Source organism: Acetitomaculum ruminis DSM 5522 (assembly GCF_900112085.1).
In the GTDB taxonomy this organism is placed as follows: Bacteria; Bacillota; Clostridia; order Lachnospirales; family Lachnospiraceae; genus Acetitomaculum; species Acetitomaculum ruminis.
Genome location: NZ_FOJY01000015.1, coordinates 1 through 57,671, shown reverse-complemented (window position 1 = coordinate 57,671; position 57,671 = coordinate 1). Strand labels below are relative to the sequence as shown.

The window sequence follows — 57,671 nt, the reverse complement described above, 5'->3', positions numbered from 1 at the left end:
ACCTGCTCCGGTATCAATAAGTATTGTATCTGCAAGATAATCCAGACTTGCCAGAGAATGGCTAAGATAGCTTAATTGTGAATTATCTATATTTCTCATGGAAACAATACCTGAACCGGCGGAAATAAATCCTATACCGTTAGCACCATAAGTAATAACATCACTCATACTCTTTCCATTATAAATAATATCGCTTAAATTGTATTTTGGTACTGCGCCAAACATAACCTCTACATTTGCCAGACCAAAATCTGCATCAAAAATAAGTACTTTTTTCCCCAGTTCCTGAAATTTAACAGCAAGATTTACTGCTACATTTGATTTTCCAACTCCACCTTTACCGCTAGTAATGGTAATAATCCTGGCAACTGTTGTAGGACGTACTGTATTTTGTTTAATGATGTTTCTTAAATGTTCTGCCTGATCCATCATTGTTTCCCTCCAAGTAATAACTTAACAATCTTTTGAGAGTTAAATACTTCCACATCTTCCGGTACGTTTTGTCCATTAGTAATGTAAGCAATCTGTCCTCCTGTGTATAGTTTCAAATTCAGCAAATTTCCAAAGGTTGCCGTTTCGTCAAGCTTTGTAAATATTATGCTGAAACCACCAATTTTTTTGTAGGCATCTGCAATATTTTTCAGGTCCTTGTATTTGGTGGTTGCACTGAGTACCAAAAATACATCTGTGTCATAATTCTCCCCTACCCTGTCAACCATTTCCTTTATCATATCCTGCTGCTTTTTGTTTTTATGGGAATGTCCCGGCATATCAACAAATATCAGGTCATAGTTTTTATATTTCACTGTTGAATTTATCAGTTCATCAGGAGAATAAATTACCGATAAAGGTGCATCTAATATGTTTGCGTAGGTTCGAAGCTGTTCTGCTGCTGCTATTCTATAGGTATCAGCAGTCAGCATTGCCACTTTGTTTTTGTATTCCAACTTGTATATAGAAGCCAATTTGGCAATTGTAGTGGTCTTTCCAACGCCAGTTGGCCCTACAAAGAAAACAAGTTTTGGTCTTTTTTCTGATAATTCAATTTTTTTAGGCCTTCCAAACTTCAATATCATTTTCTGATATACATTGGATAATATGTAATCAATATGTGTATTTTCCTCAACTACTTTTTCGATTTCCTCTATTATTTCATTTGCATAGATTTCATCAACTTCATTTTCAATAAGGATGTTGTAAATCATCTTTAGAATCGACATATTTTTGCTAAGAGCGTCCTCTTTTTCTTTTTCTATGTCATCTTCGTCAGATTCTTTTTCTTCAACCTCTTCTTTTAAACTTTGGCCTTTGGTGGAAAGCTTTTCTTCAATAAACTGTTGTAAGGAGTCTAATTTTTCCTCTAATGCAGCTTCCGGATTTTTTTCTTCCCTTGTGATTTTAATATCCGGCTGTCTTTCCGGTGGTCTTATTACTATTTTTTCATTTGCCACAGCTTCAAATCCTGAAGACTGTGTTTTTTCTTCATCTTTTATGTCAGTTTTTACAGGTGCCTGAATCGTAGCACCGCCTACAGCTGCTACAGTGTTTATTACAGGCTCTTTTTCTTCTAATGCTGCGGTAACTTCCACCGTAACCGGCTTAATTATTTTCATAATACCCTTTGGCTTTATTGTTTTAACATTTAAGATAATAGCCTGGGTTCCCATCTCATTTTTTGCCTTGGTTATGGCGTCAATCTCCGTATTACCTTGAAACTTTTTAATTATCATCTATTGTCACCATCCCTACTGATTGTAATTCAATGTTAGATTCTATTTCATTATAGGATACCACAATTAAATCTTTAAAATAATCTTCAGTAAGTTTTTTAAAATACATTCTCACTATTGGAGATGTGATTACTATGGCATTCTTGCCAAGATTTTCAAGTTTGTTTGTTTCTACCTCTACTGAAGCCATAAGTTTTTTTGTGGTTTCCGGGTCTAAATTCAAATATGCCCCCTGTTCTGTCTGTTTTACTGCTCCCATTATGGCCTGCTCAGCTTTTGGATCTAAAGTTACAACACTTGTAGTTTCATTGGCAGGGAAATATTTTGCTGAAATGGCCCTTTTTAAACTTTGTCTGACATATTCAGTCAAAATATCCGTATCTCTAGTGGAAACAGAATAATCTGCCAGTGTTTCACATATGTTTGGAAGATCCCTTATGGAAATTCCTTCACTTAAAAGGTTTTTAAGTACTTTTTGTATTTCTCCAAGTCCTAAAAGTTTCGGAGTCAGCTCATCTATTAATGCAGCATTCTTCTCTCTGATATTATCAAGAAGATTTTGTACATCCTGTCTGGTAAGAAGCTCATCAAGATGGGTCCTTATTATCTCGGTAAGATGGGTTGCTATTATGGATGGTGGGTCAACTACCGTATATCCAAGGGTTTCAGCCTTTTCTCTTTGTCCTTCCGTAATCCAGATGGCCGGCAGGTGGAAAGATGGCTCAAAGGTAGGAATTCCGGTAATTTCTTCCTCAACAAATCCCGGATTCATGGCCATGTAATGGTCAAAGAGGATTTCTCCTTCGCTTACCTGTATTCCATGTATTTTGATAATATACTGGTTAGGATTTAACTGAATATTATCTCTTAATCTGATTATTGGAACAACTGCTCCAAGTTCAAGAGCAATCTGTCTTCTTATCATTACAACCCTGTCTAAAAGGTCTCCTCCCTGATTTACATCAGCCAAAGGTATAATTCCATAGCCAAATTCCAATTCTATAGGGTCTACTTTTAAAAGTGTAACTACATTTTCCGGCTTTCTGATTTCCTCGGCAGGACTTGCACCACCGGCTCCTCCTTCGCCCTGCTCTATTTCTTCTTCTATGGCAGCTATGCCAATGCTCTTGTCTACTGACCTTCCTGCTATTATAAATGCGGCTCCAAGGCCTACAAATAATATATGGTTAAGTGGTGTAAGTATACCCAGTAATGCTATAGTACTTCCTACCAGATACAATACCTTTGGTATTCCAAAAAGCTGTGAAATAAGCACTGATGAAAAATCTGCCTGTTTTGAAGCCTTTGTTACAAGAATACCTGTTGATAAGGATATAAGAAGTGATGGAATCTGGCTGACAAGTCCATCACCAATTGTTAAAAGTCCGTACTTTTGTAATGCTTCTGTGGCCTGAAGTCCCTGATTTAATATTCCAAGAACTGTTCCTCCGGCAAAGTTTATAAGGGTAATAATAAGACCGGCTATGGCATCTCCTTTTACATACTTTGTAGCACCATCCATTGAACCGAAAAAGCTTGATTCTTCCTGAATTTTATTACGCCTGTTTTTTGCCTCAACATCATCTATGGCGCCTGTATTCAAGTCGGCATCTATAGCCATCTGTTTACCGGGCATGGCATCAAGTGTAAATCTGGCTGTTACTTCAGCAACCCTTTCAGAACCTTTGTTTATAACGATAAACTGTATTAAAATTAAAACTATGAATACTATAGCTCCAAGTACGATATTTCCTCCACCTACAAAGTCTCCAAAGGTGGTTACGACATTTCCCGGATTTCCCGTTCCCAGTATCAGTCTTGTAGAAGAAACATTAAGGGAAATTCTAAAAATTGTTGTAAATAACAAAAGGGTCGGGAAAAATGACATATCAAGTACTTCTTTTACAAAAAGTGAGTTAAATAAAACTACCATTGCTATGGAAATATTGAATGCCAACATTATATCCAGCAAAGTTGGAGTGATTGGTATTATAAAGAATAATACGGCGCATAAGAGATAAACTGCTACGCCTATATCGCTTTTTTTCATACCCTTTCCCCTCCTTTTTTATCTTTTATGTTTAACACTGTATACATATGCAAGTACCTCTGCCACCGCCTGATATAACTCCTGCGGTATCATCTCTCCTATTTCAACATTTGCATAAAGCATTCTTGCAAGAGGTTTATTCTCAACTATCATTACATTATGTGCTTTTGCTTCTTCTTTTATCTTATTTGCTATAAAATCCGCACCTTTAGCAACTACTACCGGTGCTGATGAATTGTCTGCATCATATTTTAATGCAACAGCTAAGTGAGTCGGGTTTGTAATTACTACATCCGCATCTTTAACATCTTCCATCATTCTTCTTTGAGATGCCTCTCTCATTCGCTGTCTTTGCTGTGACTTTATTTCAGGATTTCCTTCTGTATTTTTGTATTCATCCTTTACTTCCTGTTTTGTCATCTTTACTTCTTCTTTAAATTTGTGCTTTTGGAATGCAAAGTCCATAAGACCAACTACGAAGTAAACAAGACTAATGGTAAATCCCACATCTATTGCTATATCACCTACTGTGGCAACTGCCTCTGTCAGTGACAGATCATACAATAAATATATCGTACCGAATTTATCTTTTATCCTGCTGTAGGCTATATAAACCACTATACCTATCTTAAACAGGGATTTTACCAGTTCAAATAATGATTTTGATGAAAAAATCCTTTTAAATCCGCTTAAGGGATTTATTTTTGAAAGTTTTGGCATCATGGGTTTGGTGGATACTTTTAAACCAACCTGGGCAACATTTACTATAAACATTACTACAAAACCCAAGGCCAAAAAGGGAGCGCATACTTTTAAAATTATTATCAGGCATTCGCTGACAAAGCCATGCATAACTGACATGGATAAACCACCATTTCCATAGCTTCTGACATCTGCTATTTTATTAAAAAACACATGATACAATTCCAAAAAGGAATTTCCAATATATCCCATGCCCAGTTTTAAAATGCAAAAAAGACTAAACAATCCAAAAGCATTGCTTACTTCCTGACTTTTTGCAACCTGACCTTCTTCTCTTGCCTCTTTTAATTTTTTGGCTGTAGGCTCCTCGGTTTTTTCACCGCCGGGACCTTCCTTTGCAAAAAACTGAAGATTATACTCAAGAAGAACCTTTTTTTCCTTCATAAGCACCTTAACCCTATATTAATTATATAAACTTTCCAACATCATAACCATCATTTCCTTCATCTGTGTAAAGATAAATTCCGCAATATCTGGCAATAATGTTATGGTCAGATAAAGAACAATCAGCCCCACCAGCAATTTTATCTGGATACCTACTGCAAACATATTAAGCTGAGGAGCAACTTTTGCAAGTATACCTAAAATCAAATTTATTATGAGCATACAGGCAAATATGGGTAGTACTATTCTAAAGCCTATCATCATATAGTCTGACATGAACTTTAAAACAGTGGCGTATAGTTTTGAATAATTAAAATTCAAACCGTTTATGGGAACTACCTTATAACTGTCTACCAAAGCTCTTAATATGTATTGATGCATGTTTGTTATTATCAATAACATCATCAAAAAATTGTTATATAATACCCCTGAAACACTGGATGAATTATTGGAAACAGGGTCAAATACCATAACCATTGAAAGTCCTATATCTGTATCTATAAGCTTTCCTGCAAGCATTATTATCTGATTGCAGATATCTGCCACAAAACCTAAACTTACTCCTACTATTGCTTCTTTTATAATTATAATTCCATAGCCCAAAACCGTATTATATTCCAAAGTGGTTTGTGGAAGAACCGTATATAACATACAGGCAACAGCAGCCCCAAGGGCTATTTTTACCTTTCTTGGAATACCTCTTAAATTAAAAAAGGGAGCAGCAAAAATAAAAGCTGTTATCCTTACAAATATGGTAAGGAGCATTTCAAATTGTCCTAAAGTGAAACTTAAATTTACCATATTTTTATCCTAAGTATACATCAAAATTATTCCATAACTCTGTAGTAAAACCTATTAACTGGTTTAACATCCATGATCCAAAAATCATTAATCCCACAAAAATGGCCAATATCTTTGGAACAAAGGTAAGGGTCTGTTCCTGAATGGAGGTAACAGTCTGAAATATACTTATTACCAGACCAACCACCAGGGAAATGATAAGTAATGGTGCCGCATTAGTAATAAGTATGTATATTGTCTGCTTTGCTATATCCATTACAACTTCTGTATTTATCATAGCAATTCATCCCCCTTTTTTAATAAAATGTTTTAACGAGATTTCCTATGATAAGATCCCATCCATCTACCAGTACAAACAAGAGTATCTTAAATGGTGCCGATATCATACTCGGCGGCAGCATCATCATACCCATTGACATAAGCACCGATGCCACAACCATATCTATGACTATAAATGGAATATATACTAAAAAACCTATAATGAAGGCCGTTCTTAATTCACTTAAAATAAAACTTGGAATAAGTACAGTCATTGAAACATCATCATAGCTTTTAAAATTTTCGCTTTCACCTGATATATCTAAAAACAGGTCTATATCCTTGGTTTGTGTTTCTTTAAACATAAATTCCCTAAGGGGTTTCTGACCTTTTTTTATTGCCTCTTCCTGGGTAATTTGTCCTGCATCATAAGGCTTTATGGCTTCATCATAAATGGTTGTAAATGTAGGATACATTATAAACAATGTCAAAAAAAGCGCAAGCCCAACTAAAACCTGATTTGGAGGGGCAGTCTGAGTACCAATCGCCTGTCTTGTAAAATGCAATACAACTATTATTCTTGTAAAAGATGTGAGCATAACAAGAAGTGATGGTGCAATAGAAATAACAGTAAGAAAAATCAATATTCTTACCGTTGCCGAAAGATTACCATTCTCATTATTGTATGTAATAGAAAGTCCATCTACATCTGTATGCAAACCATTATTTTCTCCTGCATTTCCTATATCTTTACTATTTTCTGTAGATGTATTATTGCCATTTTCACTTGTCCTTGTGGTAGTGGAATTAGATGTCGCGTTTGATGTGGGATTACATATTACCACAAACACCGCTACCATAAAAAAAACCATCCAGACTCTGGCAAAATGTCTGGCTTTTTTACTTAAATCCCTATTCATTCATAAATGCCTGCCTATTTTTTAAATTTAGCCGCAGTAGCCTTAACTTTTTTCAATACGTCATCGAATCCAGGTGGCGCAGCCCTTTCCCCATTTTTTTCAAACACTTTTGCTTCTTCACTGGTAAGCTCGGTTAACATCGTTATCTCATCCTTGCTTATTCCCAGAACAAGATAACGATCTCCAACTTTCACAACCTGTATATATTTATTGGCGGTAAGCCTGCCCATATCCAAAACTTCTATTTCGGAATCTACCAGATTTTTCTTCTGATAGTTGGCAAGCCACCTTGTTGTAAAATATGTCAATGCCAAAACTACCACAAAGATAAAAAGCACCTGAATAAACTGAAATATGCTGTCTATCCAACTCATATTTATCTCTAGTAATATCATTGACTTTTCTAGCCTACTGCTTTCTTAACAGCTTCTAATACTCTGTCAGCCTGGAAAGGTTTTACAATAAAATCCTTTGCTCCGGACTGAATAGCTTCAATAACCATCGCCTGCTGTCCCATAGCTGAGCACATTACTATACATGCTTCCGGATGAGCAGCTTTAATAGTTTTAAGTGCCTGAATTCCATCCATCTCAGGCATGGTAATATCCATAAGTACTAAATCAGGTTTTGTCTCCTCATATTTTTCAACTGCAACCTTACCATTTTCTGCCTCTCCGGCAACCTCATATCCATTTTTGGTGAGAATGTCCTTAATCATCATTCTCATAAATGCCGCATCATCTGATATTAATACTCTCTTAGCCATCAACTATCCCTCTCTTTTTATTTATTTAATTATTTCAGTTACTCGGATTCCGTAGCTTTCTTCAATTACTACTACTTCTCCTTTTGCAACGTATTTTCCATTAACTAATACATCTATCGGCTCACCGGCAATTTTGTTAAGTTCGATAATGGTACCCGGTGAGAAATCCAAAATCTCCTGAATAGATTTCTTTGTCCTTCCAAGTTCTACTGTTACCTCTAATGGTACATCCATAATGAGATCAATGTTCTCATGTTGCATCATTGGAGAATAATTGCTTTCAAACGGTGAGAACTGAGCAGGTGCAACATTTACCGGTTGTCCGTATCCATATGGCGGCATACCATAAGGTGGCATTGCATAGCCTCCTGCCATATTCGGATCCATTGGCTGTCCCTGCATTGGCATTCCCTGCATAGGCGGAGCCTGTTGAGCAGGTGCTCCCTGAGTAGCTGCAGGTTCCGGCTGTTTTGCTGCTTCAATATCAGGAGTCGGAGCTGAATCTTTGGCAACTGTTGAATCACTTGCCATATTATTTTTGTAGCTTTCATACATCTCTTTTGCAAATGACAATGGATACAACTGCATAATCTCACTGTCTACAAGATCACCAATCTCTAATTTGAAAGATATCTTTACGAACTTGTTTGCAAGGAATGGATCAATATCTGCTCCGTTGAGATTTTCATTTATATCTATAACATCAGCTTTCGGAGGACTGATGTCTATTTTCTTGTTAAGCATGGAAGAAAGTGAAGTAGCCGAGGAACCCATCATCTGGTTCATAGCTTCACAAATGGCACTTAATTGTAATTCTCCCAACTCGCCTTCTGTATTGGTACCATCACCACCCATCATCAAATCGGTGATGGTCATAACATCAGCTTCCTTTAAAACTAAAAGATTACTTCCGTCCAAACCTATCGTATAGGAAATCTGAATAAATACACATGGTTTAACAAAAGTATTAGCTATTTCATCCCAATCAATATATGATACAACAGGGGTTGAAATCTCAACTCTTTGATTTACAAGGGAGAAAAGCGTGGTAGCAGCTGTTCCCATGCTTATATTGGCAATTTCTCCAATGGCGTCTTTTTCAACATCAGTTAAGCCTTCTTCGCCTTCAGCTCCTGCACCGTCGGCACCGCCACTGTTTAACAATGCATTTATTTCTTCCTGGGATAACATTCCATCCATTTTTTCATTGCTCCTCTCTTATAATCGATGTAACCCTTACTGCATAATTATCCTTGGTAGCACCCGGAAGCGCTTTAAACTTTTCTATGTTTCCAACATATACACTAAGTTCTTCATCAATCTTGGTATCTAATCGTATAATGTCTCCTGGTTGCAGGTATGAAAAGTCGCTGACCGAAATAGCACTTTTTCCAAGAACCGCCTTGACAGGCACATCAACTTTTGTAAGCATACCTTCAATAGAATCCCTGTAGGATTTGTCATCCGACTCCTGTCTTGAGGAATACCAGAACTTGGTATTAAGTTTGTCCATAACCTCTTCCAGACAGATATAAGGAAGACATATATTCATAAGTCCTTCAACATTTCCAAGCTTAAGATTTATAGTGACAATAGCAGTCATTTCACTTGGTGAAATTATCTGTGCAAACTGTGAGTTGGTCTCGATTCTTTCAAGATAAGGATCAAGTTCCACAACATTTTCCCATGGTTCTCTTAAAATGTCCACACAAACCTTCATTATTCGCTCAATAATCGTAAGCTCAATCTCTGAAAAATCTCTAATTCTTTCTAAGCTATTGCCTTCCCCTCCCAAAAGTCTGTCAACAATTGCAAAGCCTAAATTGCTGGCAAGTTCTATGATAATATTTCCTTTCAAAGGTGCAAATTCAACAACGCTAAGTAAAACCGGATTTGAAAGGGCATTAGCAAATTCTGAATAGGTTACTGCTTCTGCATTTATGACATCAACCTGAATATTCTTTCTGAAATATACTGTAAGATTGGTTGATAAAAGTCTCGCATAATGCTCAAATATTATCTCTAATGTTCTTAAATGCTCTTTTGAGAATTTTGCAGGTCTGGCAAAGTCGTAGTCCTTAATTTGGACTTCCGGCTCATCGGACATCTCATTTACATCTAATTCACCACTATTTAAAGCCTGAAGGAGATTATCTATTTCATTTTGTGATAATACATCACTCATTGCTTTTCCTCCTGTTTATTTTAAGCGACTTTGTACTAAAACAAATATCACATCATTACATCTTTAAGGCAAATGTTTTTTATTGATATACCGCACTGCTAAATGATACGGATATAATGAAATCTGAATTGAATAATGCCTGTAAGGATTCAAGAATCTCTTCCAGTACTGCATTTTCATCATCTTTAATCTGATCGATGGTATATGAAGATACAACTGAACGAATCTTATCTTTTATAAGGCTTTCTTTCTCGGATATTGTTGCAAAATACTTTTCATAGCCTTCACTTTCTTTATCTACAGATAATGAAACTGAAACTACTGCAAAATGATCTGCTCCGTCTTCACCTTTTTTTAGGTTGATGGTCATACTGTCTGCAATATTATACACTTCAATATTTTCAATCGGTACACTATCTACACCTGTAGTACCATAACTTTCAACTTCTAAGTCTATTGCGCTGGCTACTTTGGCAATAAGCTCATTGGAATTTGATATTGCAGGAACCATTGTGAAAGTAAGCAAAGCTGAAAAAACAATGTTTATGATTAGCAACACACATATAATTATGCTAAACAAGTTTTTTTTCATTAATATTTCCTCCTATTTTATTAAAAGTCACTGTAGGAATTATAAATTTTAATCTCTACTCTTCGGTTTTTAGCTCTTCCTTCCGGTGTATCATTGGTATCTATAGGGTCATATTCCCCTCTTCCGGAATATTTTATATTTAAAACATTCAAACCTTTTGTATTAACTAAATACTCAGTTACAGAAAGTGCTCTGAAGGTAGAAAGAACTTTATTATCTCTGTAGGCTGAAGATGAAATAGGCACATTATCCGTATGTCCTTCTATTTCTATCTTGTTTTCAGGAAATGCCGCTATTATTATATCACCTACTTTATCTACTACCGTTATGGCCTCAGCTTTGATATCGGCACTACCTGAGTCAAAAAGCAATGCTCCGTTTAGGGATAACATTGTATATGCAGAAGTATGACTAAGAGAAATGTCATCTAAGATTCCGCTTTGCTTAGCCTGGTCTTCTACGATTTTTTCCATCTTTTCGGACTCTTCTTCCGCCTTATAAAGATATTCTTCCTTTAATTTTTCCTCACTTATATTCTCTTCAGTGACAGTTTTATCATTTTTAGGATCTTCTTCTGTCACATTATTGTCCGTACCCATTCCTTCATTTTCAATGGAATTATATATTGAGTCAAACTCTTCTAACTGACTTACACCAGAGGAAACAAAAGTACCCTCTTCCACAATTGTAGAGCCACCTGAAGGAAGTACTGAAAATGCACTTTGAAGTGATGCTACCAGCTGTTCATACTTTGCAGAGTCTACGCTTGACATTGAAAAAAGCAATACGAAAAAGCAAAGCAGTAAGTTCATAAGGTCAGAGAATGTCGCCATCCATGCCGGAGACCCTTTCGGAGGATCTTCCTGTTTTTGTTTAGCCATTAGCCTTCACCTCCTCCGCCTTCTTCATCACCGGATACTCCTTCTCTGGTTGCAGGTGGTAAGAATGATTTAAGTTTTTCTTCAATAACTCTTGGATTCTCACCTGCCTGAATAGAAAGCAAACCTTCTATTGTAAGTTCTTTTAAAGTTGTCTCAGCAGCTGAGTTCGCCTTTAATTTTTCTGCAACCGGTGAACAAAGCCAGTTCGCAATTACAGAACCATATAATGTTGTAAGGAGGGCTACCGCCATATTTGGTCCGATAGTCGCCATATCACTAAGGTCTTTAAGCATGTTAACCAGTCCGATAAGGGTACCGATCATTCCCCATGCAGGACCTAATTCACCCCATTTTTCCCAAAATGCACAATTCTTTTTGTGCCTTGCTTCCATACACATTAAATCTGTATCAAGAATACCTCGTACCAGTTCCGGGTCTGTACCGTCTACTACGAGCATAATACCCTTTTTTAAGAATACATCTTCAATCTCTCCAGCAGCTTCTTCCAAGGCCAAAAGACCTTCTTTTCTTGCTACATTGGATAATCTTATTATGTTTTTAATTGTATCCGTAGGATCCGTAGCGATAGTCTTAAAAATAAGACCAAAAGATTTGAAACCATTTATCGAATCTGCTATTGACCTGGATACGAATACACCTGATAGTGATCCCATGATGGTAATTAATACGGAGGATACATCTACGAAGTTTCCTAAAGAAGCTATACCGATTCCAAAAACCATCATTACAATGCCGACTATAAGTCCGCCCAAAGATGCTATATCCACAACATTCACCGCCTTTATTATATACTATTTAAATATTAAATAAAATAATAATTACCTCATTAGCAATTATTCATTAATATTTAGCAAATTGTTAAAAATTTCTCTTTTATACTCAATAATTTTGTATTTAATCTGCTCTTTGCTATCTTTTACCAGCAGTTTTTTTCCATTGTTAAAGGAGATGACAGTGTCCGGTGTTTCTTCAACCATTTCAATTAGATCCGAATTGATTAATATTTTATCATTGTTAAATCGAGTTACTTCGATCATATTCACAATCCTCCCCGTATGCTGTTACTTTCCTTTTTTTCATTTTTTCCATTTTTTCATTTTTACAGGCTTAAGTGCACAGATACTGTGCACCTAAACCCTTATTTTTATTAAATTAAATTATCGTTTAAGATTTATAAGTTCTTCTAGTAATGTATCTGAGGTTGTAATAATTCTTGAATTTGCCTGATAACCTCTCTGGGTTGTAATCATTTCCGTAAACTCTGTTGCCAGGTCTACATTTGACATTTCAAGAGCTCCTGTTACTATCTTTCCACCATCACTTGTGATTTCCTGACCGATTCCATCAAATTCACCTGAGTTAAGTGTTGTACTATAAAGGTTATCTCCTATTTTTTCAAGACCTGATGGATTTGCAAAGGCTGCTACTGCAATCTGTCCTAAAAGTTCAGTATTACCATTGTCATATGCTCCATAAATCTTTCCATCCTGGGAAACTGAAACTCCGGTCATCTTTCCAAGCATCTTTCCTTTTCCTGTTGATACATCATCTGTTGAAAGTCCAGGATCAAGTCCCACTGTGGATTTTCCATTGTTATCAAGCCATTTAATAGCTGAAAAGTCGATAGAAACATCTGAAAAATTCTTAAGGGATTTTGTGGTTCCTGCCTTATCTGTATAATTTGTATTAAAATCAAGTGTCATGGAATCAGAACCGTTAATGTTTTTAAACTTACCTGTATCTGTATCAAATACCAGCGTTCCTCCTGCAAAGGAAGTTACTGTTGTAACCTGTGCCTGTCCATCCGGAGAAACTGCATATGAATAAGTAGTTGTAGGATCTTCCGTGATTCCATAAGCCTCAGCCTGAGTTACTTCTTTTGTGAAGGTAAGTGTTGCATCATCGTATTTAACATCATCATCAGTAGTAAATTCCTGGGTAACGGTGATATTAACTCCGGTATCTGCCTCAGTTACTACTGCACCTGTTGTACCAAGCATACTATCCCAGGTTTTAATTTCATAATCTTCGGTTCTTCCGGTAAAATTAGCACCTTTATAGTCATTTACAGTTCTTGCTTCATTTGTTATGATATAGGTTTTTCCTGTTGTCTTATCAACCTGTACATAGTATCCTCCAGGAGAAGTTGTATAATTACTTCCATCAAGATTTGTGGTCATGTAGGTAAGATAATATGGTTCTCCTTCAAGGTCTTCTTTTGTAAGAGTACCTGTTCCTGTAGCTTCTACTTTATACGGAGCCGCTGTTTCACTTATCCAGGTTACATTTCCATAGGAAAGTCCCTTAACCATTTTTCCTTTGTCATTAGAACAAACATCTTCTACTGCTGTAACTGTTTTTCCATAAATCTTATTAACATTATCATAGGTTACTCCTGTTACCAGTGAATACAATTCTGTTTTTGTTGTAGTATTGTTTGAACCAAAGTTTACTACATCACTTAATAAACTTGCATTTAATGAATCCTTAATAGACTTTCCGTTAGAATCAAGTATATCTGTAAGTTCTACACTGTATTCACCATCTGTATCTGTTGATTTTACTGAGAATTTAGCGGTATATGAAAATCCTAAAGCATCATAGAATGAAAGTGTCATTATCTTTCCTGATGTGGAAGAATATTCAACATCATTTTTATCCATAATACCTGATGCATAACCGTTTGTTGTAGCTTCCGGCTGTGATGTCATATTTTTTGCATTCATAATCTGAAGTGCTGAAACTACATCTTTCTGGATTTCTCCTGTTTCCGGATCTACCTGCCATCCCATTACATTGTAACCGGAGGAAGTCATACAAAGATTTCCTGCTCCGTCTACATAAAATGAACCGGCTTTTGTGAAATATTTATTTGTTCCATCACTTACGATGAAGAAAGAATCAGAATTTGTAATTTTTAAATCGAAGCCATCACCTGTTGTCTGGGTAGCACCCTCTGAAGTGATGTTTATTTTTGTAGCACCGGTTGTAGAACCAAGACCTATCTGCTTGGCATTTACACCGCCTCGTCCGTTTGTCTGAGCACCTGATGCAGACTGAGTTGTCTGATACATAAGCTCCTGGAATGTAACGGATGTGGACTTAAATCCAACTGTGTTTACATTGGCAATATTGTTACCTATAACGTCCATTTTTGTCTGATGTGTCTTTAATCCAGATACACCAGAATAAAGTGCTCTCATCATAATTAAGTTCCTCCAATCTTAACTTAATTGTGATAGAACCGATATGCTTTCTCTGTCATTCAAAAGCATTAACCTCCATTAAGGTCCGGCTAAATAATCACGGCTCCATCAATATTTGTGTAAACATTATCTTCATTTTCTGTCTGATCCATGGCAGTTACTACTGTTTTGTTAGGAATATTAACTATAAAAGATAATTCATCCACCACTACCAAAGATTCATTAATACCTTTTTCTGATGCTTTTTTTGCACCATTATTTAATCTTTCTAATTGGCTTTGTGTTAAGTCTATATTTCTGCTTTGAAGCCTTAAGCTTGCATGTTTAGAAAATTTCAGACCTTCTTCGGCCTTATTGGTATCACTATCAGGTATATTTCTTTTTAATACATCTATAAATGATACCTGACTATCTTTGGAATCCCCAATTTTCCTTGAGTTAGTCTTGTTTTGGTTTAAATACTGATCTGCTACCTGACCAATGGATTTGAAATTATTATTAATATTCATGGTCATCATCTCCATTTAACTTTTTCATCATATAAAATCTTTTAATAATTTATCCGATTACTGCTTTTTTAAGCTCAGCAATTTTTTCTTCTGCATCTGTCAGAATATTTAACAATTCTGAAGATACATATCCTTTTCCTTTTTCATTTAAGGAATTGTACAATCTTCTTGCGGTGGTTACGGCTGCTTGATCTGATAAGGTTAATTTATCCGTTGCCGGAAGTGCAGATAACTTTTCATATAAAGCTTCTAAAACATCCATAGCTTCGTAATAATCCTGATCTACAACCTGATATAAGTCATCAACTTTATACAAACCTCCGTTTACTGAAAGATATGTATTGTTGTTTTGTTGAAGGATATAGTCAACCATTCCTTCCACATAATTGGTTGCGCCTTGCTTGTCTGTTGACTGAACCACAACTATTTTTCCTATAAGGTCTGAACCTAAGGTCTGTTTTGTAACGGCGCTTACATTTTGTAATTCTTCTAATTGTGAAAATGTAGCAAATTGTGAAATATATTCTGTATTTGCTGTAGGTTCAAGGGGATCTTGATATTGCATCTCAGCTACCAAAAGCTGTAAAAATGCATTTTTATCCATACTTGAATTACTTTTTTTAGTTGTATTGGAACTTTCCTTGCCTTTATCTGACTGAATAACTCCATCAACTACAGGAACGATATTTGGCATATTATTCACCCTTTCAAATTATGCTGTGAGATTCATGGTAGTTCCATTTTCTCTCATTATTCTTTCCTCGGTTTCTTCTGAAACTTCATACATTCCACTTCCATCCTCATCCAGACTGCCATTTGCATATTTTGAGGACTCTTGTCCATTCTGGTTTTGATTCTGGTTTTGCCCCTGTTCTAAATTGCTTTCAAACTCATGACTGGCAATTGTAACCTCTACGGCATCTACTTTTATTCCAGAAGCTTCAAGACTTTGTCTTAACTGATAAATTGAATAATCAAGTGCACTCTTAACCTGAGCGTTTTCTACAACAAATGATGCTGTAAGAGCACCGGCTTTAACAGTTAAGCTAACACCAAGTTTTCCTAAATGTTCCGGATTAAGTTGCATCGTAATCCCCTGACTGATGTCATTAACATTGATTTTTACCTGGTTTGCAATCTGCTCTAAAATATCTGTTACCGTAACTGAAGTATAAACTACTCCACTGTCTGTAACTGTTTCAACTACAATAGTTTGATTAGCCGAATCAAAGGTTGTGGTGGTTTGATGGGTTACATTTTCTTCTGGAGAAATAACTTCTTTTTTCACTGTTTTACCAGGTGAAGCGTAATCATGATCTTTTGTAAATTCTTCATTTTCAAAAGATTCACCTTTAGATTCTCCTTCTTCTTTAATGTTGCCAACTTTTAAATCAACTTCCTTAACAGATTCATCCTGAATTTCAGCTTGGTCTGTATTTTCATCTGAAACTACTTCTTCTTTCTTTACAGGATTTAAAGTTTCTACAGTAATTGACTTTGAATCATCTTTAGCTACTTCCACAAAGATTGCCTCATTTTCTACGGCTTCTTCAGGTTTTTCAACTGAAAGCTCCTTAAGATTTTCACTGGAGAACTCCTCTTTTGCATTTTCTACTGGCTCATTTGGAATCTCCGCTTTAATTTCTTCTCCTGCAGGCTTTTGACTTTCATCAGTAAGAATCTCTGCTTTTGGAAATACTGTTTGCAAAGCTTCATTTTCCTCATTTACTGCTATTTGTGCATTCTCTGATAAATCCACAAGCTTTTTATCTTCCTCTGGTGCTAATACCTGATTTTCAACCTTTACCGGCATATTCTCAATATCTTCGATTAAGGATGATAATAATTCCTTAGGAATAGCAGTTTCAATCACAAACTCCTGAGAGATATCTGAAATTAAAGACATCAGCGCTGAAAAGTCACTGTTTATCAAAAGCTCTCCCACATCAGCTGCATTTGTAACCTCCATGCAAAGCTTTGTAAGATTTTGAGGAAGTAATAATGAAATACAGGATAAACCGGCTTCTTCCATTACTTCTTTTAGCTCCTCTTTTGAAATACCCAAAGCCTCAGAAACCAAAGTTTCTACCTTGTCTTCTACAGCAGTTATTTTGTCTGCTATAGTTGAAATATCAGGCTTATTAAGGACATCCTTTTTCTTAATTGAATCCTTTGCCTTAGAACAATCTTTTTCATAAAGCATATCTTTGCCAACATCCTTAGCCGGATTAAAAGCCTTCTTTTGTCCCGTATCAGACTGTTCAATCAAAGACCCTTTATCTGAGGGATTTCCAAGATAATTTGAAAAATCCATCACGGCTTTATCGGCTTTTAAAGACTGTTCAAAAGTCTGGTTTTGTATGCTGTTTAGCCCTACCAAAAGACCAATCTTTGTTGCATTATCCATAGCCTTCCTCCTTTCAATATTTAGTTTTCATAATTCTAATTTTTAATCAGGATTCATAAGTTTTGTAAGCTGTGCAGCTACATTTTTATCCATGTTTCCTAATATATTGGCTCTGTCCTCGGTGTCCATATTATCGAGAATTTTTGCCACAAGACTTAAATTATCAGTCATTGTTTCAAGTATGGCTGCCGCCTGTTTCGGCTTCATTGAAGCGTAAGTTGAGGCGTAATCTTGTACCTCTTGGCTTGCTTCTTGCGAAGCTAAAACCTCTTTATAAAGCTTGGCTGCGTTTTCTGAATCAATGCTTTCATAATATGTCTTATATTCATTTATATCGGGTGCATTATCCCCAAAAACAACCTCTCTATAAAAATTTTCTTTTTCAGTTTGAAAGGCTGTTTGATTCTCTTCATATACCTTAAGTCTTGAAACTTCTTCTTCAAGTTCTGATATTTTATCACTGTCACCACTTGAGGAAGATTTAGCTGCTGAGAGTTCTTTTTCTAATTCATCAATTCTTGCAAGGGCTTCGTCAAGAGTCTGATATTTTGATTCCTCTCCTGTAGCATTGTTGGTATCATCTTCCACATCAGGAAGAATTTTGTTTACATATGGAACGTCTTTTAACATAGGATATAAAACAGTACTTCCAAAACCTCCCACGTCAAATTTTATGAGGGCTGCAAAAATAGCAAGCCACACTAAAAGTATAAGAAAAGTCAAAATGACAACAGACAGTTTTCCTCCGCTTCTTTCTTCCAATAATTCCTCGACTGTCATTCCCCTTTTAGCTGCTTCTTTTTCAAGTTTTTCTCTCTTTTTTGCCTCTTTTGCCTCTCTTTTGGCTTCTTTTTTTGCTCTTTTTTCTGCAGCTTTATCCACGGGCTTTTCTGCCGGTTTTTCTACTGCATTTTCCACGCTATTATCTTTTTCATCTGCCATTATTTCACCGCCTTATAATTGTTTTGTTCCGTATTTGTAGCTGACAAGCTCATCTATTTCTTTACTTTCTCTGGCAAGTTCCTCCTCACGATATTCTTCCAAAGCCCTTTCACGAAGTTTTTCGTAGGTTTTTCTTTCAACCATTGCCTGATTAAGTTTTATTCTTTCCAAATCCAGATTTTTTCTGGCAAGAACTACTTTTGCCCTTTGTCTTTTTATCAGCTCATCCATGACTCTTATGGCTTCTTTTTGGGATTTTATGTCAATGACATTCATCTTACCTGTCATAAGTTCTCTTTCCTCATCTTCATAATCAAGCCTTCTTTTTATCAAAGCATCCCTTTTTTCTTCCTCTTGACTAAGTCGGTTGGCTGCTTCTGCATAGGCATTTTTTGCCTGAGTTTCCAGCTTTATCTTTATCTCCAGGATATTTTGCATTTTAAAAATAAATCTGCCCATACAATCACCTGCCTTTAAGATTCAAATATAGCCTCTAACATTGCAATTTCTTCTTCAAAATTGAATTTTTCATAGGTTTGCTGCTTAAGATAACTATTTATTTCTTTAATTTTTTCAATTGAATAATCAATATCCGGATTTGAACCCTTTTTATAGGCACCTATATTAATAAGGTCCTCTGCTTCATTATAGGTTGCCATTACATTTTTTAATTTTCCGGCAGCCGCCTTGTGATTATCATCAACAATTGAGCTCATAACCCTGGAAATACTCTGTAAAATATCTATGGCCGGGTAATGATTTTTATGACCAAGTTTTCTGGAAAGAATAATATGGCCATCTAAGATACCTCTTGCTGTATCGGCAATAGGCTCATTCATGTCATCACCATCTACAAGAACTGTATAAAGACCTGTTATGGAGCCTTTCTGAGAGGTTCCTGCTCTTTCAAGAAGCTTTGGCATCTCAGAATATACACTAGGAGGATATCCCCTTGTTACGGGAGGTTCTCCTGAGGCAAGTCCTATCTCTCTTTGAGCCATGGAAAAACGGGTCAGTGAGTCCATCATCAAAAGAACATCCCTGCCCTGGTCTCTGAAATATTCTGCAATGGCTGTAGCCGTTTTTGCAGCCTGTTTTCTAATAAGTGCGGGTTTATCAGATGTAGCAACCACTACAATAGACCTTTTCATACCCTCCTCGCCTAAATCTCTTTCAATAAATTCACGGACCTCCCTGCCTCGTTCTCCAATAAGAGCAATGACATTGATGTCCGCTTTCGTATTTCTTGCAAACATACCAAGCAAGGTACTTTTACCAACACCACTACCTGCGAAAATGCCTATACGCTGTCCTCTTCCCAAGGTGATAAGTCCGTCCACCGCCTTGACTCCAAGGGGCATAACCTCATTTATCATTTTTCTTTTCATAGGATCAGGGGGAGGTGCATCAACAGGATAAATGTGATTTAAATTACAATCTTCCATTCCTTCAAAATGGCCTAGTCCATCAACAGCCCTGCCAAGAAGCTCATCTCCCACAGCAACGCTTAATGGACGATTGGTATTTTCCACAATACATCCAAGTCCTACTCCCTCAACATTTTCATAGGGCATCAAAAGTATCCTTTTATCACGAAAGCCAACTACTTCCGCAATGACAGTGTGAGGTTTCTTGCCGTTTATATATATCTTACACAAATCGTTTAAATTTGCCTCTGGTCCTAAGGACTCTATGGTTAAACCGACAATTTTTTCCACCCTGCCAAGCTTTTTATAAAATGTACATGTTGCAAGTTGCTTATATTTTTCATAATTAATCGCCATAATAACTACCTATTATTCTGAAACTCCGTAATACTTAAGGATTTTAAATCTCTCACCAGATTGTCTAACTGTATATCAAGACTGCAGTCAAAAACACCGGAATCCGTATCAATAATACATTGATTGTCTCTGAGGGTATTATCGGAAATTATCTCAATTTTTACATATTCGCCAAGTTTTTCCTGCAATTCTGCCTTATGCTCAATTAAAAATTGTAGATTTTCAACAGGTACTTTTATGGTAAATTCCTTGCTGTCTTCTATTTTCTCCACAGCATTTTTAACAATATTCAATACAATCTCTTTTTTATCGGCAAATTGAATAAGAAAAACCTGTTCAAAGACATCAGCGATAACATTTACAAGATGAGGTTCTATTTCTGCTACCTGTTTGTTATATTCAGCCTGTAAACTCGCCTTTTCTTCTTCCACGGAAGCTCTTAACTCTTCCATTTCTTTTTCTCTTGCTTCAATACCCTGATTGTAGCCTTCTTCATAGCCTTCCTCACGACCTTTTAAAGCTTCTGCATTTCTAACTTCTGCCGCTTCTACCAGGGCATCATTTCTAATGCTCTCAGCCTCTCTTCGTGCCTTTGCTAAAATCTCAGCTGCAATTTCCTCATATTTGCCAAGATCAAATTCAGGAGCCTTTATAACATTTGAGGTGAAGCCGGTATTTTCTCCTTCCTCCACCTCGTTATCTCCCTCTCCCTGAAAAAAGCCGTCATTTTCTTCATCAGAAAATTCCTGGAATACCACCTTGTCACCATCTTGATAAGGCTCATCCGTTTTCTCATAGGCTTCCTTTGCTTTTTGCATTTTCTCCATCAATAAAGAGTTTGAATCAATAACATGGGGCGTTTGTCCATCCTTGTTTCTAACGAACGCCGCCTTAAAAAGATTAGACAATTATCTCGTCACCTCCACCTCTGGAAATAACAATTTCACCTGAATCTTCAAGTTTTCTGATAATACCAACAATCTTTTGCTGTGCTTCTTCAACATCTTTCATACGTACAGGACCCATGAATTCCATATCCTCTTTAATCATAGATGCAAGACGTTTTGACATGTTGTTAAGGATTGCAGTCTGAACTTCTTCATTTGCACCTTTAAGAGCAGTTGCAAGATCGTTATTATCAACATCTCTAAGCACACGCTGGATAGATCTGTCGTCCAAAAGAAGAATATCCTCGAATACGAACATTTTCTTTCTGATTTCGTCGGCAAGTTCCGGCTCGTCGATTTCCAAAGTTTCCATAATATGCTTTTCTGTAGATCTGTCTACTGTATTTAAGATATCTACAACAGAATCTACACCACCAATGATGGCAAAATCCTGATTTACCAGTGAAGACAATTTCTTTTCCAATATATTTTCTACCTCTGAAATAACATCCGGAGATGTTCTGTCCATAAGTGCAATTCTTTTTGCAACATCTGCCTGTTTTTCCGGCGGTATGGCACCAATAATCATAGCTGCCTGCTGTGGCTTCAAATACGAAAGTATAAGAGCTATGGTCTGAGGATGCTCATCTTGTATAAAGTTTAAGACTTGCGAAGGATCTGCTTTTCTTACAAATTCAAAAGGTCGTACCTGTAAGGAAGATGTAAGTTTTGAGATAACGCTTGAAGCCTTCTCTCCTCCAAGAGCTTTTTCCAAAAGTTCTTTTGCATATCCAATACCACCCTCTGCAATGTATTGCTGAGCCAGACATACCTGATAAAATTCCTCTAAAACTTCTTCTTTCATCTGAGGAGATACGCTTCTGGTATTTGCAATCTCCAAGGTCAATTCTTCTATTTCTTCTTCTTTTAAATGTTTAAAAATCGAAGCCGACTTTTCTGGCCCTAACGCAATGAGTAGGATTGCGGCTTTTTGCAGGCCGGTTATTTCTGAATTCGCCATTTTTTCATCACTCCCAATCATCATTTAACCAGTTTCTAAGCAGACCGGCCACTGCCTCAGGGTTCTCATCCACAAATTTTTCAATAAGCAAACGAGTCTCTGATTTTTCCTGAAACCCGATATCTTCTAAAGATTCCTCAGCGGCTCTGGTAGTCTCAAGAAGTGATTCTACTGAAAGCTCTGGTTCTGTCTCTACAACTTCTGCCGGTCTTGTGCTTCTAAATACTACAAATCCAAGCATAAGAAGTATCAATGCTGCCAATACAAACTCAATTATTCTTGAAACGGTAAGTCCTGATCCGTCAGATTCCACAAAATACGGAATCGTATAAGAAACAATTGAAATATTAGCTGTAGGAATACCTGTAGCATCTGCAACACTTTTAATAAGTTCTTCATCTACTGTGCCTTTCTTTGTTTCACTGTTTTTGGATTTAAATTCATCAAAACTTGTACCGTCTAATGATCCGTCTGCCTTAAGATCATCTTCGTTATAAATCTTGTATGTGGTAGCCACAACTGATATTGAAGAATTTTCCGTATCTATGGTTCCTGCCGGTTCATCGGTAATAGTTACTTTCTCATTTAATGCATAGTCAGTATCTGTTTCGCTGATTGTTTCCGAACTGTTTGCATTATCCTGAATCTGATAAGTTGTATCATCATTTGAATCTGTTCCCGGAGTTCCGCTTGTTCCTCCCTGGGATTCTTTATTATAAACACTTTCTGAGTCTTTATAGCCTTGTTTATTACCATCTGCCACATAATATTCATGGTCTGTAACATTGGTTGTTTTAAAACTGATATTAAGGTTCATACCAACTTCCACATTGTCGTACATATTGGTACCAATCATAACATCCTTAACTTCTTTTTTTACCATGGCCTCAGCTTTATTTCTAACTTCCATTTGGGTGCTGGCTGAAACACTTCCGTCATTGCTTTCATCACCACCGTCATAAAGCTGTTTACCGGTTGAATCAATGATGGTTACCTCGTGGGTTGAATCATTTCCCACCGCCGTTGCAACATATTTTGCAAAATTTTCGGCCACATCATCTTCTAATTCACTATTTAATTTAAGCATAACACTTGCATAGGTATTTTCTCTTGAAGCAAGTATTGTTCCATCATCATTTGGCATAACAAGCTGAACCGTAGCCGATTCTACCATATCTGAGGAAGCAAGTGTATCAGCTATTTTATCTTCAAGATAAGCTGTATATTTCTTGGTCTTATCTGATTCTGTAGCACTAAATCCACCTTCAAATACACTTTCTAAGTCATAGCCCTTTGTAGGAATATCATTTCCTCCAAGAAGCAATTCCGCATCTGCTAAGTCCTGCTTTTTAACCTTAAAGGTCAATCCATCCTCCGACATGTCATACCCCATACTATCCCCTTCTAAAAGCCCTTTGACTTTTGAAGCTTCAGCAGTATTCTCACAGGTAATAAGGGTCACCATAGTCGGTCTTGTAAGTACAACAGCTAAGACAATTACCGATATTAAAACAGCTGCTGCAACTCCTGAAATTATTATTTTTTGCTTGTTTGTAAAGCCATTCCACCATTCTAAGATTCTATTAGGTATATTTTTAATTTTCTCAAGCATAACTTCTCCTTGAATTTCATAAAGTAAAGCAGACATTCAAAATCCGCTTTTCTACTTCTTTCAAACAAATCCTTCAGACTAAATAGTAATGTTCATTATTTCCTTGTAGGCATCTAATAACCTGTCTCTTACTGCTACGGTATAATTTAATGCCGTACTAGCCTTTTGCTGGGCAACTGTTAAGTCATTGGTATTATCTGCAAGACCCAGTGCAAATTTTATTTCCTCGGTCTCTAAATTGTTTTGAAGATCGCTGGTTTCATTTATATTCTGAATCATTGAAGAATAAATACTGTCAAAACTTCCTGTTTGAACATTATTTAATTTCTCATTACTATCTATTGCCTGTCTGATTACATCAGAAGATATACTTTTAATTGCTGCAATTGAATCCATATGATTGCCTCCCTATTTTATATTCAATATGTATATCAATTTTTTTTGAAAAGTGGATATTATTATGCCTGATCGATCTGAATTCCACTTTGAGCGATAGATTTGGCAGCATTTAAAGCTGTTACATTTGCCTCGTAAGAACGACTGGCATCGATAAGATTTGTCATCTCAGTGACTATATTCACATTAGGATATGTAACATATCCATTTTCATCCGCATCAGGATGTGACGGATCATATTCCATTATATACTCCGTCTCCCTGTCTTCAGTAACTTTTGAAACTTTAACTCCGTTTCCTACTGCTGACCTCTTTTTTAATTCTGAATCTAGAACTCCTGAAAAAATTGTCAAATCTTTTTCCTGAAAAGTTACAATCTTTCTGGTATAAGGACCACCTTCTGCAGTTCTTGTTGTGGTGGCATTGGCTACATTTTCAGCAATAATATCTGTACGAAATCGCTGAGCCGTCATTCCTGTTGCGCTTATATTAAAAGCCTGAAACATTGCCATAGATTAATCCTCCTTTTATTTCATAACGGATTTGAGTCTGGAAAACTCCTGGGTAATACTGTCAGTAAGACCTTGATACCTGATGGTATTAGAAGCAAGTTCTACATTTTCAGTATCAATATCCACATTATTCTTATCAATTCTGTAAGAATAGTTTGCGGAATCTATATATGTTCCAACATCTAATCTTGAAAGCTTAAGATTTGAAACCTTTTTATCTAGAGAATCATATTGTATATGTCTTAATTCCCTTGATAATACACCTTCAAAATCAACATCCTGTCTTTTATACTCCGGCGTATCATCATTGGCAATATTATTGCTTATACATTCCTGTCTAAGCCAACTTGCATCAGCTGCTTTATTCAATACATTTATATAATCAAAAGCATCAGAACTTATCAAGATATCCCTCCTTAATTAATTTCCTATAAATTAAATACAAGATAATATATACAATTATTAAATATTTAATGAACATTATCAAGTCAAATTCACAATATACATCAAAATACGCACAATTTTAATAAAACAATACAAAACAAAATCAAAGGAACACAACGTAAACGCGGTTCCTTTGACTTAAACCCATAATCCAAAAATCTATGCACATCTACGTTCTTTTGTATAAGGATGTATTTCTACATAGATAATCGGCAAATTTATAAATATATTAAGTATTTAACAAATAATTAAATCTATTTATTTAGTCTTTTCATTCTCTTCTTTAATTTTATTCAATTCGTCAAAAACAACATCATTTAAGACTTTAATGTAAGTACCCTTCATACCTGAAGATCTTGATTCAATGACGCCTGCACTTTCAAATTTTCTAAGTGCATTAACAATAACCGAGCGAGTAATTCCGACTCTGTCTGCAATCTTGCTGGCTACCAGTATTCCCTCTCTTCCATCCATTTCATCAAAAATATGAATAATTGCTTCAATTTCTGAATAAGATAATGTTGAGATAGCTGATTTAACAATTTGAACTTTTCTGGATTCTTCTGCAAATTCCTCATTTACTGATCTCATCATTTCAAGACCTACAACAGTAGTACCGTATTCACATACTATAATATCTTCAATTTCATATTGTGAATCATTTTTGTATACAAATAAGGTTCCCAGTCTTTCACCTGCAATATAAATAGGAACAACTGTGGCTTTGGCTTTCATTATACTATCGCCATCAAATCCCAATGTTTCAAGATTAACATTTTCTTTAGTAGAAAGAACTCCTAACAATCTTTCATTTAAAAGCTGATCAATAAATCCGCCTACCTGATACTGAATTAGTTCTTCAATTTCTTCAATGTCTTCTCTGACGCTAACTCCTAATACCTTACCCTTTTTGCTGATAACGAGAATATTTGACTCAAGAATATCAGCTAATACAGCACAAATGTCATTAAATACAACTTTTGAAGTGTTACTGTTGTGTAATAAATTATTAATCTTCCTGGTTTTATCCAATAGCTGAATATTTGCGTTCATTTCAGGTTAGCCCCTTTCTTTCAATATATTTTCTTATAAACAGTATCATACTAGCACAAAAATATGATGGAAACAAGGCATTTTTTCTAAATTGTATAAACATTTTATAATATTCTGATATTATTTTTCAAAATTATATCTTTTTATACAATTACTCTTGTTTGTCGGTATTTTCTCTGACAAATCCACATTTTTCATCCAGGCATGCCAGCTTGGAACCTTTTTCAACCATGGCTCCGCCACAATTCGGACATTTTTCTTTGGATGGTTTTTGCCAGGACATGAAATCGCAGTCCGGTCCTTTTTCACAAGCATAAAATTTACGGCCTTTTTTGGTCTTTTTTATTACAATTTCTGCTGCGCATTTTGGACAAGGAACTCCCGTCTTTTCATAGTATGGTTTTGTATTTCTACAGTCAGGAAATCCCGGGCAAGCCAGAAATTTGCCGTGAGGACCATACTTGATAACCATGTTTCTTCCACAATTTTCACAGATAACATCACTTACTTCATCTTTTATTTCTATTTTCTCAAGCTCTGCTTCTGCCTTATTTACCGCTTCATCCAAATCCGGATAGAAGTTTCTTATAACAGTTTTCCAGTTAACTTTTCCCTCAGCCACCATATCAAGAAGCATTTCTACATTTGCTGTAAAGTTTTCATCTACAATGCTGGCAAATTCTTTTTTCATTATATCATTAACCACTTCTCCAAGCTCTGTGCTATAGAGGTTTTTATTTTCCTTAGCTACATAGCGACGGGCTATAATAGTGGTAATGGTCGGTGCATATGTACTCGGTCTTCCAATCCCCAGTTCCTCAAGGGCTTTTACCAGAGAGGCTTCTGTAAAGTGAGCTGGCGGTTTGGTAAAATGCTGTTCTGTTAAGTGTTCATCAAATTCCAGTTTTGTGTCCTTTGAAAGACTCCTTAAAAGTACATTTGACTCCGGTTTTTTGGTATCGGAATCGGTATAAACGGACATAAATCCATCAAAAGTTATCTTTGAAGCTGCAACAGTAAATAAATAATCTCCTGCGGTGATTTTTACTGATGTAGTTTCATATTTTGCAGCTGTCATACGACTTGCCATAAAACGCTGCCATATCAGCTGATATAATCTAAATAAATCTCTAGGCAGTGAATCCTTTACGATAACAGGATTTCTGGAAACATCTGTAGGTCTTATTGCTTCATGGGCATCCTGAACATTACTGCCTTTTTTTGCTGAAACATCTATGTTTTTTGCAACATATTGTTCGCCATAATTATGCATTATATATTCTTCGGAAGCTTTTGCGGCATCCTCTGATACTCTTACGGAATCTGTTCTAAGATATGTTATAAGAGCTACCGTTCCGCTTCCTTTTATTTCAACACCTTCATATAACTGTTGAGCTAAACGCATGGTCTTTGAAGTTGAAAAATTCAAAGCTTTAGAGGCTTCCTGCTGAAGAGTTGAGGTGGTAAAAGGAAGTGGAGGTTTTTTACTTCTTTCTCCCTTTTTTATTTCAGATATTTTGTATTCTTTACCCTCTAAGTCTGAAAGAATCCTGTCCATTTCTTCTTTTGATTCAATTTCCAGCTTTTTTTCTTTTGTTCCGTAAAATTTGGCATTTAAGGGCTTTTTTTCACCAGGTATTTTTAAATTTGTCTCTAAAGTCCAATATTCTTTTGGAATAAATGCATTTATTTCTTCCTCTCTGTCACAGATTATTCTTAATGCTACTGATTGAACTCTTCCTGCACTAAGACCTCTTTTTACCTTACTCCATAAAAGAGGACTTATACGATATCCCACCATTCTGTCTAAAATTCTTCTTGCCTGTTGGGCATCTACAAGATTCATATCTATATCTCTTGAGTGTTTAAGAGATTCTTTAACTGCATTTTTTGTAATTTCATTAAATGTAATTCGTGAAGCCTTTTTTTCTTCAAGATTCAAGGCTGCGTTTAAATGCCAGGAAATCGCCTCTCCTTCACGGTCGGGGTCAGTTGCAAGGTAGACTTTATCTGCCTTTTTGGCCTGGCGTCTAAGCTTTGCAAGTATATCTCCCTTTCCTCTGATAGTTATATATTTAGGCTCATAATCATTTTCTATGTCTATCCCCATACGACTTTTAGGCAAATCTCTCACATGTCCGTTTGAAGCCTCAACTTCATAATTTTTCCCCAAAAACTTCTTAATAGTTTTTACTTTAGCCGGGGATTCCACAATAACTAAATATTTAGCCATTATTATTCCTCCAATTTTTGCCTGAAATCAATTATCTAATAACAGGCATAATAGTTTTTTACCGGTTCCCAGACCAGTCCTTCTATAATTAAATCCATTAATATACTTATTATCTCACTATTTCTCAAATCGACCTCTCTAAATATTTCTTCTAAATATTTAGGCTGTAAACTTAAACAACTATACACCAACAATTCTTTTTTTTCAAGCTTTACTTCATTTAATGCTTTTTTATCTGTCAATTTGATAAGTGAACTGATATCTCCTCCAAGTTTTATTTTTTTTAGTTCCAGCAAATGTTTTGCCAGTTCTTCAATATCTTCTTCTCCTGTAATAATGCCTGCACCATCTTCTATAAGTTTATTACATCCACCACTTAAGTTATCGGTTATCCTGCCGGGAAATGCATATATATCTTTACCTTGGGCGATTGCAAATTCTGCTGTTATAAGTGAACCGCTTTTTTTCTTTGCTTCAACTACTATAAGAAGGTCACAAAGGCCGCTTATATAAGCATTTCTAATGGGAAAATTACAGGCTTTAGGCTGGCTTTTAGGGAGGAAGCTGCTTATTATTCCTCCCTGTCCCGTACACATTTTTCTATAAAGATTAAAGTTTTCTCTAGGATAACAAACATCAACTCCACAGCCTAATATCCCAAAGGATTTTCCTCCTTTATTTAAAGCCCCTAGATGAGCACTGCCATCAATTCCCATCGCCATGCCGCTTATGACATTTATACCATAATGGGCAAATATCCTTCCACATTGATTTGCCATGGTTTTTCCATAAGGAGAGCACATTCTTGCACCTACTATTGCCACAGAAGGGATTTTTTCTTTTGGAAGTTCTCCCCTTACAAACAAAATTTTCGGCATGTTTTCCAAACCTGAAAGCCTTTGGGGGTATCCTTCTTTATCTTTAAAATACACCTTTATGTTTTTTTCTTCTATATAAGAGATTTCTTTTTCAAGATTTCTTTCTTCTTTGTCTTTTATTATTATTGTTGATAATTTTTCTCCAATTCCCTTTACTTCCATTAATTCTTCTTTTTTAGCCTTATATATTTCTTCTTCGCTTCCGAATTTTTTTATCAGGGTGTCATATCTTTTTGTCCCAAGGCCTTCAATTGTAGCCAGCCAGTATCTGTATTTATTTTCTTTTTCCATTTACATTCCCCACTGACTTTTCCAGTATTTTTTATCAATACTTCTGTAACAGACAGCCTCGCTTAAGTGTATCTTTTTTATGTCTTTACTTTCATCAAGGTCAGCTATGGTTCTTGCTGTTTTTAATATTTTATGATAGGAACGAACGCTTAATTCCAAAGTTTCAAATACTTTTTTCATGTAGTTCATTTCCTCTTCTCCCAGTCGGCAAAATTCCTTTATTTCACCGGCATTTAAAGAAGAATTGTATTTTTTACCACAGGCTTTTAACCTTTCTTTTTGGATATCCAAGGCCTTCATTACTCTTTCGCAAATAATTTTGGAACTTTCATTTTCCTTTAGATTAAAAATTTCATCATAGCTTACTTTTGATGCTTCTACACATATATCTATCCTGTCTAAAAGGGGCCCACTGATACTTTTTAAGTAATTTAAAATTTCTTTTCTTGTACAGGTACATTTATCCATATCTGGAAAATTACCACACTTACAAGGATTTGCGGCTGCCACCATCATAAAATCCGCCGGATAAATACAACTACTGTATACCCTGTTGATTACTATTCTCTTTTCTTCTAATGGCTGTCTTAAAATATCTAATGTATCCCTGTTAAACTCAGGAATTTCATCTAAAAACAATACTCCCTTATGAGCAAGGCTGATTTCTCCCGGAATGGGTCTTCTGCCTCCTCCTGTTAAAGCATTTTTTGTTACGGTATGGTGAGGTTGTCTGAAGGGTCTTTTAGTTATTAATGGGGAATTATCAGGTAGACTTCCTGCGATGCTGTAGATTTTAGAAATTTCAAGAATTTCCTCCTTGGAAAGGGGAGGCATAATGGTAGGTATTCTTTTTGCAGCCATGGTTTTTCCTGCTCCCGGCGGTCCTATCATTAAAATATTATGAAAGCCTGCCACTGCCACTTCTATGGCTCTTTTTAAGCTTTCCTGGCCATTGATTTGGGAAAAATCTTCCACAATTTTCTCATTATTTTTTATATAACTATCTATATCAAGGTTTTCTTCTTTTATATGAATTTTTCCATTTAAATAATCTATAGTCTGCCTTAAATCATCTACTCCTATTATCTTTATTCCTTCAATAACAGCCCCTTCAAAGGCGTTTTTTCTGGGAAGAATAACTTCCTTGATTCCCTGCTTTCTGGCATCATATACCATTGCTAAAACTCCGTTTACCGGGTTAATTTTCCCATCTAAACTCATTTCTCCCACAAAAAGTCTGTCATTTAAAGCAGAATTATCTACATAACCAAGTCCTGCCAGTATTCCTAAAGCTATAGGAAGCTCAAATACTGTTCCCTTCTTTTTTATATCCGCCGGAGCAATATTTATTATTATATGTTTTGGTGGAAACTGAAACCCGGAATTTTTTATTGCTGTTTTTACCCTTTCCTTGGCCTCTTTTACATTATGAGCCAGGTCTCCTACCATTTCAAAATAGGGAATACCGTTACTTACATCTGTTTCCACTGAAACAAGTTTACTGTCAATTCCTTCAATTACTGCTGATTTTACTATTGTAAAAATAGTCAAACACTCCTTTCATGTTTTGTAAATAATTAATAGTTAAAAATGGATCTTCAAGCGAATTGCTTTTTTGAACGCAGTGGCACAAAGTGCCACTGCGTTCATGAGGAAGTAGCGAAGCGGATTCCGAATGTCCGCTTTACTAAAGAATTTCCCGGATTTTAGGGAAATTTAAAGATGGATTTATCCAATAAGGCTTATTATAAATGCCTTTGTTAAGATTAGTCAATAATTTATTGTGTTTATTTGCTAAATTTCACAAATAATTTGGGTTTTTCCATGAAAATAAGGAACACTTTGTGTTCTCTGTTTTCAGATTGGAATTGGTTTTTTTGAATATTTAACCAGTGTTTCTTTCGTTATATATCTTTTAAGATACATGTCATATATTGCGTTATCCATGGTTTGCATGCCGTTTTTCTTGTTTCTTTCCATTATGTCCTCAAGAGCTGCCAGCTTATCCTCTCTGATAGCCTCTGCAACTTCGGCATTATTGAATAATATTTCAAAAGCTGCTATCTGATTAAGACTTTCATCCTCTTCCCTTAATAATTCCTGGGAAATCACGGCTTTTAAGGCATTAGATAACTGCACCCTTATTTGTTGCTGCTGATAGGTAGGGAAAATATCCACCAGATGTTCTATGGTATTTATTACCCCTGCCGTAGGAAGGCTGGACAATACCATATGACCTGCATCTGCTGCCGCTATTGCCATATTTATGCTTTCTATGTCATATAGGTTACTTATTACAATAACATCCGGATTTTCCCTCATAGCGGCCTTTATTCCCATGGCAAAGGATGGGGTGTCTATTCCTATCTCCCTTTGGTTGATTAAAGCCTTATTATGATGATACAAAAACTCTATGGGGTCTTCTATAGTTATCACATGAAGACTTTCTGTCTGATTGATTACATTTATAAGAGCTGCTAAAGTGGTTGATTTTCCTGAACCTGTAGGGCCAGTTATTAAAAACATTCCCCTTTTTTTATGGAGGGCTTCTTCTACTGAATCCGGTATTCCCAACGCTTTTGGGGTTGGCAGTTTTGTGGGGAAAAGTCTTATGGCAAGAGAGTAACATCCTCTTTGCATAAATACATTTACCCTGATACGACCTACTTGGGGAATTGTGGTAGCAAAGTCCACATCACCTCGTCTTTCAAGAGCTTTTCTTGAAACTGGTGGTAAGAGCTTTAATACCATGTTTTTTGTATCCTGTGGTGTAATTATGTGATCTGAAACCACTTTTAACTGTCCGTGAATTCTGAATCTAGGTACAGTTCCAACTGATAAATGAATATCTGAAGCCTTATTTTCTTCAGCACTTTTGATTATTTCTTCAATGTCCATCCTCTAACTCCCTACGCCGTAAGATGTCATACTTATTTGCAATTTCTGACAATCTTACCCTTAAATGCTGCTGTGGATGAGGAGCTGATTCCATCATCTCATCCTCATCATTATAGATGCCTATTACCTTAGCAAGAAGGTTTTCTCCATCAGGTTTCATTATCTCTATCTCTTCCCCTACTGAAAATTTATTCTTCTGGGTAATGGAAATAAGTCCGTCAAGAGCCGGCTCTACTATTCCTAAATAGGTATAACCTTTTATGTAGGTATTATTATCATAAATCTGGGCTGTTTCGTCAGGTTTTCCAAAGAAAAATCCTGTTGTAAACTGCCTGTAGGTGCAACTTGCAATCTGCTCTTTATACCAATCCATGTTGGAAAGATATTTTTCTTTTGATTCTTTGTAATCATCTAAAGCTTTTCTGTAGGTTCTTGCAACAGTAGCCACATAAAGAGCTGTTTTCATTCTTCCTTCTATCTTTAAACTATCTATTCCCGCATCTACAAGCTCCGGAATATGCTCAATCATACAAAGATCCTTTGAATTAAAAATATAGGTTCCTCTTTCATTTTCATAAACAGGAAAATACTCTCCCGGTCTGGTTTCTTCCATTATGGAATATTTCCATCTGCAAGGGTGGGTACAGGCACCTCTGTTAGCATCTCTTCCCGTAAGAAAATTACTTAAAAGACATCTTCCTGAATAGGATATACACATTGCACCATGAATAAAGGTTTCTATTTCAAGGTCATCAGGAATATTTGCTCTTATTTCCTTTAATTCCTCCAAAGAAAGCTCCCTTGCACTTACTACCCTTCTGGCACCAAGGCTGTGCCAGAAATTAAAGGTTCCATAGTTTGTATTATTTGCCTGGGTTGAAATGTGAACATCTATTTCAGGGCAAACTCTTTTAGCTATGGAAAATACACCCGGATCTGAAATTATCAGAGCATCAGGTTTTATTTCTTTTAATTCATTAAAATATTTTTCAACACCTTCCAGATCATAATTATGTGCCAGTATATTTGCTGTTACATAAACTTTTACATTTCTCTCATGAGCAAAGGCAATACCTTCTGCCATTTCTTCTTTTGAAAAGTTTTTAGCCATGGCTCTTAATCCAAAAGCTTCTCCACCTATATATACCGCGTCTGCTCCAAATACAACTGCTGTTTTTAATACTTCTAAACTGCTGGCAGGTACAAGTAATTCCGGCATTTTCATAAAATATAATCCTCCTAGACTAGTTACTCACTCTTGTTGTAAAAGCAACCCCGTCTCCTACAGGTAAGAGTACGGTTTTTAGCGATTCATTGTGAGTAATTTCATAAATATAATCTCTTATCCTTTTATGGATAGTTCTATCTCTTCTTCTAACGGCAAATCTTGATTCAATAAGATCTCCGTCCTGAAACATATTATCAGATATTACAATTCCGTCATTTTTTAACAATCTCATCACCTGGGGCAGCAGGTTTATGTACTGCCCCTTTGATGCATCTAAAAATATCATATCATATTTATCATCAAGTTTTTCCATTACTTCTAAGGCATCCCCTTCTAAAAGGGTGATTTTTTCTGTCATTCCAGCTCTTTTGATGTTTTCTTTTGCAATATTTATTCTTTTTTGATAATTTTCTATGGTCGTAATATGACAGTCTTTTTTTGAATTTTCTCCCATTAAAATTGAGGAAAATCCGATTGCAGTACCGGCTTCTAATATTTTTTCCGGTTTCTTTAAGGCTAAAACAAATTTTAAAAAGGCCTGCATATCTTTTCTGACAATAGGGACATTATCCCTTAATGCCTCTTTTTCAATTGTATTTAAAATTTCTGAATTCTCACTATCCAGCGTGTTTATGTACTCTATAAGCCTTTCGTTTACCAGCATTTTTCTTTCCTTCAAAATATCTTTCCAGTGCCTGTTTTAATTAATAAACTCTATTTAAACTTCCATAATAATCGGAAGTATCATAGGGTTTCTCTTTGTTTCTTTCCAGACAAATTCTCCTAAATCATCTTTTATAGCACTTTTAATTCTACTCCAATCAGAAGTACCTTTTTCCTGACACCTTTCAATAGCCTCGGATATTACCAGTCTGGCACCATCCATAAGACTTTCGGATTCTCTTACATACACAAATCCCCTGGAAACAATATCAGGTCCTGACAAAACATTTGCACTGCCTCTTTCTAAGGTCATTACCACTATTATGATTCCGTCTTCTGCAAGATGCTGTCTGTCCCTTAGTACAATATTTCCAACATCTCCCACACCAAGTCCGTCTACCAGCACTCTTCCGGCAGGAACTTTTCCAACTATCTTTGCCTCGCTGTCTTCACTAAGTTCTAGGACATCTCCGGTTTGTAACATAAAAATATGGTCATTATCATAACCAAGTCCCTTAATAAGCTCAGCCTGGGCGGTTCTGTGTTTAAATTCACCATGTATCGGAATTGCATATTTAGGTTTCACCAATGCATAAATCAGTTTTATTTCTTCCTGGCAAGCATGACCTGAAACATGGGCATCATGATAAATAACCTCAGCTTTCATAGCTAACAATTCATTTATTATTTTTGAAACTGATTTTTCATTTCCCGGTATTGGATTTGAGCTTAATATAACAGTGTCATTAGGTCTTATTTTTACTTTTTTATGTGTCCCCTCTGCCATTCTGGATAAAGCTGCCATGGATTCTCCCTGACTTCCGGTAGTAATAAATACCGTTCTTTCGCATGGGTAATTATCAAGCTGCTCTGTTTCAATGAGGGTATTTTCAGGAATATCAAGATATCCTAAATCTGAAGCTATGGATATTACATTTACCATACTTCTTCCTTCAATGGCAACTTTTCTCCCAAATCTGTAGGATGTATTTATAATCTGCTGAACCCTGTCAACATTTGAGGCAAAAGTTGCAACAATTATTCTGTTTTCTGTATGTTCTGCAAAGATTGTATCTAATGTTTTTCCAACACTTTTTTCTGACAAGGTAAAGCCCGGTCTTTCGGCATTTGTACTTTCGCACATTAAAGCCAAAACTCCTTTTTTACCAATTTCTCCAAACCTTTGTAAATCTATGGCATCTCCAAATACCGGTGTATAATCCACTTTAAAGTCTCCTGTGTGGACTATTATCCCTGCCGGAGAATATATGGCAAGAGCTGATGCATCAACTATACTATGGTTTGTTTTAATAAATTCTATTCTAAAACTTCCAAGATTAATGGACTGCCCGTGTTTTACCACTTTGCGGCGAATCTTCTTTTGAAGATTATGTTCCTTTAACTTACTGTCTATTATACCCATTGTAAGCTTGGTAGCGTATATAGCAGCCTCTACATCTTTTAAAACATAAGGTAAAGCACCGATATGATCCTCATGACCGTGGGTTATAACGAATCCTTTTACCTTATCAGCATTATCTCTAAGATAAGTCACATCCGGTATTACCAGGTCTATTCCAAACATGTCCTCTGCCGGAAATGCCAATCCGCAGTCAACAACAATAATACTGTCTTCGAATTCAAAAGCAGTAATATTCATTCCAATAAGTTCCATTCCTCCTAAAGGAATTATCTTTAATTTTGAATTATTAACATTCTTCAAAACTGCACCTCCAAAAAATATAATGGTCTCAAGGCACAATCTGACACCTAATGGCAAAATAACTTTGTAATTTTTTTCTTGATTTGAATGCCTGCAATTATACAGAAATGACTTCAAATTCTACGTACTTTTTTATTTGCAGGATACTTGTGATATTTTTAAATTCAACCGTTACAGTCTTAATGAAACTACTGCAAAGGTAATTTAAACAATATCAAAGTATGGGAATATTTGTGAAACCACGTCCAATAAATACCAGTTTTTAAAACATAACAAAGCCAAATATGCCATTTAGGTACATAAAATTTCACTCCTTTCAAAGTACCTTTAAGACATTTAACTTCTACTGTTCTATACTAATGTCATCTATTAATTCTTCGAAAATCTTAGATAAAGATCCCAATGTCACCTCGTCTTCAACAATTTCATAGGCGATTTCATCCATGTTTTCTGAAGTTTTTTCCAATAAAATATAACAATCGCTGTCTCCTTCCTCATCTTCCGTAACCAGAAGATATGTGCATCCTGCAACGACTGTTGATGCCAAAACAAAGAATTCATCAAATTCTTCGCTTCCTTCTATTTTAAACTTTATTTTCTCCATCTTTCCTCCGATTATTTTGAAATATTTTCCAAGTAATTCTGTAAAATCAGGGCTGCTGCAATTTGATCAACATATTGCTTACGATTTTCCCGTCGCACCGACTCATCCATCAAAACCTTTTGTGCCTGAAGAGTAGTCAGTCTTTCATCGCATAATATTACTTCAAGTCCTGTACGTTTTTCCAGCATATTTTTGAATTCCAGAGTTTTTTCACAACGCTCTCCCTCTGTATTGTTCATATTCTTAGGGAATCCAAGTACAATTTTTCCAACCTCTTTTTCAGCCACAATTTCATCAATTCTGGCAAGAGTCTGTCTTAGTTTCTTTTCTGACTTTCTAGAAATGGTTTCAAATGCCGAAGCTGTGATAAGAAGTTCATCACTTAGTGCCACACCAACGGTTTTTGAACCATAATCAAGTCCCATTATCCTCATCTAGTTTTCTTCTTTCCAGGAATTATTTTTGATATATTCAGCTAAAAGTTCTTCCACAAGTTCATCTCTTTCAACCTTCACAATAAGACTTCTTGCATTTTTGTAAGAAGTAATATAGGTAGGGTCTCCGGACATAATATATCCCACTATCTGATTAACCGGATTATATCCCTTCTCAGAAAGTGCTTTATAAACATCCTCTATAATAGATTTAACAGAGCGTGTTTGCTCTACTGATACATCAAAAAATTGTGTATTGTTTTTATCTTTCATTTTCATACGTCCTCTTTAAGTGCATCCGCACACTTATTATTCTATTCTAATATAATATAATAGAGTTAATAATTCAATGGGATTCTTATTAGGTATCGTCATATTTACTCTAATAGCAATATATTATTTTGTAAAAATCCCTTTGCTTTTCCTATCTTGCTTGTATTTGAAAGATTTTCTTTAGAAAGTAACGCAGCCTTAACATACTCTTTTGTATGTCCAAGCTGATAAATTTTATCATCAACTTCTATAGTATCTTCAAAAAGAACTTCTATTTCTTTATCAAGATAATATTCGATAAATTTCTTTCTTTTAAGCTCATTTTCCTTTAAAAGTATATCACTCCTTTCATTTTTTATTTCTTCTTTTACCTGTCCCTCCATTTTATCAGCTTTAGTTCCTTTTCTTCTGGAATACTTAAATACATGAGTTTCGTAAAACTCTACCTTTTTTATAAAGTCATAGGTTTCATTAAACTCTTCTTCACTTTCCATAGGAAATCCCACAATTACATCTGTTGTTATGGCAGGATGTTCAAAATATTTTCTGATTTTGCAGCATTTTTCATAATATTCATCAGCTGTATAATGTCTGTTCATTCTCTTTAAGACACTGTCACATCCACTTTGCATGGATATATGAAAATGTGGACAAAATTCTTTGATTTTTGATACTTCTTCTAAAAATTCATCACTGATAATCCCAGGTTCTATAGAGCCTAATCTGATTCGTTCTATACCTTCAATACAGGACAGTTCTTTAATAACATGTAACAGTGTATCTCCCGTATCCTTCCCGTAGGAAGAAAGATGTATTCCTGTTAAAACAATTTCTTTGTATTTTTTTGAAGCCAATACCTTTGCCTCTTCATATATATCTTCAAAGCTTCTGCTTCTGGCTCTTCCCCTTGCATAGGGAATAATGCAGTAACTGCAAAACTGATTACAGCCATCCTGAATTTTCATGTATGCCCTGGTGTTTTCACCTGCCTGATTAGCTGTTATTTTTTCATATTGATGCTCATGACTTATATCATCAATATTAACTATCTTTTCTGCTCCATCGTAATAATCTTTTATATAATCAAGAATTTTATTCTTGTGATTTGTACCAATAACTATATGGGCAGTGCCGTCTTTTATTACTTCATCTTTTGAAGTCTGAACATAACAGCCGCATGCAATAATAAGAGCATTGGGATTTTTCTTTTTTGCCCTGTGAATCATTTGTCTGGACTTTTTATCAGCAACATTTGTAACAGAACAGGTGTTAATTATATAAATATCTGCTTCTTCATTAAAATCTACTATCTCATAGCCGTCATTTTTCAGGCTTTCTAACATTGCATCTGTTTCATAGGCATTTACCTTGCAGCCAAGATTATGAAATGCAGCTTTTTTCATTGTTTTTCTCCTATCGTAATATAATAAAGCCTCTTAAGTGATAATTATAATTTCGGGATTTAAGTTTTAAAGTTTCTTTAGAAATTGTGTATGCATAAATTCTATCTTCTACTATATTTTTCCTTTAAGTTTCATTGTGACTATTATTTCATCTGAAAATAATCCGAAAAACATAATAAGCTTATGTTTGTTTCTATCAATATGATAACTGATGTTGACATTTTTTAATTAAAAGAAGTATTATGTACAGGTAACAAATGTGACTTTGTTTTTAGTAAAGGAGAAAATTATGCAAACAGTAAATGTTAGTCTTAAATCAATAGATGATGTAAAAAAATTCGTAAATACATTAACCTTTTTCGATTGTGACTTTGATCTTATTTCAGGTCGTTATGTGATTGATGCTAAATCAATCATGGGAATTTTCAGTCTTGATCTTTCAAAACCTATTGAACTGCATATCCACCAGGATGGTGATTGTTCAAGTATTATCGAAAAACTTAATGATTTTATTGTGCAATAGAATTTAAAAGCTTTTTAGAATATGGCAGCCTTTTTTGAGGCTGCCTTTTTTATTTTACTTCTATAACCTCTGTTGTTTCTATAGCTGTTTTCATAAGTTCATCTATCTTTTCTGCAAGTTTAACTTCAGAGCGTTTTATTACCTTTAAACTTGGTTTTGTAACAGGATGTTTTGCCACAAAAATCGTACAACAGTCCTCAAAAGGAAGAATTGAAGTTTCATAAGTACCGATTTTTTCTGAAATATCAACAATATCCTGCTTATCAAAAGCTATAAGTGGTCTATATACCGGCATTTCACATACTTCATTAGTACATGCCAAAGAATACATGGTCTGACTGGCAACCTGTCCTATGCTTTCTCCTGTAACCAGCCCCAGGCATTTGTTTTCATTTGCAAAATGCTCAGCTATTTTCATCATATAGCGTCTCATTATGATTGTAAGCTCATCATGTGGACACTGATCATAGATATATAATTGAATATCGGTAAAATTAACCACATGAAGCTTAATAGGGCCTGTATAAACCGAGATTTCTCTGGCAAGGTCTACTACCTTTTGTTTTGCCCTTTCTGAGGTATAAGGCGGAGCATGAAAATAAACCGCATCAATTTCAACACCTCTTTTTGATACCATATATCCTGCAACAGGACTGTCAATACCTCCGGATAATAAAAGCATTGCTTTTCCGGCTGTTCCAACAGGCATTCCACCCGGTCCCTTTATTTCTTCGGAATATATATATATTTTCTTTCTGATTTCTATGTTTAACATGATTTCAGGATTGTGAACATCTACTTTCATATTTTCAAAAGCTTCTAAAATCTGTTCACCAATCATGGCATTTAATTCCATTGATTTTATGGGATAATCTTTTCTTGCTCGTCTGACATTTACCTTAAAGGTATGCTCTTTTTGGCCATAGGTCTCTTTAATGTATTTTTTTACATCTTCAAACAGAGCCTCTTTTCCACTGTCTTCAACATGTACAACGGGACAGATTGCAGCGATTCCAAATACCCTTTTTAGAGCATCAACCGTATCTAAATAATCATATTCTCCAATTACTTCAACATATACTCTTCCTTGTTCTTTTGTTACCTCAAATTCCCCATCTACTTTAGCTAGAGCATAACGAATCTGATTTAAAAGAGCATTTTCAAATAAATATCTGTTTTTTCCCTTAACTCCGATTTCACCGTACTTTATCAAGAATGCTTTATAATTCATTTTTCCTCCTGACTGAAATAGCTTTTAGTGTCTCATATATTTTTTGTATTTTGCGTATATTTCTTTGGTATTTTCTATGGCATAAATTATTTCTTCTTTGTTATTATCACCATTTAGACTGTATCTGACTGTGGAATCCAGCAAGTCTTTATCCAGATTTATGGCAAGTAAAGTTTTGCTGATTGCAGGCTTGTTAGAAGAGCAGGCAGAACCTGCGGATACATAAATTCCCCTTTCTTCTAAAGCATGAAGCATAACCTCACTTCTCATTCCTTTAAAACTTACACTGATAATATGAGGTGCAGCTTCATCATTATTTAGGGGTCCGTTTATGCTTATGCCTTCTGTAGCTGACATATTCTCAATGAAAAAAGCTCTTAATTCTCTCATATTCCTTGTTTTTTCATCCAAATTATCATACATTAGCTTTGCAGCAAGTCCTAAACCTGCAATAGCCGGTACATTTTCCGTTCCAGAGCGGTAGCCTTCCTGCTGACCTCCTCCATGTATCAGTGGTTTAAAATTTACTTTTTCATTTTTATATAAAAATCCACTTCCCTTAGGGGCATGAATCTTATGTCCACTTACACTTAAAAGGTCAATTCCCATTCTGTCCGGTCTTATATTATATTTACCGTAGCTTTGAATTGCATCAACATGAAATAATATATTTTTATTATAATTTTTAATTATCTTTCCAAATTCATCTATTGGCATTAATGAGCCAATTTCATTATTAACATGCATTATGGAAACCAGTATAGTATCCGGCCTTAATGCCTTTTCAAGTTCTGATGCCAATACCTTGCCCTGACTGTCTACATCAAGATAGGTTACCTCAAAACCGTTTTCTTCAAGATACTTCATGGTATTTGAAACTGAAGGATGCTCAATTTTTGAAGTAATAATGTGATTTCCACTTCTTTTTTTTGCAAAAGCAGCCTGTATTATGGCCAGATTATTTGACTCAGTTCCTCCTGAAGTAAAAATAATTTCCAAAGGTTTGGCTTTTAGGGTAGCTGCAATTTGATTTCTAGCCTCTTTGACATAATTTTCCGCTTTCATGCCTATCAAATGCATTGAAGATGGATTTCCATAATCTTGTGTCATTAATTTATATGTAAGGTCAGCCACTTCTTTTTTTACTCTGGTAGTGGCGCTGTTATCAAGATAACATTCCAATAGAAACTCCTGCCTTTCTAAATACATCTTTAAGTCTAATCTGTTTCCATTTCATACATTAACATGGCCATAACAGCCATTCCTGCTGTTTCTGTTCTTAGTATCCTCTTTCCCAAAGTAACACAAATACAACCATATTCTTTGGCAAGTTCTACCTCTGACTCATCAAAACCCCCTTCTGGTCCTATAAAAACAGCAATATCTTCATCTTCCTTTATAGATGAAAAAATTTCTTTGGTTCTTGTCATTCCTTCTTCATTTTCGTAGGGAAGAATATGATGACTGTAATTTTTTGAATATTCCAAAGCTTCTTTAAAATTCATAACATTTTTAACTTCAGGAATAATTCTTCTTTTGGACTGCTTTGCAGCTGCCTGGGAAATAGCATTGTATCTTTTTACCTTATTTGCTTTTTTCTTTTCGTCTAATTTAACAATACTTCTGTTCATGGAAACAGGAATTATTTCATATACACCTAATTCAATACATTTTTGAATAACCGTTTCCATTTTATCACCCTTTGGCAAGCCCTGAAAAAGATGAACTCTTGCAGGAAGCTCTGTACCCTTTTCATCTTTTTCTATTATATCTACCATTATTTTTTCATCTGAAATATCAGAAATCTTACAGATATAGTCAATGTCTTCTTTATTACTGATTCGTATTTTGGTTCCGGGTTTCATTCTCAAAACATTTTTTATATGATTCACATCATCACCGGTGATAATTATTGAATCATCCAAAATATTTTCTTTATCTACAAAAAACTGAAACATCAGACACCTGCTTTCTTTGCCACAATGCATACCCAGTCATTAATACGATTTACCTCAATTACTCTAAGACCATTTTCTTTAAATGCATTTTTTACTCTGTCTTCTTGGGAAAGAATAATCCCTGAAGAAATAAATACACCATCATCAGTCATGTATTTTGATACTTTTTTTGACATGGGAATAATAATATTGGCAAAAATATTGGCAACAACAATGTCATATTTACCGGAATTTTCCTCATCAAAAGTCTGATTATCCTCTAAAACATTTCCTGTTTCAAAGCTACACTCGTCAGTGGAAATATTATTCACCTTTATATTTTCGTAAGAAGCTTTAACAGCTATCTCATCAATGTCTGTACCCAATACCTTTTTTGCACCACATTTTATGGCTGCTATTGATAAGATTCCACTTCCGCAGCCTATATCAAGAACATTTGAATCATTTTTAACATATTTTTTTATTCCCTCTATGCAAAGCCTTGTAGTTTCATGCTTACCTGTGCCAAATGCTGTACCGGGATCTATTTCTATTATTTTTGAATTTTCTTTAATTTCGTTTACTTTTTCCCAGCTTGGTTTAATAAGAATGTCTTCTATGTAAAAAGGTTTGAAATACTGCTTCCATTCATTAATATAATCTTCTTCATCTGTAATAAATTTTTCTATGCTTCCTTCACCTAGGTCAGCAAATTCCCTCAACCTTTCTATTTCAGATAAAACATTTTCTATAAGTTGTTTTTCATTAGCATCATCCGGTTGTGTGTAAAAACTGATATATGCAGTATCATCTGTAGAATCAAGCTTCGCCGGAATATCAATATATAAAGCCTTTACATCTTCTGATGAAATTGGAATATTATCTTCCACTTCAAAACTGTCAATTCCCAATTCCATAAGCATTCCACATAAAATATCCTCAGCCATTGCCTTGGTTTTTATACGATATTTATTCCATTTCATTATTTCACCTTCCTGATTAAAACCCTATTCGGGCATTTTAATAATATTAATGCCAACAATTTATTTAATAAACACAAGTTGTAAAATTTATCTTTTACAGATATTAATAAGATGCAGGAAAACCTGCATCAATAATAATAAGCATAGTAACATCTAATTATAACCTTATAATAATCTTTAGTCAAGAATTAACCCCCGCTTCCTTTTAAGCATATGGGAGAAAAATAAAAAAGGCAGGTATCTTAACCTGCCATGTTTACTGATTATTCGTATTTGTCTGCTAATAAAGCATATTCATTATTAATCATCTGCAAAACTTCTGTGTCACCACAAAGATTGTCCGGATGATATATTTTCAATAAGTCTTTATAACGCTTCTTTAAGGATGCCTTATCTACCACCCCGATAAAAAACATTTTTGTATCTATATCACATCCTCTATCAAAATCATTTACTGCCTTATAGAAATTTCTTTCTCTTTTCATCCTTTCCTTTTCAGCAGCTAATTTTCTCAATTCCAATTGTAATATCTCAAGCTTTTTCTTGAATAAATCCTCGTCTCTTTTCACCTTAGCTTCATAAAGCTTTTTTTCATACTCATATTTTTCTTTTTCTATTTTAAACAAAGCTCTCTCTTTTTTCAAAGTTTCTTTAGCATCATCAATCTCTACTACTTTCGTCTCTTTATTATAGTGGTCAAGATCCGTCACAACACTAACTGTCACCTCAGGAGTATTGAACTTTCTTGCATAATTAAGGCTTCCCATTTTATCATCTCCGTTCCTTATTAAATACAATACAACAATATCTATATAGGAATTTTTCGATAAATTTCTAATATTTATATCGTCTTCTATCAATTACTAATCCATCTCATAACACAAAAATACAAGCTAATCGACATTTCTTATGTGACATTATCATAAGATATTTTCGTCACATAAAAGTAACGGCTTACTATTTTATTTATGAATTTTTTATATTTTCTTTATAATTACTATATAATTATATAATATTGACATTTACTAAACAATAAAAATACCTTACCAAATATGTCGCAATTCGTTCCATATGTGCAAGAAGCCCCTGACTACAAGAATTTTTTTCTTTAAAAGTAAAAATTTTTATACAATCCTTTATTGGGCAAAACGGCTTATATACTAACAAAAAAGCTGCGTTTTAAGTCTATGGCAAATTTCTTTGCCTGCCTTAAACGCAGCTTTGCTTATGAAAAGAATAAAAGAAATCAATCTTCAAATACTTCTTTTACTTTATCCCACATACCTTTTTTCTTTTCTTTTTTTCCTTTTTCTTCGTTAAGATTATCAAAATTTCCTTCCAAAGAATTTCCGGTTTCCCTGTCAAAGGTTCTCAAGGCTTCTTTTGCAGCCTCGTTTAACTGTGTAGGTACCTGAACAACTAAGGTTACATAATGATCTCCTCTTTGCTGACTATTTCTAAGGGATGGAACTCCTTTTCCCTTGAGACGGATTCTGGTGTCAGTCTGAGTACCTGCTTTAACAGTATAAATCACTTCACCATCCACAGTATTTATTCTAATGTCCCCGCCTAAAGCAGCCTGTGCATAGGTAATAGGGGCTGTTGAAAAGATATTTGTTCCCTGTCTTTGGAATATAGGATGTCTTTGGATAATAACTTCTACAAGTAAATCTCCTCTTGGACCTCCATTGGTTCCAGGTTCACCTTTATCTCTTATACGAACACTTTGTCCTTCATCAATACCTGCCGGTATGGAAACTGAAATCTTCTTTCTGCTAGAAGTATATCCGCTACCTCCACATTGTGGACACTTATCTTTAATAATTTTTCCGCTACCCTGACAATCAGGACAAGGAATAACTCTTTGAACCATTCCAAAAAGTGAAGATTCGGTGTGAGTCACCCTACCGGAACCATTACAGGTGGTACAGGTGCTTGCGGAAGTACCAGGTTTTGCCCCGGAACCGTTACAATTGGTACATACATCCTTTAAAGTAAGTTCTAACTCTTTTTCACAACCAAATACAGCCTCTTCAAAAGTAATATGTACCCTTGCCCTTAAATTGGCACCTTTTCTAGGTGAATTATCATTTCTTCTTCTGGAACCACCACCAAACAGATCACCAAAGATATCACCAAAAATATCTCCCATGTCCATTCCACCAAAGTCAAAGCCACCTGCTCCGGCACCTGCTCCACCATCAAATGCTGCATGTCCGAACTGATCATACTGTCTTCTCTTGTCAGGATCACTTAAAATGGCATAAGCCTCGCTGGATTCTTTAAATTTGGCCTCTGCTTCTTTGTCTCCCGGATTTGCATCAGGGTGATATTTTTTAGCTAATTTTCTATATGCTTTTTTTATCTCGGCATCACTGGCATCCTTACTGACGCCTAATACCTCGTAATAATCTCTTTTATCAGCCATAGCCTTTCCTTCCTGTTATTTAAAATTTGAAAAGTGTATACCAACGCTAAATTTTAATAACATTTAAAATTTATGTCAATATGCAATTTTTAAGCCATAACTCAAAAACATAATTCGATACAACAAGATGCACTAAACTTTGCTATACCTTTGTGGGATATAGCACAGAAAAGTGCACTTGTTTAACTGGGGGTTTATATGAGTTAGAATTTTATTTTAACTACTAATACCTTAATTATACTTCTTTGTAGTCAGCATCTACTACATCATCATCTGCCGGACCTGCATTTGTTGTATTTCCCATATCCGGAGCCGGACCTGCCTGTCCCTGTGCCTGTGTCTGCTCATACATTTTAGCAAATACACCCTGAGCTGACTGCATAAGTTTTTCTTTAGCAGCATTAATATCTGCTACCTGAGCTTCTGTCATTTCTTCCGGATTTGCAGCATCTACAAGATCCTTTAATGCTTTAAGATCTGCTTCTACTGTAGCCTTATCTTCAGGGCTAACTTTATCTCCTACTTCTTTAAGAGCTTTCTCAGTCTGGAATACGAAGGAATCAGCTTCATTTCTTGCATCAATTGCCTCTTTACGCTTCTTATCCTGAGCTTCAAACTCAGCAGCCTCTTTAATAGCTCTGTCAATATCTTCATTTGACATATTTGAACCAGCTGTAATTGTAATATGCTGTTCTTTTCCTGTTCCAAGGTCTTTAGCTGATACATTAACGATACCATTTGCATCTATATCGAATGTAACTTCAATCTGTGGAACACCTCTCATTGCCGGTGGAATTCCATCAAGTCTGAATTGTCCAAGGGATTTATTATCTCTTGCAAACTGACGCTCACCCTGTAATACATTAATATCTACAGCTGTCTGATTATCTGCTGCTGTTGAGAAAATCTGGCTCTTCTTTGTAGGTATTGTTGTATTTCTTTCAATAAGTTTTGTTGCAACTCCACCCATTGTTTCAATTGAAAGTGAAAGTGGTGTTACATCAAGAAGAAGGATATCACCTGCACCTGCATCTCCAGCAAGTTTACCACCCTGGATACAAGCACCAAGCGCTACACACTCGTCAGGATTTAAGGACTTGTTAGGCTCTTTTCCTGTAAGCTGTTTAACTTTTTCCTGAACACAAGGAACACGGGTTGATCCACCTACTAATAATACCTTTGTAATATCTGCATTTGTAAGTCCTGCATCTCTCATGGCATTTTGTACAGGAACTGCTGTTCTTTCTACTAAATCATGTACAAGTTCTTCAAATTTTGATCTTGAAAGATTTTCATCAAAGTGTTTTGGGCCTTCTGCAGTAGCTGTGATGAATGGAAGGTTAATGTTTGTTGTAGTAGCACTTGAAAGCTCTTTTTTAGCCTTTTCTGCTGCTTCTTTAAGTCTTTGCATTGCCATCTTGTCTCCGGAAAGATCGACACCTTCTTTAGCCTTAAATTCATTTACCATCCATCTTGTAATAGCTTCATCGAAGTCATCACCACCAAGACGGGTATCTCCATTTGTTGAAAGTACTTCGATAACTCCATCTCCGATTTCAATGATAGAAACATCGAATGTACCACCACCAAGGTCATAAACCATTATTTTCTGCTCATTTTCATTGTCAAGACCATAAGCTAATGCTGCTGCTGTAGGCTCGTTTATTATACGCTTTACTTCAAGTCCTGCAATCTTACCTGCATCTTTTGTAGCCTGACGCTGAGCATCATTGAAGTAAGCAGGAACTGTAATAACAGCTTCATTAACTGTTTCACCAAGATAACTTTCTGCATCTGCTTTTAATTTCTGAAGAATCATAGCTGAAATTTCCTGTGGTGAATATTTCTTTCCATCTATATCTCTTTTATTATCTGTACCCATATCTCTCTTAATGGAAGCTATGGTTTTTTCTGCATTTGTAACTGCCTGACGCTTTGCAGGCTCTCCTACTAATCTTTCTCCGGTTTTTGTGAAAGCAACTACTGATGGAGTTGTTCTTGCACCTTCTGTATTAGCGATAACAACTGGTTTTCCACCTTCCATAACTGCTACACATGAATTTGTTGTTCCTAAGTCGATTCCTATTATTTTACTCATAATCACTACCTCCAAATATTATTAAGCATGTCTAAAGACATTTTATTACTAATACAAGACCTCATAAGTAAATCATTTTCTTATAAGGGGTAATTTTATTACTACATAAATATATTATAAACAGGAGATTTACTCCTGAAATATAAAGCTTTAATTGTTAATTGGCAACTTTTACCATGCTATGACGAACTACGGTATCATTATATAAATATCCCTTTTGTAATTCTTCAGCCACAACATTTTCTCCTAATGTATCATCCTCAATATGCATTACCGCATTATGAAATTCTGGATCAAATTCTTTTCCTTCAGCTTCAATGGCTTTAACACCTATTTCTTCTAAGGATTTAAGTAACTGTTTGTAAACCTTATCCATCCCATCTACAAAAGAGTCATTTTTTAACTCTTCCGGAACAGCTACAAGACCTCTTTCAAAATTGTCCACTACAGGAAGTATCTTTTCAATAACACTTTTTACTCCTATTTCATACATAGCGGATTTTTCCTTTTCGGTACGCTTTCTGAAGTTTTCAAACTCTGCTAACTGACGCTTAACCTTGTCATTTAATTCTTCGATAAGCTCATCCTTTTTATCTTTTTTCTTCTTTGTTTCTTCTTCACCTTCTTTAGAGGTTTCTTCTACCTCTTCAACATCTGTTTGTGTATTTTCATCTACAGTTTCTTGTGTAGTTTCTTTCTCAGTTTCTTCTTTTATTTCTTCCTCAAGATTTACATCTTTTTCCACAATAGTTCCACCTTTCTTATCTATTTATCCTTAAAGAGATTTTGCATCTGATTCATTAATGTTTTTATATTTCCAACTACATTTTCATAGTCCATTCTCTTTGGTCCTATGATTCCAATAGTTCCCTGCATTCCTCCGCCTATATCATAAGTTGCAGTAACTACGCTACAATCTTTCATATTTTCAACAGGAGATTCTTCTCCAATATATATCTTAATTCCCGTTTTCCCGTTTTCCACAGGAATAAGTGCAGCCAGCTCACTCTTATCTTCAAAGGCGTTTATCAGTTCTGAAGCCTTTGTAGAATCGCTAAGTTCGGGATATTTAAAAATATTTGTGGCACCGGAGGTATAAATAGCCGTATCCTTGTTTACGGCAATGGCATCAGAAACCGCATCAATAATTTCATTTACTATACCTGCATGAATACCTGCCTGTTCTTTAATATTTCTTATGGTTTCCAGATTTATCTCTGAAATTGAAAGACCACAAAGGCTTGTATTTAATAAAAGGTTTAGCTTTAACATGGTTTCCGTATCGAGGGCCTCTTCAACATCTATAACTTTATTTTTAACAAGATTTCCCTCAACAACAACTACTACCAGAACATGATTGCTATCTACATTTGATAACTGTAAAAATTTAATCTTGTTTCCATGCATATCAGGTGCTGAAACCATAGCGGCATAATTAGTATTTTCTGCAAGTAATTTGGCAGCCCTTTTTAAGGTTTCTTCTACTTCGCTAGCTTTTTCTAACACCATTTCCTTCATCTGTAATACTTCTTCTTCTCTTTCTCTCATAAGATTATCAACGTAAAGTCTGTATCCCTTATCTGAAGGAATCCTTCCGGCAGAAGTGTGAGGTTGTAATATATATCCCATTTCTTCAAGGTCTGACATTTCATTTCTAATGGTAGCTGAGCTTAAGTTCAGTCCTGATGACTTTGAAATTGTCCTGGAACCTACAGGCTCACCACTTTCCAAATAAGTTTTTATAATGGCTGTAAGTATGGTCATTTTTCTTTCATCTAACTGTTGCATCTTAATCACCCTTTATCAGACTTTTCTTAATTTCTCATATAATATATACAATCTCATTTTCTTTGTTAGCACTCATTAGATTAGAGTGCTAATATCTATGTACCTAAAATAGCACTTACAATTTTCTTTGTCAATACCTTTTTTAAAAAAGAAACTTTGAAAGCACATAATTTGACACATTTATCCCTTCATTACTTAAGAAATAATAATCGTTTTCATATATAATAAGGCCTTTATTTATAAACTCCTCCAATACTTTTCCATATACATCTTCCAGTCTTTTTTCAAAATATTCCTGAAATTGTAATCCGGATATTCCTTTCATTTTTCTAAAGCCTAAAAACATAAACTCTTCCATGCAGGATTTTTCATCTAATATTGTAAGTTCATCATAAAAGCTTTCATCATTAAATACATCCTTTATAATGGCATCATCTGAGTATTTTTTTATATAAGTTTTTAAATCACTAAGATTTTTATATCTTATATCATCTAATAAGGAAGCAGCCCCAAGTCCCAATCCAAGGTAGTTTTCCCTGCTCCAGTATTTTAAATTATGGCGACACTCTTTGTCTTTTTTTGAATAATTTGAAATTTCGTAACGGTGATAGCCGTTACTTTCAAGGAATTGTAAGGTATGGTCATACATTTTTCTCTCAGTGTCTTCATCAGGAAGAAATTCAGGTTTTTCCCCATTTTCAAGCATTTTTACATCTTTACTGTACTTTTCATAAAAAGGGGTGTTTTCTTCTATGATAAGGCTGTAGGCCGAAATATGCTCCGGCTTTAAATCAATGACTTTTTTTAAGGTATTTGAATAGGATTCAAGGCTTTGTTTTGGCAATGCCGACATAATATCCACATTAATATTAGAAATGCCTGCCTTTCTTGCCAGATGATAGGACTCCAGAAAATCATTATACATATGAATTCTTCCCAAAAGCTTTAACTCTTCATCATTTGCTGACTGTAAACCTATGGATAATCTGTTTATTCCATAATGTAAATATAAATCCAATTTTTCTCTATCCAAAGTTTTGGGGTTAGATTCTATTGTAAATTCGCAGTCACTACTTATATTGTAGTTTTGTCTTAAAGCAAATAAAACTTGTTTGATTAAAGATGTATCCAGTATGCTAGGAGTTCCCCCACCTATAAAAATCGTATCTATTTCTTTATCTTTAAAGCATTCTGCCTTTATTCTTATTTCTTTTGACAAAGCATTAATATAGTCTTTTATTGTTTGTGTATCTGAAGGGCAGGACAAAAAATCGCAATAATTGCATTTTTTTACACAAAAAGGGATATGAATGTATATTCCTGATTTATTGTTTTTTGATTGATTTCTTTTCATTGTGTTCACCTGAAATTATTAAAGCGGATATTTGCTTACTTTAATATAGAAAGACAAATTCCGCTTTGTTAGTTTAATTTATAGTCTAATTAAAATGTTTATTCTTCATCCAGTTTAAGAACGCTCATAAATGCTTTTTGCGGTATTTCAACATTTCCTACCTGTCTCATTCGCTTCTTTCCTTCTTTTTGTTTTTCAAGAAGCTTTCTCTTACGGGTAATATCACCACCATAGCATTTTGCCAAAACGTCTTTTCTCATGGCCTTAACAGTTTCTCTTGCAATTACCTTGCTTCCAACTGCTGCCTGAATAGGTATTTCAAAAAGGTGCCTTGGAATTTCGTTTTTAAGCTTTTCGCACATTTTCTTTCCTCTTTCGTAGGCAGTACCTTCAAATACGATAAAGGAAAGGGCATCCACTTCTTCTTTATTAATGAGAATATCAAGTTTAACAAGTTTTGACTGTCTATAACCTTTAAATTCATAGTCAAAAGATGCATATCCTCTTGAGCGGGACTTTAGTGCATCAAAGAAGTCATAAATAATCTCATTTAAAGGAAGTTCGTATTTTATAAGGGCTCTTGTGGTTTCAATATATTCCATGCTGATATAAATACCACGCCTTTCCTGGCATAAATCCATGATAGCCCCAATATACTCTGAAGTTACCATTATCTCAGCATTTACCATTGGTTCTTCCATAAAATCAATAGAAGCGGCGTCCGGAAGATTTGAAGGATTTGTAAGTTCAATTACTTCACCATTGGTTTTATGGACTTTATAAATAACTCCGGGAGCTGTTGTAACAAGGTCAAGATTATATTCTCTCTCAAGTCTTTCCTGTATAATTTCCAGATGTAAAAGCCCCAAAAAACCACATCTAAAACCAAAGCCCAGTGCGGCTGAAGTTTCAGGCTCATAGGTTATGGAGGCATCATTTAATTGTAATTTTTCTAAAGCCTCTCTTAAATCAGGATACTTGGCACTATCTGCCGGATACAGTCCACAATAAACCATAGGATTAACTTTTTTATATCCCGGAAGTGCCTTATCACAAGGATTTTGGGAATCAGTAACAGTATCACCTACTCTGGTATCCTGTAAAGACTTAATGCTAGCGGTAACATAGCCAACCATGCCGGCTTGAAGTTCGTCACAGGCAATAAACTGGCCTGCACCAAAATATCCCACTTCAACGGTGAGATATTCCGCTCCGGTAGCCATAAGTTTTATTTTGGTACCAGCTTTTATAGTTCCTTCCACTACCCTAATAAAAATAATTACTCCTTTATAGGAATCATACAATGAATCAAAAATCAAAGCCTGTAAAGGAGAATCCGGATCTCCTGTAGGAGCAGGAAGCCTTGTAACTATTTGTTCTAATACATCTTCTATATTTAAGCCCTGCTTTGCAGAAATAAGGGGTGCCTCTGAAGCATCTATTCCTATAACATCCTCGATTTCTTCTTTTACTTTGTCAGGATCGGCACTTGGTAAATCTATTTTATTTATAACTGGTATTACTTCCAGATCGTGGTCTATAGCCATATATACATTTGCAAGGGTTTGCGCCTCAACTCCCTGAGCTGCATCAACCACTAAAACAGCCCCGTCACAGGCAGCCAGACTTCTTGATACTTCGTAATTAAAGTCTACATGTCCCGGTGTATCTATTAAATTAAAAATATATTCATTTCCATCATTTGCCTTATAGACAATACGCACAGCCTGGGATTTTATGGTAATTCCTCTTTCCCTTTCAATATCCATATTATCAAGCACCTGAGCCTGCATCTCCCTGCTGGTAAGGGTGCCTGTTTTTTCAATAATCCGGTCAGCCAAAGTAGACTTACCATGATCAATATGAGCAATTATGCAAAAATTTCTGATTTTACTTTGATCTATATTAGACATTTTATTTCCTCCGAATTCATGCTTTAAAAAAAAGCTTAGCATTCTAATTTTAACAAGGATTTTTATAACTTGCAAACCCAAACTTCTTATACAGGTGTTTTTATGCTATAATTGAGTGGAAAATGTGAAATTTTTCTAATTAATAAGCTTTATTAAAAATCTAAATTCTATTATATTCATTTTTAATTACAGTTATAAATCTTAAAATAGGAACAATACTATGGCAAAAAAACAAAACAAGGATACTTTTTCCGAAATAAATGATGATATAGCAAATAATAAGCTAAAAACCCTTTATCTTTTACATGGCGAAGAAGAATATCTTAAAATCCTATACAAAAACCGAATCAAAAATCTTTTATCCGCCACTGATAATTCCATGAATTACCAGTCTTTTTATGGTGGGGAAACTGAGGAAGAAAAAATCATAGAAGCCTGTGAAACCCTGCCCTTTCTTTCAGATAAAAGACTTGTATTAGTAGAGGATTCAGGATTTTTCAAAAAAGGGGGGGTAACTAAATTAGAGGAATATTTTAAAGATATCCCTGAAACCACCTGCTTATTATTTATAGAAAAGGAGACAGATGGCAGGGGAAAATTATATAAATCATTAAAAAAATACGGACTGGTTCTTGACTGTTCAAGACAGGATGAGGACACTTTAAAAAAATGGATTATGTCCTCTCTAAAAAAAGAAAAGCTTTTAATAACCAGAGATGCTTTAGACAGATTTTTAGCGTTATGCGGAAATGACATGGAAAATATCCAAACAGAACTTGAAAAACTCATTTCCTATTGCAATGGTTTAGAGGGAATACAAATTTTCGATGTGGAAAATATATGTTGTAAAACAATAGAAAATCATATCTTTGAAATGATTGATCTTATATGTAATAAACGTTCTAAAGATGCTCTAAATCTCTATTACGATTTACTTAAATTAAAAGAAGCGCCTATGAAAATCCTGGCTTTAATTATCCGGCAGTTTAATATTCTTTTAAAAGTAAGATCTCTTTCTAATGGAAAGTTTTCTAAAACTGAAATGGCAAAAGAAGCCGGTGTTATGACCTACTTTATAGATAAATATATTACCATGTCAAAGCACTATACAATAAATGAACTTATAGACATTCTTAAATATTGCAGCGATACTGATAATGCAATTAAAACCGGACTGATGGAGGACAAATTAAGTATCGAGGTTCTTATTGTAAGGCTGGCAACTTAAAGATTTCTTATTTTAAATTTTTACCACAGCAAAAAATCCATTCGACTGACGGGATCGAATGGATTTATAATTTCACAATTAATTTCAAAATGAACTATTGATATTTACAAATATATTTACTAAGCAAGTTTGTTAACTTTTTTCTCTAATGCAGAAATCTTTCTAGCTGCATTGTTCTTGTGGTAAATTCCCTTAGCACAAGCCTTTGCGATAATCTTTTCTGCTTTTCTAAATTCAGCAACTGCTGCTTCTTTATTTCCCTGAGCAAGTACAGCATCTACTTTCTTGATAGCTGTCTTAACTGAAGATCTGATAGCTTTGTTTCTAGCTGTTCTCTTTGCTGTTGTAATAACTCTTTTTTTAGCTGATTTAATATTTGCCACGTGTAATACCTCCAAAATTCTTATAAATAAAAACGGATTAAAAAATCCTCATCACTTATATCAAGTAACTAATTATTTAAAATTAATTGTTATAGTTTTTTTCATTCGTCGGCACTGACACGGACTAGCCAACGAAACATACCATAATAGTATAGGTTATAGATTTTTTATTGTCAAGTTTATTTTATCTCAAAAATTTACTTTCGTAGGCAAGGATTCCACAGATGGTTTTTGCATCCTGTATTTTTCCTTCAAAAATCATGGATTTTAATTCTTCTAAATCATATTCATAAACATCTATGAATTCATCATCGTCTAAATCCTGTTGTCCCAGGCTTAAATTTCTTGCTATAAAAATATCGATTCTTTCGTTGCATATTGCCACTGTTGAATAATTAGAAACCAAAAATTCAATATTATCACAGGAATATCCGGTTTCTTCCCTCAATTCCCTTCTTGCACATTCTATAAATGGTTCATCTTCATAATCAAGAGCACCGGCAGGTATCTCTAATGTAAATCTGTCAATGGAATTTCTGTATTGTTTTACCATAAGAATTTTTCCGTTTTCCAAAATGGGAACAACTGCTGCTGCCCCCTTGTGGCTGATAAAATCATAATATTCAATTCTTCCGTCAGGAATCTGCATCTTATCGCAATAAAAATTAACTTTATTACCTCGCCTTACAAGACTTCTTCCTATTCTTTTATTTCCTTGCATATATCCTCCATTAATTTATTTTTTTAAATATTATTTTACAAATTTAACTGTTTTTAATTGACCTTTGCCTTTAAAAAGTTTTTTGTAAGCAGTGTACTTTTTTACGGGAACTTTTATAATTGCATTTTTATATATTGATTTAAGAGCCTTTGAATCTACTTTTTTTAAATTTAAAGATTTTATGGTGATTTTCTTTAACTTTGCATCCCCCATAAATGCTTCTTTGCCTATACTTATCACATTTTTCCCTATAACAGCCGAAAGGGCTTTTTTCTGGTTTTTAAAGGCATTTTTAGCTATAGCTGTTACCTTAAAGGTAATTTTTTTATATTTTACAGTATCTGCTACCTTTATAGTTTTTAAATTTTTATTTTTATAAGCGGTAACGGTTACTGTAGGATTTTTCTTTAAAACACCGGTTACGATATATTTATAGCCATTAACATAGAATCCGCTGCCTTTTTTTAAGGATATCTGTTCTGACTCTTTTATCAATTTGGCAAGTTTACTTTCTGCATTAGACAGTTTTTTCAAAATTGTAGAATCAATTAATTTCTTTGCATCCTTTTCAAGGGCGTCATAGGCCTTTCTGGCTTCATTTATTTTGTTTTTCTTATTTAAAGTAACACTTCCTATGGAATTGATTTTATCAATAACCTTTTGTGCCGCTTCTTTAAGCTTTTTCTCTCTTTCAATCTGCTCATTTAAACTTTCAAGCTGTTTTTTTCCTTCCAAAAGAGCATTGTAGGTATTTTCAGTAATATAATAACGAGAGTCCTCATCTAATGCATCGTATGCTTCTAAAGCTTTTTTAACGGTATACATTGTATCAAGGGTAAGTGTTTCAGGTATTAGATTAATTATTCTTGATACATCATTTGCTTTTACTACTTTTTCTAATTCTTCAATATCTTCCTTAATTTCAAGTATCCTGTCTTTGTCATTATCAGTTAATGCCTCATTAAAATCTTTCATATATTCAGTTAATTTATCAACATTTTTTACTGTGGCATCTAAATCTGACATAATTAACAAAGATTTTTGATAGATTTCTTCTAAATCATCATCCGGATTTTCTTTAAGATAAATTTTTAAATCCGCCAGTATTCGAATCAAATCACTCTCATCCGGGAAAGTCATTTGTTTTGAAGCATCCATACCCCATCCGGAATCTCCTAGGGCAATGGTAAATTTTAATCTTACAACCTCATTAGAGTGTAAAACTCTGTTCCCCATACCTACAAACTGCCATTCATCATTTACAAAATAAACCCATCCTGAAAAAGGAGTAAACTTAAACTCTTCCAAATCAGTAGAGTCATCGACATTAGTAAATTCTCCTTCATAGGTGTATTCTTCCAAATCAGCGCTACAGTTTAGTAATAATATGGAAGGTATATTGTAAATTTTACTGTCGCAGTCCTTAATCCCCGATAAATAATAACCGTAACTAGAAGAACGACTTTCTAAAGTTAAACCTTTTTCATCCGCCAGTCTACTTAAAACATCTGAAACATATTCATTTTGTCCTATCTTGATTTTCGTAGGTTCTAACACATATCCCTGTCCTAAAACAAATTTTTCAATAGTAAAATATGCATATTCCTCTCCGGCTGCATTAACCTTTAAATCATTACCAAAAAAAGAAATAACAATTATTCCTAAAAAAACTGCTATTAACTTACCTGTTTTTTCTACAATATTATTTATTCCCACACTTTTTCCTTCCTAAGCTTTTTTAATGTTTGCTTTTAAAAAATATTTCTATATTTTAATTCTAACTCTTATAACACACTTCCAAAAGATTTTTACAAATAATTTATATTTTTAAATATTTTATCATAAATTATTTTAAAAAGCGTAGCAGTTACTTAGATTATTTCTCTAACAAAAATAACCCAAAACCGCTACGCTAATATTTTATATAGTAAAACAACTATCTTAAATGGCTTTGTTTCCTTCAGATTCTTGTTTTATCTATTTTACTTTTACTGTCTTGCTTTGTCCCTTATTGCTTAAAAGTATTTTGTAGGTCTTTAACTTCTTAGCAGGAACTTTTATAACAGCTTTTTTATTAATACCGCTAAGGGCTTTAGCTCCCACTTTCTTTAAAAGGGTGCTTTGTATATTTATTAATGTAAGGTTTTTGCAGGATGCAAATGCCTCTTTACCTATTGTAGTTATATTTTTTCCTATAACTACTGATTTAAGTTTTGTGTAGTTTTTCAAGGCACCTTCAGCAATCTGTGTTACTTTATAGCTTTTACCCTTATATTTTAAGCTTGATGGAATTGTAAGCTTTGTAAGGGCACTGTTTTTAGCTCCTGTAAATA

The 57,671-nt window shown here is 34.9% G+C and carries 57 protein-coding genes (1 of these 57 running past the window's edge); 2 read left to right on the top strand and 55 right to left on the bottom strand.

Features of this window, described 5'->3' with window-relative positions; all coding sequences use genetic code 11:
- From BM153_RS10180 to mtaB, 40 genes are all read right to left on the bottom strand, one after another.
- A protein-coding gene (locus BM153_RS10180; protein ID WP_330392074.1) for a MinD/ParA family protein crosses the window boundary here: on the bottom strand, positions 1 to 432 show its beginning. It extends 459 nt beyond the left edge of the window; only the first 432 of its 891 coding nucleotides appear in the window; the start codon lies at positions 430 to 432; its stop codon lies beyond the left edge, outside the window.
- The gene (flhF, locus tag BM153_RS10175) at positions 429 to 1,730 is read right to left on the bottom strand and encodes a flagellar biosynthesis GTPase FlhF (protein ID WP_092873363.1); all 1,302 of its coding nucleotides are present in this window, start codon (positions 1,728 to 1,730) and stop codon (positions 429 to 431) included. Before flhF ends, BM153_RS10180 begins: the two co-directional genes overlap by 4 nt.
- Positions 1,720 to 3,780: a flagellar biosynthesis protein FlhA gene (gene flhA, locus BM153_RS10170; RefSeq protein WP_092873361.1), complete on the bottom strand. Its 2,061-nt coding sequence runs from the start codon at positions 3,778 to 3,780 to the stop codon at positions 1,720 to 1,722. Before flhA ends, flhF begins: the two co-directional genes overlap by 11 nt.
- A gap of 18 nt (positions 3,781 to 3,798) precedes the next feature.
- Positions 3,799 to 4,926 carry a flagellar biosynthesis protein FlhB gene (gene flhB, locus BM153_RS10165; protein ID WP_092873359.1) on the bottom strand — a complete coding sequence of 376 codons (1,128 nt, stop codon included), beginning with the start codon at positions 4,924 to 4,926 and terminating at the stop codon, positions 3,799 to 3,801.
- Between the two features lie 18 nt (positions 4,927 to 4,944).
- Complete coding sequence (gene fliR, locus BM153_RS10160; protein WP_092873357.1) at positions 4,945 to 5,727, bottom strand: flagellar biosynthetic protein FliR; 783 nt, start codon at positions 5,725 to 5,727, stop codon at positions 4,945 to 4,947.
- Positions 5,728 to 5,731: 4 nt separating this feature from the next.
- The gene (gene fliQ, locus BM153_RS10155) at positions 5,732 to 6,004 is read right to left on the bottom strand and encodes a flagellar biosynthesis protein FliQ (RefSeq protein ID WP_092873355.1); all 273 of its coding nucleotides are present in this window, start codon (positions 6,002 to 6,004) and stop codon (positions 5,732 to 5,734) included.
- A gap of 19 nt (positions 6,005 to 6,023) precedes the next feature.
- Complete coding sequence (gene fliP / locus BM153_RS10150; RefSeq protein ID WP_242949121.1) at positions 6,024 to 6,905, bottom strand: flagellar type III secretion system pore protein FliP; 882 nt, start codon at positions 6,903 to 6,905, stop codon at positions 6,024 to 6,026.
- A 14-nt stretch (positions 6,906 to 6,919) separates the two neighbouring features.
- Positions 6,920 to 7,279, bottom strand: a complete 360-nt coding sequence (locus BM153_RS10145; RefSeq protein WP_177205639.1) for a flagellar biosynthetic protein FliO — start codon at positions 7,277 to 7,279, stop codon at positions 6,920 to 6,922.
- Between the two features lie 29 nt (positions 7,280 to 7,308).
- Positions 7,309 to 7,671, bottom strand: a complete 363-nt coding sequence (locus tag BM153_RS10140) for a response regulator (RefSeq protein ID WP_092873351.1) — start codon at positions 7,669 to 7,671, stop codon at positions 7,309 to 7,311.
- A 21-nt stretch (positions 7,672 to 7,692) separates the two neighbouring features.
- Positions 7,693 to 8,871 carry a flagellar motor switch phosphatase FliY gene (gene fliY / locus BM153_RS10135; RefSeq protein ID WP_092873349.1) on the bottom strand — a complete coding sequence of 393 codons (1,179 nt, stop codon included), beginning with the start codon at positions 8,869 to 8,871 and terminating at the stop codon, positions 7,693 to 7,695.
- A gap of 4 nt (positions 8,872 to 8,875) precedes the next feature.
- The gene (gene fliM / locus BM153_RS10130; protein ID WP_092873347.1) at positions 8,876 to 9,856 is read right to left on the bottom strand and encodes a flagellar motor switch protein FliM; all 981 of its coding nucleotides are present in this window, start codon (positions 9,854 to 9,856) and stop codon (positions 8,876 to 8,878) included.
- 79 nt (positions 9,857 to 9,935) lie between these two features.
- Positions 9,936 to 10,448 carry a flagellar basal body-associated FliL family protein gene (locus tag BM153_RS10125; protein WP_092873345.1) on the bottom strand — a complete coding sequence of 171 codons (513 nt, stop codon included), beginning with the start codon at positions 10,446 to 10,448 and terminating at the stop codon, positions 9,936 to 9,938.
- A 20-nt stretch (positions 10,449 to 10,468) separates the two neighbouring features.
- Positions 10,469 to 11,329 carry an OmpA/MotB family protein gene (locus BM153_RS10120; RefSeq protein WP_092873343.1) on the bottom strand — a complete coding sequence of 287 codons (861 nt, stop codon included), beginning with the start codon at positions 11,327 to 11,329 and terminating at the stop codon, positions 10,469 to 10,471.
- Positions 11,329 to 12,117, bottom strand: coding sequence for a motility protein A (locus tag BM153_RS10115; RefSeq protein WP_092873341.1), 789 nt, complete (start codon positions 12,115 to 12,117; stop codon positions 11,329 to 11,331). The genes BM153_RS10120 and BM153_RS10115 overlap by 1 nt, the downstream gene beginning before the upstream one ends.
- Before the next feature lie 66 nt (positions 12,118 to 12,183).
- Complete coding sequence (locus BM153_RS10110) at positions 12,184 to 12,387, bottom strand: flagellar FlbD family protein (RefSeq protein ID WP_092873339.1); 204 nt, start codon at positions 12,385 to 12,387, stop codon at positions 12,184 to 12,186.
- A gap of 120 nt (positions 12,388 to 12,507) precedes the next feature.
- Positions 12,508 to 14,556, bottom strand: coding sequence for a flagellar hook-basal body complex protein (locus tag BM153_RS10105; RefSeq protein ID WP_092873337.1), 2,049 nt, complete (start codon positions 14,554 to 14,556; stop codon positions 12,508 to 12,510).
- Between the two features lie 89 nt (positions 14,557 to 14,645).
- Positions 14,646 to 15,065 (bottom strand): TIGR02530 family flagellar biosynthesis protein, encoded by a 420-nt coding sequence (locus BM153_RS10100; RefSeq protein WP_092873335.1) that lies wholly within the window; start codon positions 15,063 to 15,065, stop codon positions 14,646 to 14,648.
- Positions 15,066 to 15,114: 49 nt separating this feature from the next.
- Positions 15,115 to 15,759: a flagellar hook assembly protein FlgD gene (locus BM153_RS10095; protein WP_092873333.1), complete on the bottom strand. Its 645-nt coding sequence runs from the start codon at positions 15,757 to 15,759 to the stop codon at positions 15,115 to 15,117.
- An 18-nt stretch (positions 15,760 to 15,777) separates the two neighbouring features.
- Complete coding sequence (locus tag BM153_RS10090; RefSeq protein WP_092873331.1) at positions 15,778 to 17,472, bottom strand: flagellar hook-length control protein FliK; 1,695 nt, start codon at positions 17,470 to 17,472, stop codon at positions 15,778 to 15,780.
- A gap of 42 nt (positions 17,473 to 17,514) precedes the next feature.
- On the bottom strand, positions 17,515 to 18,414 hold the full coding sequence (locus BM153_RS10085) for a magnesium transporter MgtE N-terminal domain-containing protein (RefSeq protein WP_143088300.1): 900 nt from the start codon (positions 18,412 to 18,414) through the stop codon (positions 17,515 to 17,517).
- A gap of 12 nt (positions 18,415 to 18,426) precedes the next feature.
- On the bottom strand, positions 18,427 to 18,873 hold the full coding sequence (gene fliJ / locus BM153_RS10080; RefSeq protein ID WP_092873329.1) for a flagellar export protein FliJ: 447 nt from the start codon (positions 18,871 to 18,873) through the stop codon (positions 18,427 to 18,429).
- 14 nt (positions 18,874 to 18,887) lie between these two features.
- The gene (gene fliI, locus BM153_RS10075; protein ID WP_092873327.1) at positions 18,888 to 20,198 is read right to left on the bottom strand and encodes a flagellar protein export ATPase FliI; all 1,311 of its coding nucleotides are present in this window, start codon (positions 20,196 to 20,198) and stop codon (positions 18,888 to 18,890) included.
- A gap of 5 nt (positions 20,199 to 20,203) precedes the next feature.
- The gene (locus BM153_RS10070) at positions 20,204 to 21,106 is read right to left on the bottom strand and encodes a FliH/SctL family protein (protein ID WP_242949120.1); all 903 of its coding nucleotides are present in this window, start codon (positions 21,104 to 21,106) and stop codon (positions 20,204 to 20,206) included.
- The gene (gene fliG, locus BM153_RS10065) at positions 21,099 to 22,106 is read right to left on the bottom strand and encodes a flagellar motor switch protein FliG (RefSeq protein ID WP_092873325.1); all 1,008 of its coding nucleotides are present in this window, start codon (positions 22,104 to 22,106) and stop codon (positions 21,099 to 21,101) included. Before fliG ends, BM153_RS10070 begins: the two co-directional genes overlap by 8 nt.
- A gap of 7 nt (positions 22,107 to 22,113) precedes the next feature.
- Positions 22,114 to 23,718, bottom strand: a complete 1,605-nt coding sequence (locus BM153_RS10060) for a flagellar M-ring protein FliF C-terminal domain-containing protein (protein WP_092873408.1) — start codon at positions 23,716 to 23,718, stop codon at positions 22,114 to 22,116.
- A gap of 78 nt (positions 23,719 to 23,796) precedes the next feature.
- Positions 23,797 to 24,114, bottom strand: coding sequence for a flagellar hook-basal body complex protein FliE (locus BM153_RS10055; RefSeq protein ID WP_092873323.1), 318 nt, complete (start codon positions 24,112 to 24,114; stop codon positions 23,797 to 23,799).
- Between the two features lie 62 nt (positions 24,115 to 24,176).
- Entirely contained in the window at positions 24,177 to 24,626 is a 450-nt protein-coding gene (gene flgC / locus BM153_RS10050; RefSeq protein ID WP_092873321.1) for a flagellar basal body rod protein FlgC, read from the bottom strand.
- A gap of 15 nt (positions 24,627 to 24,641) precedes the next feature.
- Entirely contained in the window at positions 24,642 to 25,031 is a 390-nt protein-coding gene (gene flgB / locus BM153_RS10045) for a flagellar basal body rod protein FlgB (RefSeq protein WP_092873319.1), read from the bottom strand.
- 297 nt (positions 25,032 to 25,328) lie between these two features.
- The gene (gene codY / locus BM153_RS10040; RefSeq protein WP_092873317.1) at positions 25,329 to 26,123 is read right to left on the bottom strand and encodes a GTP-sensing pleiotropic transcriptional regulator CodY; all 795 of its coding nucleotides are present in this window, start codon (positions 26,121 to 26,123) and stop codon (positions 25,329 to 25,331) included.
- Positions 26,124 to 26,274: 151 nt separating this feature from the next.
- Positions 26,275 to 28,356 carry a type I DNA topoisomerase gene (gene topA, locus BM153_RS10035; RefSeq protein WP_092873315.1) on the bottom strand — a complete coding sequence of 694 codons (2,082 nt, stop codon included), beginning with the start codon at positions 28,354 to 28,356 and terminating at the stop codon, positions 26,275 to 26,277.
- A gap of 35 nt (positions 28,357 to 28,391) precedes the next feature.
- On the bottom strand, positions 28,392 to 29,525 hold the full coding sequence (dprA, locus tag BM153_RS10030) for a DNA-processing protein DprA (RefSeq protein WP_092873313.1): 1,134 nt from the start codon (positions 29,523 to 29,525) through the stop codon (positions 28,392 to 28,394).
- A complete protein-coding gene (locus BM153_RS10025) occupies positions 29,526 to 31,076 on the bottom strand; it encodes a YifB family Mg chelatase-like AAA ATPase (RefSeq protein ID WP_330392065.1) in 1,551 nt (516 codons plus the stop codon).
- 306 nt (positions 31,077 to 31,382) lie between these two features.
- Positions 31,383 to 32,423, bottom strand: coding sequence for a type IV pilus twitching motility protein PilT (locus BM153_RS10020; protein WP_092873311.1), 1,041 nt, complete (start codon positions 32,421 to 32,423; stop codon positions 31,383 to 31,385).
- Entirely contained in the window at positions 32,413 to 33,648 is a 1,236-nt protein-coding gene (locus BM153_RS10015) for a peptidase U32 family protein (protein ID WP_092873309.1), read from the bottom strand. The genes BM153_RS10020 and BM153_RS10015 overlap by 11 nt, the downstream gene beginning before the upstream one ends.
- Positions 33,649 to 33,667: 19 nt before the next feature.
- Positions 33,668 to 34,315: an O-methyltransferase gene (locus BM153_RS10010; RefSeq protein ID WP_092873307.1), complete on the bottom strand. Its 648-nt coding sequence runs from the start codon at positions 34,313 to 34,315 to the stop codon at positions 33,668 to 33,670.
- Between the two features lie 54 nt (positions 34,316 to 34,369).
- Positions 34,370 to 36,037, bottom strand: coding sequence for a ribonuclease J (locus BM153_RS10005; protein WP_092873305.1), 1,668 nt, complete (start codon positions 36,035 to 36,037; stop codon positions 34,370 to 34,372).
- Positions 36,038 to 36,380: 343 nt separating this feature from the next.
- A complete protein-coding gene (locus BM153_RS10000) occupies positions 36,381 to 36,641 on the bottom strand; it encodes a DUF1292 domain-containing protein (protein ID WP_092873303.1) in 261 nt (86 codons plus the stop codon).
- A gap of 11 nt (positions 36,642 to 36,652) precedes the next feature.
- Positions 36,653 to 37,075, bottom strand: a complete 423-nt coding sequence (gene ruvX / locus BM153_RS09995) for a Holliday junction resolvase RuvX (protein ID WP_092873301.1) — start codon at positions 37,073 to 37,075, stop codon at positions 36,653 to 36,655.
- Positions 37,076 to 37,348, bottom strand: coding sequence for an IreB family regulatory phosphoprotein (locus BM153_RS09990; RefSeq protein ID WP_092873299.1), 273 nt, complete (start codon positions 37,346 to 37,348; stop codon positions 37,076 to 37,078).
- A 104-nt stretch (positions 37,349 to 37,452) separates the two neighbouring features.
- Positions 37,453 to 38,751, bottom strand: coding sequence for a tRNA (N(6)-L-threonylcarbamoyladenosine(37)-C(2))-methylthiotransferase MtaB (gene mtaB, locus BM153_RS09985; protein ID WP_092873297.1), 1,299 nt, complete (start codon positions 38,749 to 38,751; stop codon positions 37,453 to 37,455).
- 289 nt (positions 38,752 to 39,040) lie between these two features.
- On the opposite strand from mtaB, the gene BM153_RS09980 reads away from it, so the two are divergent.
- A complete protein-coding gene (locus BM153_RS09980) occupies positions 39,041 to 39,274 on the top strand; it encodes an HPr family phosphocarrier protein (RefSeq protein WP_092873295.1) in 234 nt (77 codons plus the stop codon).
- 49 nt (positions 39,275 to 39,323) lie between these two features.
- Here the strand turns inward: BM153_RS09980 and thiI are convergent, their stop codons facing one another.
- The 11 genes from thiI to lepA form a co-directional block, all read right to left on the bottom strand.
- Positions 39,324 to 40,505, bottom strand: coding sequence for a tRNA uracil 4-sulfurtransferase ThiI (gene thiI / locus BM153_RS09975; RefSeq protein WP_092873293.1), 1,182 nt, complete (start codon positions 40,503 to 40,505; stop codon positions 39,324 to 39,326).
- Positions 40,506 to 40,529: 24 nt separating this feature from the next.
- Entirely contained in the window at positions 40,530 to 41,687 is a 1,158-nt protein-coding gene (locus BM153_RS09970) for a cysteine desulfurase family protein (protein ID WP_092873291.1), read from the bottom strand.
- 35 nt (positions 41,688 to 41,722) lie between these two features.
- Positions 41,723 to 42,463, bottom strand: a complete 741-nt coding sequence (locus tag BM153_RS09965) for a 16S rRNA (uracil(1498)-N(3))-methyltransferase (RefSeq protein ID WP_092873289.1) — start codon at positions 42,461 to 42,463, stop codon at positions 41,723 to 41,725.
- On the bottom strand, positions 42,463 to 43,425 hold the full coding sequence (prmA, locus tag BM153_RS09960; RefSeq protein ID WP_092873287.1) for a 50S ribosomal protein L11 methyltransferase: 963 nt from the start codon (positions 43,423 to 43,425) through the stop codon (positions 42,463 to 42,465). Before prmA ends, BM153_RS09965 begins: the two co-directional genes overlap by 1 nt.
- Before the next feature lie 263 nt (positions 43,426 to 43,688).
- Positions 43,689 to 44,285 (bottom strand): hypothetical protein, encoded by a 597-nt coding sequence (locus tag BM153_RS09955; RefSeq protein ID WP_092873285.1) that lies wholly within the window; start codon positions 44,283 to 44,285, stop codon positions 43,689 to 43,691.
- Positions 44,286 to 44,671: 386 nt separating this feature from the next.
- Positions 44,672 to 45,853 (bottom strand): molecular chaperone DnaJ, encoded by a 1,182-nt coding sequence (gene dnaJ / locus BM153_RS09950; RefSeq protein ID WP_092873283.1) that lies wholly within the window; start codon positions 45,851 to 45,853, stop codon positions 44,672 to 44,674.
- Positions 45,854 to 46,088: 235 nt separating this feature from the next.
- On the bottom strand, positions 46,089 to 47,951 hold the full coding sequence (gene dnaK, locus BM153_RS09945; RefSeq protein ID WP_092873281.1) for a molecular chaperone DnaK: 1,863 nt from the start codon (positions 47,949 to 47,951) through the stop codon (positions 46,089 to 46,091).
- 157 nt (positions 47,952 to 48,108) lie between these two features.
- On the bottom strand, positions 48,109 to 48,699 hold the full coding sequence (gene grpE / locus BM153_RS09940) for a nucleotide exchange factor GrpE (RefSeq protein WP_242949125.1): 591 nt from the start codon (positions 48,697 to 48,699) through the stop codon (positions 48,109 to 48,111).
- A 17-nt stretch (positions 48,700 to 48,716) separates the two neighbouring features.
- The gene (hrcA, locus tag BM153_RS09935) at positions 48,717 to 49,739 is read right to left on the bottom strand and encodes a heat-inducible transcriptional repressor HrcA (protein WP_177205638.1); all 1,023 of its coding nucleotides are present in this window, start codon (positions 49,737 to 49,739) and stop codon (positions 48,717 to 48,719) included.
- Positions 49,740 to 49,881: 142 nt separating this feature from the next.
- Complete coding sequence (gene hemW / locus BM153_RS09930) at positions 49,882 to 51,093, bottom strand: radical SAM family heme chaperone HemW (RefSeq protein WP_092873275.1); 1,212 nt, start codon at positions 51,091 to 51,093, stop codon at positions 49,882 to 49,884.
- Positions 51,094 to 51,191: 98 nt separating this feature from the next.
- Entirely contained in the window at positions 51,192 to 53,006 is a 1,815-nt protein-coding gene (lepA, locus tag BM153_RS09925; RefSeq protein ID WP_092873273.1) for a translation elongation factor 4, read from the bottom strand.
- Positions 53,007 to 53,226: 220 nt separating this feature from the next.
- Here lepA and holA point away from each other — a divergent pair, with 220 nt between their 5' ends.
- Complete coding sequence (gene holA, locus BM153_RS09920; protein WP_092873271.1) at positions 53,227 to 54,234, top strand: DNA polymerase III subunit delta; 1,008 nt, start codon at positions 53,227 to 53,229, stop codon at positions 54,232 to 54,234.
- 119 nt (positions 54,235 to 54,353) lie between these two features.
- Here the strand turns inward: holA and rpsT are convergent, their stop codons facing one another.
- From rpsT to BM153_RS09900, 4 genes are all read right to left on the bottom strand, one after another.
- A complete protein-coding gene (gene rpsT, locus BM153_RS09915) occupies positions 54,354 to 54,617 on the bottom strand; it encodes a 30S ribosomal protein S20 (RefSeq protein ID WP_092873269.1) in 264 nt (87 codons plus the stop codon).
- 184 nt (positions 54,618 to 54,801) lie between these two features.
- Positions 54,802 to 55,338: an NUDIX hydrolase gene (locus BM153_RS09910; RefSeq protein ID WP_092873267.1), complete on the bottom strand. Its 537-nt coding sequence runs from the start codon at positions 55,336 to 55,338 to the stop codon at positions 54,802 to 54,804.
- A 30-nt stretch (positions 55,339 to 55,368) separates the two neighbouring features.
- Entirely contained in the window at positions 55,369 to 57,054 is a 1,686-nt protein-coding gene (locus BM153_RS09905; RefSeq protein WP_242949119.1) for a leucine-rich repeat protein, read from the bottom strand.
- Positions 57,055 to 57,315: 261 nt separating this feature from the next.
- On the bottom strand, positions 57,316 to 57,671 hold a 356-nt coding region (locus tag BM153_RS09900), incomplete at its 5' end, for a leucine-rich repeat protein (RefSeq protein WP_177205637.1).

Bases quoted from the DNA above. Each gene is read 5' to 3' on its own strand.
- BM153_RS10105 (WP_092873337.1), bottom strand. From the start codon at position 14,556: ATGATGAGAGCACTTTATTCTGGTGTATCTGGATTAAAGACACATCAG.
- holA (WP_092873271.1), top strand. From the start codon at position 53,227: ATGGCAAAAAAACAAAACAAGGATACTTTTTCCGAAATAAATGATGAT.
- flhB (WP_092873359.1), bottom strand. From the start codon at position 4,926: ATGAAGGAAAAAAAGGTTCTTCTTGAGTATAATCTTCAGTTTTTTGCA.
- BM153_RS09980 (WP_092873295.1), top strand. From the start codon at position 39,041: ATGCAAACAGTAAATGTTAGTCTTAAATCAATAGATGATGTAAAAAAA.
- thiI (WP_092873293.1), bottom strand. From the start codon at position 40,505: ATGAATTATAAAGCATTCTTGATAAAGTACGGTGAAATCGGAGTTAAG.
- BM153_RS10125 (WP_092873345.1), bottom strand. From the start codon at position 10,448: ATGAAAAAAAACTTGTTTAGCATAATTATATGTGTGTTGCTAATCATA.
- BM153_RS10000 (WP_092873303.1), bottom strand. From the start codon at position 36,641: ATGGAGAAAATAAAGTTTAAAATAGAAGGAAGCGAAGAATTTGATGAA.
- fliR (WP_092873357.1), bottom strand. From the start codon at position 5,727: ATGGTAAATTTAAGTTTCACTTTAGGACAATTTGAAATGCTCCTTACC.
- BM153_RS10120 (WP_092873343.1), bottom strand. From the start codon at position 11,329: ATGGCTAAACAAAAACAGGAAGATCCTCCGAAAGGGTCTCCGGCATGG.
- fliG (WP_092873325.1), bottom strand. From the start codon at position 22,106: ATGGCGAATTCAGAAATAACCGGCCTGCAAAAAGCCGCAATCCTACTC.
- BM153_RS10110 (WP_092873339.1), bottom strand. From the start codon at position 12,387: ATGATCGAAGTAACTCGATTTAACAATGATAAAATATTAATCAATTCG.
- lepA (WP_092873273.1), bottom strand. From the start codon at position 53,006: ATGTCTAATATAGATCAAAGTAAAATCAGAAATTTTTGCATAATTGCT.
- BM153_RS10090 (WP_092873331.1), bottom strand. From the start codon at position 17,472: ATGGATAATGCAACAAAGATTGGTCTTTTGGTAGGGCTAAACAGCATA.
- fliJ (WP_092873329.1), bottom strand. From the start codon at position 18,873: ATGGGCAGATTTATTTTTAAAATGCAAAATATCCTGGAGATAAAGATA.
- dnaK (WP_092873281.1), bottom strand. From the start codon at position 47,951: ATGAGTAAAATAATAGGAATCGACTTAGGAACAACAAATTCATGTGTA.
- dnaJ (WP_092873283.1), bottom strand. From the start codon at position 45,853: ATGGCTGATAAAAGAGATTATTACGAGGTATTAGGCGTCAGTAAGGAT.
- ruvX (WP_092873301.1), bottom strand. From the start codon at position 37,075: ATGAGGATAATGGGACTTGATTATGGTTCAAAAACCGTTGGTGTGGCA.
- BM153_RS10145 (WP_177205639.1), bottom strand. From the start codon at position 7,279: ATGAGTTGGATAGACAGCATATTTCAGTTTATTCAGGTGCTTTTTATC.
- flhA (WP_092873361.1), bottom strand. From the start codon at position 3,780: ATGAAAAAAAGCGATATAGGCGTAGCAGTTTATCTCTTATGCGCCGTA.
- flhF (WP_092873363.1), bottom strand. From the start codon at position 1,730: ATGATAATTAAAAAGTTTCAAGGTAATACGGAGATTGACGCCATAACC.
- BM153_RS10100 (WP_092873335.1), bottom strand. From the start codon at position 15,065: ATGAATATTAATAATAATTTCAAATCCATTGGTCAGGTAGCAGATCAG.
- mtaB (WP_092873297.1), bottom strand. From the start codon at position 38,751: ATGAAAAAAGCTGCATTTCATAATCTTGGCTGCAAGGTAAATGCCTAT.
- BM153_RS10010 (WP_092873307.1), bottom strand. From the start codon at position 34,315: ATGCTGGTAAACGAAAGGCTTATAGAGTACATAAACACGCTGGATAGT.
- BM153_RS10095 (WP_092873333.1), bottom strand. From the start codon at position 15,759: ATGCCAAATATCGTTCCTGTAGTTGATGGAGTTATTCAGTCAGATAAA.
- fliY (WP_092873349.1), bottom strand. From the start codon at position 8,871: ATGGATGGAATGTTATCCCAGGAAGAAATAAATGCATTGTTAAACAGT.
- BM153_RS09910 (WP_092873267.1), bottom strand. From the start codon at position 55,338: ATGCAAGGAAATAAAAGAATAGGAAGAAGTCTTGTAAGGCGAGGTAAT.
- codY (WP_092873317.1), bottom strand. From the start codon at position 26,123: ATGAACGCAAATATTCAGCTATTGGATAAAACCAGGAAGATTAATAAT.
- flgC (WP_092873321.1), bottom strand. From the start codon at position 24,626: ATGGCAATGTTTCAGGCTTTTAATATAAGCGCAACAGGAATGACGGCT.
- BM153_RS10085 (WP_143088300.1), bottom strand. From the start codon at position 18,414: ATGGCAGATGAAAAAGATAATAGCGTGGAAAATGCAGTAGAAAAACCG.
- topA (WP_092873315.1), bottom strand. From the start codon at position 28,356: ATGGCTAAATATTTAGTTATTGTGGAATCCCCGGCTAAAGTAAAAACT.
- BM153_RS10060 (WP_092873408.1), bottom strand. From the start codon at position 23,718: ATGCTTGAGAAAATTAAAAATATACCTAATAGAATCTTAGAATGGTGG.
- hemW (WP_092873275.1), bottom strand. From the start codon at position 51,093: ATGAAAAGAAATCAATCAAAAAACAATAAATCAGGAATATACATTCAT.
- prmA (WP_092873287.1), bottom strand. From the start codon at position 43,425: ATGAAATGGAATAAATATCGTATAAAAACCAAGGCAATGGCTGAGGAT.
- BM153_RS10015 (WP_092873309.1), bottom strand. From the start codon at position 33,648: ATGAAAATGCCGGAATTACTTGTACCTGCCAGCAGTTTAGAAGTATTA.
- BM153_RS10140 (WP_092873351.1), bottom strand. From the start codon at position 7,671: ATGGCTAAGAGAGTATTAATATCAGATGATGCGGCATTTATGAGAATG.
- BM153_RS10020 (WP_092873311.1), bottom strand. From the start codon at position 32,423: ATGGACATTGAAGAAATAATCAAAAGTGCTGAAGAAAATAAGGCTTCA.
- BM153_RS09990 (WP_092873299.1), bottom strand. From the start codon at position 37,348: ATGAAAGATAAAAACAATACACAATTTTTTGATGTATCAGTAGAGCAA.
- dprA (WP_092873313.1), bottom strand. From the start codon at position 29,525: ATGGAAAAAGAAAATAAATACAGATACTGGCTGGCTACAATTGAAGGC.
- hrcA (WP_177205638.1), bottom strand. From the start codon at position 49,739: ATGCAACAGTTAGATGAAAGAAAAATGACCATACTTACAGCCATTATA.
- BM153_RS10055 (WP_092873323.1), bottom strand. From the start codon at position 24,114: ATGGATTCAATTGCAGCAATTAAAAGTATATCTTCTGATGTAATCAGA.
- BM153_RS09965 (WP_092873289.1), bottom strand. From the start codon at position 42,463: ATGTTTCAGTTTTTTGTAGATAAAGAAAATATTTTGGATGATTCAATA.
- fliM (WP_092873347.1), bottom strand. From the start codon at position 9,856: ATGAGTGATGTATTATCACAAAATGAAATAGATAATCTCCTTCAGGCT.
- fliQ (WP_092873355.1), bottom strand. From the start codon at position 6,004: ATGATAAATACAGAAGTTGTAATGGATATAGCAAAGCAGACAATATAC.
- fliP (WP_242949121.1), bottom strand. From the start codon at position 6,905: ATGAATAGGGATTTAAGTAAAAAAGCCAGACATTTTGCCAGAGTCTGG.
- fliI (WP_092873327.1), bottom strand. From the start codon at position 20,198: ATGGCGATTAATTATGAAAAATATAAGCAACTTGCAACATGTACATTT.